Here is a 46,803-nt window from a genome sequence, read left to right on the forward strand (position 1 = left end):
GTTTCGTTGCTTGACATACTTGATTGTTTGTTCAGTTTTCAAGGAGCAAATTGTTCCGCCGCCTCAAATTGGCGACTTTATTAATATACCACTTATAAAAAACAAAGTCAATAACTTTATTTAATATTTTTTAAATGGAATGTAAGGGTTGTTCAAAAGACAACGTAAACTAATTTACCATGATTTAAGATTGAAAGCAAGCAAAAAATAAAAAGAATTACTTGGAATAATATTCAAATAAGTCGGAAGTGTATTTTTCAGTATAACCTATCCAATTCAATCTCATTATTATTATGTTTCGTAATGACTTTTTCAATCATAGTTTATTCCTCTTGGAGGGTATAAAACCAACAGCAATTAATTTAATAGAGGACACTAGTTAAAACATAGTGTCCTCATCCAAGTAGATTATTTATTTCGCATCTGCGGGAATAGAAGTACATCACGAATAGATGGTGCGTTAGTTAATAGCATAACAAGTCGATCAATACCTATTCCAAGTCCACCAGTTGGTGGCATACCATATTCTAGTGACTCAAGAAAATCGTCATCCATTAAATGAGCTTCATCATTACCTTGTTCACGTTCTTTAACTTGTGCTTCAAAACGCTCACGTTGATCAATCGGATCATTCAACTCACTGAAGGCATTAGCATGTTCACGACCAACAATAAATAACTCAAATCGATCTGTAAAACGTTCATCTTCTTTGTTTTTCTTAGCAAGCGGAGAGATTTCCACTGGATGCCCATAAACAAAAGTTGGTTGGATAAGTTTTTCTTCTATCTTTTGTTCAAAAAACTCGTTTACAACATGACCAAATGTCATTGTTTCTTGTATTTGGATACCATGTTCTTTCGCAAGCGCGCGTGCATCCTCACCACTCATTTTTTGCCAGAAATCTACACCGGTATACTCTTTTACAGCATCAACCATATGAAGTCTTTTCCATTTAGGGGCAAGAGAAATTTCTTCCTCACCATACGTTAACGTCGTACTACCTAATACTTCCTCTGCAATATGAGCAATCATGTTTTCTGTTAGTTCCATTACATCATGGAAATCAGCGTATGCTTCATAAAGCTCCATCATCGTGAATTCTGGGTTATGTCTAGTCGACACTCCTTCATTTCGGAACACTCGTCCTATCTCATATACTTTTTCCATGCCACCTACAATAAGTCGTTTTAGATGCAACTCAATAGCAATACGCATGTATAAAGGAATATCTAATGCATTATGATGCGTTGCAAATGGACGCGCTGATGCTCCACCCGGAATACCGTGCATCATTGGTGTTTCCACTTCTAAAAATCCATTATTGTCTAAATAACGACGCATTGATTGAATAATTTTACTCCGTAATATAAACGTTTCACGACTAGTTACGTTTGTAATCAAATCTAAGTAACGTTGACGATAACGTTGCTCGATATCCTTTAAACCATGATATTTTTCTGGTAGTGGGCGTAAAGACTTTGAAAGCAAATGGAACTCCGTAGCTTTTACAGATAGTTCACCTACTTTAGTTTTAAACATTACACCTGTGACACCAATAATATCACCCATATCTGTCGTCTTAAATACTTCGTATGCATCGTCACCAATCATATCTTTACGTACATAAATCTGTAGCTGCCCACTTAAATCTTGCACATGAGCAAACCCGGCTTTTCCTTTTCCGCGTTTTGTCATCATTCGTCCAGCTATCGTCACTTGATCTGTATTTTCTTCCAATTCCTCTTTAGAAAATTGATCATAACTTTTTTTCAGCTCTTCAGTGGAATGCGTACGAACAAACTTACCGCCGAACGGATCAATCCCCTGTTCACGATATGTAGCCAATTTGTCTCGTCGAACCTGCATTTGTTCATTTATTTCTTCTGACATAGTAATCACTCCAATAATACTTTTTATATATAACCGCAAACCGTACAAGTGATGTTGCAATCATTTATCGTACATTATATAGGAAGAACTAAAATTTTTCATGTATTTACGTATCTTCTGGTCAACTAAAAACTGCCAGTATAGTAACTGGCAGCATAAAACGCAGAAATCATCTTATCTAAGAAGTGATACTTGCTTCCAATTCTTCTATCAAAATATTTAGGAAGCCAAAGTCTTTCCTCCCTTAGGAGGCTAGCACTCAAATCGTACTATTAACAATTTGAAACCCTATTCTGCCTCCTTCAAGTGTTGAACTTCCCCAATTAACTCTTCCGTTGAGACTGCTAGGTAATCAGAAATTTGTTCTAATAACACTTCGGGGGCTTCCTTTACTCCTCGCTCTATACTTCGAAGCTCGGAGATGGAAACATGTAATGCCTTAGCAAAATCTATTTGTGTATATCCTTTTAATTTACGAAATGCTTTTATTCGTCTGCCTACTCTTTCGATGTCCATAGCCTTACATCCTTTACATCTTGCTCATTCAGTTGCTGTAAGTAATCTGACACCTGTTTTCCGCTACTACCTAATTTCAAAGCAGAATGCAACTCGTTTAATGGTATTAAAACAAATGCACGCTCATGCATTCGTGGGTGTGGCAAAATTAACCGTTCTGTTTTTCTATTTTCATTATTATAGGTTAAAATGTCAAGGTCAATCGTACGAGGGCCAAATCGAATTTCGCGCTTACGACCCAACTCGTTTTCAATGTGCTGGCACGCGTCCAACAGTTCGTTTGGAGAAAGGGTTGTTTCAATCTCCACCACCATATTTAAAAAGTCCGCCTGATCGGTATACCCTACAGGTGCTGTTTCGTAAATTGAGGACTGTTTTATTATCGTAATGTGCTCATGTATCTCCAGTTCATGTATTGCTTTTTGCAAATGGGTAAATCGTGGTTCTATATTCGTTCCAAGAGCTAAAAAAATTCTATTCATTACACTTTCTCCCTAAAAATTTCTACTGCTACCGATTCGTAGTGGCCGCGAATTGGCGGATCTGGCTTCACAACTTTTACCAAACATGCCTGTAATAAATCAAATTTGGATAATAGTTTAGCGGCTATTTCTTCGGCTACCGCCTCAATTAAATTTTTTGGTTCACCTTCGACAATTTCCTGTATAGTTTCATATACATGTCCATAGTGAATGGAGTCTTCCATACGATCACTTTTGCCCGCTTGCTCTAAGTTTACCATTAACTCTACATCCACGTTAAACCGTTGTCCAAGCGAATTTTCCTCTGGAAGTAAACCATGATACCCATAAAATTGCAACTTCTTCATTATTATTTTATCCATTAGTTGTCATTACCTCCAGCCAGCATCGCATCCATCATCTTTGCAAGTTCAACATGCCGCTTCACATCATGGACGCGCACAAGTTGTATACCTTTTTGGATAGCTAAACACGTTGTTGCACCCGTACCATTATCGCGTTCTTCTGGTGGGACGTCTAATATATTGCCAATAAATGTTTTACGTGAAGCGCCTAAAAGAATCGGATAACCAAGTTCATTAAATGCTTCCAGATTGTTCATGACGGCCAAATTATCTGCTTGTGTTTTAGCGAATCCAATTCCTGGATCAAGAATAATATGTTCCTCTTTTACACCTGCCTGTCTTGCAATCTCAATGCTCTCCTTTAAATCTTTTTTCATATCATCAATTAGTGATGTGTAATTTTTATTATTACGATTATGCATTAATATGATTGGTACATCATATTCTGCTGCAACGTCTGCTATTTCAGGTTCTTTTTTGGCGCCCCATACATCATTTATAATTTCGGCACCAGCTTCAATAGCTGCTCTAGCTGCCTTTGCTTTATATGTATCAATTGAAATGGGAATCGTAACCGCAGCTTTCACAGCTTTGATCATAGGCACAACTCGTTTAATTTCTTCATCAACTGAAACCGGCTCATGATTAGGACGAGTTGACTCTCCACCAATATCAATAATATCGGCACCTTGTTTCTCCATTTCAATTGCTTGCTTCACTGCTTTTTCTATTGTGGTATAACTTCCACCGTCTGAAAATGAATCTGGCGTTACATTTAGAATTCCCATGACATACGTCCGTTTTGATAAATCGTAGGTCGCTGTATTGGTTTTCAGTATTGCTTGCATTTTATTACCTTCTTCCACGTATCCTCTATTCCTTTTAATCGTATCACAGCGTAAAAAAAAGGACTAGTACCGATTTTTTTCGATACCAGTCCTTGTTAATTCTAACTTATTGTTCTGTTTCTTCGAATTCATATAGTGGAGTTGATAAGTATCGTTCCCCATTACTAGGTAGAACAGCAACTACCTTTTTGCCTTTACCTAGTTTTTTCGCAACTTGTTTGGCAGCAGCTATTGCAGCACCAGATGAGATTCCACCGAGAATACCTTCTTTCTTAGCAACTTCACGAGAAGTATCGAAAGCTTCTTCGTTTGTAATTCGAATGACATCATCATATATATCTGTATCCAACACTTTTGGTACGAATCCTGCACCAAGTCCCTGAATTTTATGTGGTCCAGGTGAACCACCAGATAAAATCGCTGAATCAGATGGTTCGACAGCATAAATTTTAATACCATCAAAATGATCTTTTAAAACTTTCCCTGCTCCGGTGATCGTTCCACCTGTTCCAATTCCAGAAATAAATGCATCGAGACCATCTTTCATTTGTTCGACGATTTCATTACCTGTAGTTCTGGCATGTACATCAGGATTTGCTTTATTATTGAATTGTTGTGGCATAAAATAACCATTCTCTTCTTTTAATTCCTCTGCCTTTTTAATTGCAGCATTCATTCCACCAGACCCAGGAGTTAAAACTAGCTTAGCACCATATGCTCTTAATAAGTTTTGGCGTTCTTTACTCATTGTATCGGGCATAACTAAAATTGTTTTGTATCCTTTAGCAGCTCCAACCATTGCAAGCCCAATTCCAGTGTTACCACTTGTGGGTTCAATAATGGTGTCACCTTCCTTTAATACGCCTTCTTCTTCGGCAGCTTCAATCATTGCTAAAGCAATTCGATCCTTCACAGAACTTCCTGGATTCATATACTCGAGCTTTAAGTAAATATCTGCACTATCCGCATCAGCCGAACGATTTAACTTAACCATTGGCGTTTGGCCAATCAAACCAGCAATATTATCAGCAACTCTCATACAACTACCTCCTAATTCCTAGTAATTTTATAGGATTTATTTACAATGTACAACGCAATTCGTTAATTGTCAAACAATGCTTACTATTTAGGTATTACTCTTTTTCTTTTTCATATACCCACTCTATATCTAACTTATTCCAAAGTGGTTCAGTGGTTAATGATTGATCTAATTTATCCAAAGCTAGTTCTCTTTTTAAATATGGTTTAATTTCTTCATACGTGAAATTAATATCAGGTAATAAGCGATGTAAAAAAATAATAGCTATGCCAGTATTACTCGCAAAGGGTTCACTATATGTTCCTGCTTCCATCTCTTTTGCGGTTTCATAATAGCCATCAGGCAAAAACTGACTATTGGTTTGAAAATAGCCAAGATATCCCCCATCTTTTTTGGTGTCCTCATCAATTGAATATTCCTTTGCAAGTAATTGGAAAGAAGCGCCGTTATCAAGCTCCTTTTTCACTTTTTCAGCTGTTTCCATATCCTGCACTATTATATGAGAGACTTTGATAGATGATGAAAAGTTGTATTGATTTTTATACTCATTGTAGTACGATCTCATCTCTTCTTCAGGAATTTCTGTATCCATTGTCAATAGAGCACCGAGTTGATAGCGGTAAATAATATCCTTTCGCCATTCTTTTTCTTTTTGCTTTATTTCTTTTGGAGTCATCGGACCTTGCATACCTGTAAGTAAGGCGAGCTCTCGTTCAATAATTTTTTCACTAACTTCAATATCATGCTTCTCCGCCAATTGTTTAACAATTTCCGCGTCGACCATTCGTTTTAACTGGTCTTTTCCGTTTGTTTCACGCAGCTTAGACATCCATGCTTCGTATGAAATTGTTTCCCCGTTTATTGTCGCAACAGGCTCTTGTGCGTCCACTTCTTTTTCACCATTTTCCAGAACAACCTTGTCATCATCTTTATTCCAGAACAATAACGTAGCAACATTTGTAATCAACAATACAACAATTATCCCCAATAATAATTTTTTTGGCATATAAAGCTCCCTATCCTAACCATTTTTAATCTGTTTGTTTTAATGCTTCTAACTCTTCCACATTGAACTGATAGATCTCATTACAAAAATGACACGTAGCTTCTGCACCTTCGTCTTCATCAATCATTTTTTGTATTTCATCGTTACCTAGTCCACCTATAGCTCGTTCAATCCGTTCTTTGGAGCATTTGCATGAAAATTCTATAGGCAATGATTCATGTATTTTAACTTCTTCATCTCCGAAAAGTCTTTGTAAAATTTGTTGTGGTGACTTCCCTTCTTGAATTAACGATGAAATTGGTGGGAACGATTGTATCTGTTCTTCCAATCGTTCAATTACTTCTTCATCGGCACCAGGCATGACTTGAATAATGAATCCGCCGGCAGCTAGTACCGAGTGGTCTGGGTTAATGAGTACCCCTGCACCTACTGCAGAAGGTACTTGTTCGGAATTAGCAAAGTAATACGTGAAATCCTCACTTATCTCTCCAGAAACAATTGGTACTTGTCCTGTAAAATAATCTTTTAGCCCTAAATCCTTAATAACACTTATGTTTCCTTCTGTTCCAACCGCACGTGCAACATCTAATTTACCTTTACTGTTTAGATCAAAATCAACATGAGGATTTGTTACATATCCACGTACTTCTCCATGTGCATTTGCATCAGCTATAATTGGGCCGATCGGTCCATTCCCTTCTACTTTTACTGTAATGGAGTCATCACCCTTCATCATTGCGCCCATCATAGCTGTTATTGTAATAGTCCGTCCTAATGCTGCAGAGGTTGTTGCCCATGAATCATGCCGACGCTGTGCTTCACTGACCGTATTGGTTGTCGTGCTTGCATAAGCGCGAACCATTCCATTATAGGTCGTTGCCTTTACTAGATAATCCTTCATAAAAATTTACTCCTTTTCCAAGTTGCGTTTATAAATGATATACAATCCTTTTAACGTCAAGTTTGAATCAACGTCATCGATTGTTTTTGAATCGTCCGCAATAAGTTTTGCTAACCCACCCGTTGCAACTACTGTTGGAGTTTCGTTAGCTTGATGTTTAATTCTAGAAACTACTTCATCCACCTGACCAATATAACCATAATAAATTCCTGCCTGCATCGCTTCGACAGTAGAAGTACCAATTACACTTGAAGGACTTGTAATTTCTACCTTTGGTAGCTTTGATGCTTTTTTATATAATGCTTCTAACGAAATATGAATTCCAGGTGCTATCGCTCCACCTTCATATTCTTTGTTTTCATTAACATAACAGTATGTTGTTGCTGTTCCAAAATCGATAATGACTAACGGCGAGCCGTATTCTTCTATGGCCCCAACCGCATTAACAATCCTGTCTGCACCTATTTCCTTTGGATTCGGGTATTTCATCGATAAATAGGATTGTACATTATCTTTTCCAATAACCATTGCCTCTTGATTAAAGTATTTCTTACACATTTTTTCTAGGGCAAACATAATCGGTGGCACAACTGAAGATATAATAATTCCTTTAATATCGTTAAAGGAAATGTTCCGATGTTCTAATAGTGATTTTATAAGCATAGCAAATTCATCTTCTGTTTTATAGCGATCTGTCTTAATCCGCCATTCGTGAATTAATTTATCTTGATCGAATACACCTAATACCGTATTCGTATTTCCTACGTCCAGAACAAACAACATATTTTATTCATATCCTTCCACTCAACAATCAATTTCCTTAAATATATCACATATTTATAAGTGAAGAAAAACGTATACTTTTGTAGCAGTGCGAAAAAACAACCCTCCATTACGAAGGGTTGTTTTTATATAGGATATCGTTATTCCTTTTTATTATCCTCATCCAAAGAAGAAGGCTCTTCATCTTTTTCTTCATGAACGTCTTCTTCTAATTCTTTTCTTGCTTTTTCTTTTGCTTCCTCAAATGTTTCCGGTACTGTGTCATCATCTTTTGGATGGATATTCACTCGCAAATCTTTATCCTCATCTTCGGATTTTTTTGGAGTTTCCACATCTTTCACCGGTTCAGGAAGTTTACCATCTTCGAATAAACCTTTTATTTGTCGAGCATCTAACGTTTCAACCTCTAATAGTGTTTGTGCAACAAGTTCTAGCTTATCCTTATTTTCTGTAAGGATTTGTTTTGCACGTTCATAACAGAAGTTGATAAAGTTTTGCATTTCTTTATCGATTTCATGCGCAATACTATCACTGTATGTTGTATCATTCTGAATGTCTCGACCAAGGAATACTTGATTGTTACCACCACTTGTAAATTGTAATGGACCAATTTTGTCACTCATACCATACTCCGTAACCATTTTACGTGCAATACCTGTAGCACGCTGGAAGTCATTATGAGCTCCGGTACTTACTTCACCAAAGATAATTTCCTCTGCTACACGGCCACCAAGTAGCCCTGTTATTTTATCCAGCAATTCTGGTTTTGTCATAAAGTAACGGTCTTCTTTCGGAAGCATAACAGCATAACCACCAGCTTGACCACGTGGGACAATGGTTACTTTATGAACCATATCCGCATCATCCAACACCATCCCAATAATCGTGTGACCACTTTCATGGTATGCCACAATGTTACGCTCTTTCTTAGAAATAACTCTACTTTTCTTCGCAGGACCAGCGATAACGCGGTCAATTGCTTCATCAAGATCAAGCATGTCAATTGTTTTCTTATCTTGACGTGCTGCTACTAATGCAGCTTCATTTAACAGATTCTCTAAGTCTGCTCCAGAGAAACCTGGCGTACGCATTGCAATAACTTTCATGTCAATTGCTGGATCTAACGGTTTATTTTTAGCATGTACCGCTAATACTTCTTCACGGCCCTTAACGTCTGGACGGTCAACTGTAATTTGACGGTCAAAACGACCCGGACGTAATAATGCAGGGTCAAGTATATCAGGACGGTTAGTAGCAGCAATAATAATTATACCTTCGTTTACTCCAAAACCATCCATTTCAACAAGTAGTTGGTTCAGGGTTTGTTCACGTTCGTCGTGTCCACCACCAAGACCAGCTCCACGTTGACGACCAACTGCATCAATCTCATCAATGAAGATAATACATGGTGCATTTTTCTTTGCATTTTCAAATAAATCACGGACACGAGAAGCACCTACACCGACAAACATTTCTACGAAGTCAGAACCACTAATAGAGAAGAAAGGCTTGCCAGCTTCACCTGCTACCGCACGTGCAAGTAATGTTTTACCAGTACCAGGAGGGCCAACTAGTAGAACCCCTTTTGGAATTCGTGCACCCACTTGTGAAAATTTACGTGGATCTTTCAAAAAGTCAACAACTTCTACAAGCTCTTGCTTTTCTTCATCCGCGCCTGCTACATCTTTAAAACGAACCTTTTTCTTTTCTTCTGTAAACATTTTCGCTTTACTTTTTCCAAAGTTCATCACACGGCCGCCACCGCCACCTTGTGATTGGCTAAGTATGAAGAAGAAAAATAATCCTATAAGTAAAAACGGAACAATTCCTGTTAAGAAGGTAATCCATGCACTAGGCTGTTCTTCTTGTTCAACATTTAATACACTTTGTTCATTAGCTATTTCATAAATATTTGCTATAATATCTGTGTTTTCTGGAACCTGAGTAACAAATTGTTGATCTCCTTCTTCCAGTTCACCAGTTATTCGTATTACTTTATTTACAGGCTGCATGGTCATTTCTGCAATATCACCATTATTTAATGCCTGCATAAACTCTTCAACATTTAAATCTTTTGCTTGTTCATCTTGGCCTCTAAATAATTCGATAACTGCCACGACTACTAGAAAAATTAGGAACCAAAAGAACACATTCCGCATTAATCGTTTCATTACTTACCTCCTCCCAAACGGGAAAAACTACAAACAATGGTATCATAGGAAAAAGTTACAATACAACTATTTCCACTTGACTAGACATTATTTTGTAAAGTTATTTTTATGTTTCTATTTTACATCATGATTAAAAAAGTAATACCAAACATTTAGTGACAAGTATTGTATATTTACGTTTACTGCTGCCTATCTACTTGTACGCCACCTCATTATTCTTCTCCACCGTATATTTCTGGTTTTAATACCCCGATATACGGTAAGTTTCGGTATTTCTCTTGATAATCTAAACCATACCCAACTACAAATTCGTCTGGCACGTCAAAACCAATAACATCTGCTTTGATATCTGCAGTTCTGCCAGATGGTTTGTCGAGCAAGGTTACAATTCGGATGGACTTCGCTTTTCGGTACTTAAACAAGTCGACTAAGTAGCTTAGTGTAAGACCGCTATCAATAATGTCTTCTATTATTAAAAGATCGCGCCCTTCTACTTTTGTGTCTAAATCCTTCACAATTTTCACTTCACCAGATGAGCGGGTCTTACCTCCATAACTAGAAACATCCATAAAGTCCATTTCTAAGTGGGTGTCCATATGCCGTAATACATCTGACATAAATGGCATCGCACCTTTTAACACACCGATTGCTAAAGGAAATTTCCCATCATATTCTTCTGTAAGTTGTTTTCCAATTTCTTCGCATTTTTTTGCGATTTCCTCTTTTGTGACCAATATCTTCTCAATATCGTTATGCATGCCTGTTCCTCCTACCTAGTAGCTTTTTCATAGTAAAGTTGTATAAATGAGGTGTCTTTTGTCTCGTTTTTTGGCTCACCTTTTTTTAGTCCTACAAGCCATAAGATTTCTCCATTGTTATCCGTCACAATCGGCCAAGAATCACGTAATCTGGATGGAATTTTTTCATCGATGAATATATCTTTTATTTTCTTACTTCCATTCAGACCTTTCCATCTCATCCTATCTCCTGGCTTCCTCGTTCTAATATGTAATGGCAGTGCAACTTGAGTACTGCCACATAAATAAAATTTCTGACTTTTATTATGTAGGTTGTCTATAAAATCAGCCCGAATAATCGATCCATCGGGTAATGTGACTTCGCCAGGAATCGTAATGGCTTTATGAAATGGAGATGGTTGAGGCAGCTTGTTTTCGAAGTAAATGTTCATCGTTCGGTAGGATTTCTCAACCTTTAAATGATGTGGGAAATCTAAACTACCACTGGCCTTTTGGTTATTCATCAATGCAAAAAACTGTTCCTCATGCATATACGATAAATTTTTAGGCAATTCATCATATAGATAACTCAATATTAGATGATAGGCTCTTCTTTGTAAAGCACTGTGCTGCTCCTGAAACGAATCAATTTCGATTGTTGAAAAATTGCCATCTCTGTTCAATTTAACAGCCTGTTGTACAAGCTTTTTCGCCTCCATGGTCAAAAAATCATTATCTGACTGCAGGGATTTACTTAAATGCTGTACTGTTGTATGTATATTATTGTTTTGACTTTTTAGTATTGGAAGTACGTGCTTACGAAAATAATTCCTTGTATAATCCGTTGACAAGTTGGACGGGTCAAGCCTTGATGGGATATTATTTTTTAAACAGTATTCTTTAATTTCATTTTTGGTAACCCCCAAAAATGGGCGAATGATTTTGCCATTAGCGAATGGACGTACTACAGGCATTCCTGAAAGGGCTCTACTATTACTAGACCGTGCAAATCCCATTAGCATGGTTTCTACTTGATCATCACCATGATGACCAAGCGCAAGATAATCAGCGCCATATTCCTTCATCTTTTTAGAAAAAAATTGGTATCGCATTTTCCTAGCTGCTACTTGTGTTCCAAAACCTTTCTCTTTCTTGTACGAAGGAACGTCTAAAGAAGTTCCACAAAAATCAATATCCCACTTTGCACACACTCTCTCTACAAAACGTAGATCTTCTAATGACTCTTCACCACGTAGTTGATGATCTACGGTGAGTGCTACAAGATTTAAATTCCACTCTTTACGTATAGAATGAAAAAAATGAAGAAGTGCCATCGAATCTGGACCACCCGAAACTGCAACTAACACCGTTGCATCAGGTGAAAGCAGCCCATTATTCCGCATAAATACATGTACACTTTCTTTCATTTTTACTACATCCTTTGTAATTAAAATTGTGGAATGATTTTATCCTATCATACCCTAAGATTAATATAAAAGAACTACCATTAAGGAAGAAATAGCGAAACAAGATAATAAAATAAAGCAACGATTGAGATACCTGTTGACTCAACAAGTAACGAGGCTTTCTGATTTCGTTGCTTACGTAACTGACGTGGCTGGCGCTGTCTTGGACGGTTAAGCAACATCTCGATATCTTTTTTCATTTCCAAGCTAGATTGATATTTTCCCTGTAATGCTTTAACTAGACTAGGTAAATACGGGCGTAAAGGTGATACTTTTTTTAGTTTATCAATGATTATCGCTTCCGAATTGCTTCCTCGATCAAATTGGTTAGGATAGTATATTTTGACGAAAACCATCACAAGTGCAAACAAATCATAACTAGGTTCTGCCTTCCTTGTACCCATTCCCCAATATCCACGATCGTAAAACTCTGTATACTCTTTTATTGCTCTTCCAATTTGTGTAGTCCCACCGACGTCAATCCACCGGACTTTAGGAGGGGAATGTAAGACTAATAAGTTTTCCTCCTTTAAGTCACCGAACACCCAGCCCGCTTTATGAAGACCAGCTAAATCATCGAGGAGTTGAAGCATCAGAACGCCAATCCAGGAGCTGCCATTCCGTTTGATAAAGGATGATAGACTTTGGCCCTGTATATATTCCATTACATAGAAAGAAAAAACTGTCCCAACAGGCGTAAGCCAATCATCCACATCAACTAAAGAAGGTCCAAGACGACTTCCTTGGACCTTTTGTAACGATTTTAAAACATTTACCTCCATCGTCATAGACATACTTTTCTCACTTATTTTAAGCGCAACGCGTTTTCCCCCAACTTCACAGAGAAAAACACTCCCTATCGCACCATTGCCAAGTTTTTTTATAACGGCATAGCGTTTATTATGCCATTTACCTACAATGACGGTGCCGGGCTTAATATTAATACCATGCTTCTTCGACTGGTGGTTCGTCTTCATCGTCAAAGCTCCTTAGCAAGCTTGTTTTACCAAATTGATACATCGCCTCGCGAATTGCCGGTCCTGTTGGCGTAATTCCTCCACTAGTAAGTTTCGGAAATATAGCAGATATAGAATCTAGCCTTGGTGACCAGTCTAAAATTTGTTTAATATCTTTTTTCCGATCAGGGAAGGTGAAAACACAGTAACGATTTCGCCCAATTCTAGCATTTAAACTAATTGACAAATCAATTAAAGCTTCTTTCACGGTCGGCAACTTATCATGCATACTTGCGCTTGTATCAACTAAAACGAGTACTTCTAAATCACAAGTCTCTCCTAGTTCCTCAACGACCTCCATGATTTCGCCACGCTTTTCTGGCTCTAACTCATCCATTGTTTGCTTTGGACCAAGAATTTGTTGTAATTCTTGATTGACAAAACCTTGTAACGTTTGTGTCATTGCTTGTTTTGTAACCATTTGTACTGTCTGGGATAACGACTTCTTATAAACAATTTGGCTTACGCCTCCACCAGAAAGCGCAACTTCTTCAACTTCTTCTAATCCTTCTGGCTGTTCTGTCTGATCATCATCCAATATTCCTATTACATTCACCGTAATCCCTTGCTTGTGAGCAAGTGCTGCAGTCGCAGCTGGGTCTTCCCCTTTATTCGAACAACCATCTGTAATTAAAAGGATTTGCTTTAGTGTACCTTTTTTCATCCAATCCACCTCCAACTCTTTCCTAATCATCCTCGCCAAAATTCAGGAAATTTATACCTATTTGGTAGGTGGAAATAACCAATATTTTCATCATAATCTTATCTTGACTACTGGAATACGACGACCCCGGCCGGATTACTGGATAAGTAGAAGCCAGATACTGCTCGGCAACGGACACAGAAGCCTTTATTTTCACTTTTGGGGCATGTTTTATGGGTTAAACGGACTCAGGATGCCTTATTAAGGTAAAAACAAGTTGAAATCAGACTTTTTTACTAAATAAGGTATCCTGAGTCCGCTAACAACTACATTTGCCCCAATTTTGCACAAATAAGGGCTCTGGTGTCCGCTTATTTTAATTTCACTACTAGTAATCATTCTCTTATTAACAAGTGAATGTTTTTTCTCAGTATACGTAGACTGCGACGTAATTTGGAATATGGTAGCTTGCCGCTACGGAAAAACATTTCGCTTTCCGCGGGCTTGCGCTGAGTCTCCTCGGAGCAAAAACCGCTCACTGCGGGGTCTCATCACTTCGCTTTCCCGCAGGAGTCTTCATGTTTTTCCTTCGCTGGAATTGCACCCCATTATTCTTGCTTCATTTGTTAAAAAAACATGAGTTACACGCTATTTTGGCAGTTGATTGGAGCGGAAGGCAGTCGACTCCTTGAAAAAGAAAATCACTTTTTCTGCGTGCGATGTTTTTTCAGGGAAGCTTTCCTTGTCCTACGGGATTAATAGGCATAGGTGAGACCCCACAGTGCGATATTAATGATGGCCGACTAAAACCGTCCTTTGCGGACAACGTCGGCATACCCCTTGCCGGGGCAAGGAGGCTCACCAGCCGCCCTAAGGTGCGCGACTGCCCGCAGCGGAAATCAACGTTTCTGTTACCATAAACTTGAATTATCACTACCTCGCATTTTCCTTCTACTGTGCATACTTATGTCCCGCTGGAATGGCAGCCCATTGTGGTACGTTTTTGTTGATTTTTGCTACCATTACCGTCATGTCATCTGCTATTTCACCAGATCTCGTACGAACTACTTCTTCTAATATTAAATCTGCAACTTCTTGCGGGTCGTTTGTTTGCATTTCACGAATTTTTCGTTTCAACCATAAATCAACATTTTCCACGTGCTTTGGACCATCGAAAATTCCATCGCTCATCATGATCAGTAGATCATCAGCCATTAATTGTTCCTTCACTATGTCAACATCAAACTCCTGAATAATACCCATTGGTAAATTGCTTGCTTCTACCTTAAGCATTTTATCTCCCCGTTTAATAAAACTTGGTGTTGAACCAATCTTCAAAAACCGAACAGCAGCATTATGCAAATTAATAACTGCTAAATCAAGCGTCGCAAACATCTCATCAGTAGATCGTAATGAAAGAATCGAATTTATTGATTTAATCGCTACCTTCTCTGGAATCCCTGTTTGCAATATTTGCTGTAGTAAACGCAATGTCTCTACACTTTCTTCATGAGCGCGTTCACCATTACCCATACCATCACTAATTGCCATTGCGTATTTGCCTGTACCTAGCTCCATTGTTGTAAAACTATCTCCTGATATAACTCCTCCCCCTTTTGCCGCGTGTGATACTCCTGTCTCCACCACATATTCCTTTGCCGATCCGAATACAATAAAACAGCTTCCGTTTGGAAATGGAGAGATTTCTTCTTGTTTAACAACTACCACTTCATTTAAAATATCAGAAAGCATTGGTGCGATTAACTTGGCACCTTCACCTCGGTACTCGTATAGGTTAACGAGCATTTCAATATCAATATTTCCTTTGTCCAAACTAAAAATATCCAGTTTTTCCATTTCAATTCCCATCTGTTCTAGTCCTTGAATAATTTGCATTTCCTGTTGTTCATGGTGATGTCGTTCCTTTAAAATTTCCTTTGCAAAGTCATCCATTACCTCTGACACACCCTGTAACTGTTCTGCAACAAAGCGTTTACTTTCAGACACTTGCTTCTGTAGCCGTTGATTTGCTTCGAATATCGTTAATTCTTCCTTCATCACATCCATTACTTTTTTCGATTTTACACAATGATTTTCAAACGTTCGCATATCTCCTGGGCTTGGCTCGCGATTTTCAACTAAGTCATTTTTTAACCCTTCCATTAATGAATACGATTTATCGAATTGCTGTTGCCAGCATCGGTTTTTCATAAAGCATCCTTGGCACGTTTTTTCCGTTACCTGACTTAAAAAATAGTCTGTTTCTCGTTTATAATCAGCATCTTCTTCAACAGATGTATATTCTACTGCTTGAAAGCTCCTTGAGAGCGCCTCAAAAACGTCTGAAAATTGCTCAACCCGTTTAGCCGTAACATTTCTAACCTTTTGTAGATACTGTTCCTGTTCATTCGTATACTCCTCCGTGCCAGGAATATAGCGGGAAAGTTTTTTAAACCAACTAGCAGGAGTGAGGAAAAATAATAAAATTGCTGCTGAGGACTCAATTAGAGAAGGAAGCAAATTGGCAGCATCTCCATATATGCCAACCAAAAAGGTCCCAACCAATAACCCAATACTAACCCCCATCTTTTTTCCTTCTTTAAGCAATCCACCGAGAAGCCCTGAAAACGCGAGTAGACTCATTTGATATAGATTGGCAACATTAGCAAGTGAAAGTATTAAACCAGCAACAACCCCAACAGTTGATCCAACTGCCGCTCCCCCAATGAAAGACAGCATTAAAACAAAATATCGTGAAAAAATTTGTTCGAAAGATGCATTATATATTTCCCAGCCAATTGATCCCGTTAGTATGGAAGCAAGTAATATAATCATACAAACGATTTCTTCATTCTTTAACGTAGGTTTATATTTTTTTGGTGATAATAATGGAATGCTTTGCATAAAGATTAATACTAGGACCGTTCCCAAAACACCTTCAACAAATAAAAGCATCCATTCGTATGATGATAGCTGACCTGAAAATGAATAAAGTGTGATACGTGGAGCCATGGTGGCTAAAAAAACAAACAAAAGAATTGCTCCTTGTTGGTTTTTTACACGTTTAAACAAACCAGCTAAAAATATAAAAACAATCATGGCAAGCATAATAAATATACCTTGATCGACCGAATAACTTAATGCTCCAATAAAGGTGGCTAGCATTACCTTTGCTGCCTTTTCTTTATGTACAAGCCATATCGTTGCTAAAAACGCAACAGAAAACGGAGATACGGCAGATAATATGACAGCTCGTCCTAACAAAAAACCGACAATAAAAAATAACCACCCCTTCTCTATTAAAATTGATTGTGTTTTTGAATAGATCCTTCTTCGCCACTTATGCATGACCCCTTGTTCAGCCCCGAACACCTTTGTTTCCATTCTTGGTATTGAATCCATCATCCAAATCCACTCCCTCTTAAAGCTATTAAATCATAGGAAGTAAATTTATTTTGTCAAAACATCAGACGATATTCATAAAATCGTTCGACTAACTTCTATTTAAATCAATCACGTTTCTACAAGAACTAACGCGTTTCCAAAAATAAAATTGTGAAAAAGTATGCTTAAACACTTGTTATCTGGTAATCGTTCCATATCTTGTTTAACTTGCAAAATTCGCTATATGAACGAAATTTCAAAAATCTAGCGAAAGGATTGACACTACTCGTATAGTGATGTAATATATTTTTTGCACTGCTAAAAAGTTAACGCTTAAAGTTAGCAGTATAAGTTTAGTTAACTAAGGCTTTCACCATTAAAGCCTGGCGACAAGCCAAGTTTTCTAATGGCTAAATTTGGCGGCGTAGCTCAGCTGGCGAGAGCGTACGGTTCATACCCGTGAGGTCGTGGGTTCGATCCCCTCCGCCGCTATCAAAACTTGAAAAGCGTAGGCGACTGGTCAGAAGCGGACGCATAAGCAAGGAACCGTAAAACGCTTGTTCTTTAGCGTTTGGAGTGTTCATTGCTTATGACGGCAGCTTCTAGGAGTCGGAGCTAGACAAACAAAAGCTCGAGATTCCTATGAATCTCGAGCTTTTGTAGTATCTGTTGCGGTCTATCGGACACACGATTCCTTATTTACTAAAAAACGAACCCTTTTCACATGTTTGCGGACTCAAGATACCTTATTTAGCAAAAATGGACACAAAAGAAGCGCAATCCTATCAATAAGGGCCTATGTGTCCGCTTCCCCCCATAAATCAGGTTGTTTTCTACAAATAGCGAACACTCTGTCCGCTAAATATTCATTTACCTAAAAGCATTGCTGAGCGCTGGAACTGGACGTGTCTGTTTCGGTTAGCCATTTGCCCAAAATTTCAATTCTATAGTTTCCAACAAAAAAAGGCACTACTTCGAAAAGTAGTACCTGCCATGATCTATTTTTATAGAGCATCTTTATAGACAGCAATATTATCCTCGTTTAGCACCCCGGCCTCCGCGTTTGGTTTCCGTTTGCTTCTTCAATGAAGCTAAACGATCCTCTGAATCCTTTAGAAATTTGTTCATCTTTGATTCAAATGTTTCGCCACGATCACGGTTGTTCCTCGGACGTGCTGGCTTATCTTTAGCCTTTTTGATGGATAGACCGATTTTACCATCTTTCTCAACATTAATTACTTTAACCAAAACATCGTCACCGACAGTTAAGTGTTCATTAATGTCTTTAACATAGTTATCGGCAACTTCACTAATATGGACTAGACCTGTTTTCCCTTCTCCAAGTTCTACAAATGCACCAAAATTAGTGATACCAGTTACCTTACCTTGCAGCTTGCTGCCTACTTCGATTGACATAAAAAAAATGCTCCTCCTTAAAATTTTAAATATACTACTATTATATTATAGCCAAGTTAGTAAAAGTGTGTCAATAAGATGGCTCCTCGTCAGGGATTTTGAAAATTAATTCCCCTTCTTTAGAGAAAAAATAATTGGTTCTTGCAATTTCTAGAACGTATTCCTCATTTTGCAAGAGCTGAATTTCCTCTTTAAGATCAGCCTCTTTATTTTCTAATTTTGCCATCTTTTGTTGCAATTGTTCATATTGTTCCTGTTTCTCAGCTTGGAGTGCACGTTGCTTAACATGATATGTAACCATTGTGCCGATCATAAGGAGGGCTATGATAGAAAATAACACAAGACGCCGAATCAGACGTTGTTTTTTACGTTTCTGCCTACCTTTATGTGCATCGTACTGCTGCATATAATCTGAACTTAATCTTGTTACTGTTTTTTCCTTCGCGGACACGACCTCATTACCTCCTCTTAAATTTTAAATACTTCCACCATTTCTTACATATATTCTTCATTGTACTATAAAATCCTGCTAGTTTGTGTAAATATTTTTTAACTCCTTCCGGTAATATGCGATAAATGAACATAATTACCCACTTAAATGGAGCAAAGATTATTTTACCTATCGTTAGTAATACAATGAAAAGAACCTGAAGTATATAGGCAATTGCCGAGAATAATAAGGAAAAAACAAACACAACTGGCGCGACAAGTATTTTTCGAACTGTATTTGCTATAAAACGATACACCGATAAGGCAATCTGAATCAGCCGCTCAAGTAATTTTTTGTATGCTTTAGCTGCAAGTGCTTGATATGTTGCAAACCCAAGCAAACAAGCAGCAAATACATAGAATCGTAACTCACCAGCATTTACACGATATAAAATATAAAATAATAATAAGGTTTGTGAAATCCAGAAGCAGATTTCCATGAAAAAGATGAGGAATACGGAATGCTTCCAATGTACCGATGCTCGCCTAAATGTATCCAATATAGCCCCTAAATAAAATCCACCTAAGATCATGGCGAGCATCGTCATAAACTGGACGGATAGAATCATCTAAACAACTTGCTAAAGAAACCCTTAGCTTTCTCCTGATGTTGTTCATCTACATAGGAAAGCTCATAGATTTTACCTTTTATGGAAACAAGCCCTTCACTTACATCCAAATTTTTCAGATGAAGGTTTTGTCCACGTACAATTAAAAATCCCATGACGGTTTCCAACAAAAATTCCTCATTGTCAAAGCTATCCACTTCTTTTACACCACTGATTTCTACGCTTTTTCGATTATTAATTTTCAAAGCGTGATCCTGTTGTGTTACATGAGGTTGCGTATCCTTTTCATAATAATTCATAAAAATCGTCCTCCTTATCATTATAACTATATGAAAAGGAGGACAAGTCTAGAACTGCGTTATCTTTATTTTATAAAACATCATTGTTATTTTGTTGTGCTTCTTTCACCTGTTGACGCGTATCATGCAATTCTTCATAAGTCTGTTGGAATTGAGGGTTTTCCGTAGCCTCCGTTCCATAGGATTGCGTGTTTTGTAACTGCCGCTCAGCTTGTTGCAACTGTTCTTCAGCTTGTTTGAGAAGTTGAGGGTCTCTGCCTTGTGCTTGTTTGACAGCTCGACCAGCTTCTTTTATTTGTTGACTTGCCTGTTGTAGTTTTTGATGAAGACTTTTCTCTTCCATTTCGTACACTCCTTTTATTGTGGCAATATCTATATTTTCCCTTGTGTTAAAGGTATTATGTATAGAAAAAATACAATTTAAATAGTTAAAAGACACAATCTTGCAAAAAATAAAAAATAATTCATTCTATTTCATGTAAAGAAATGGTAATATGGTATAAATAGATAGTTTAACCTAGATAAAGGGGGATTTGGGTTATGTCACATGCAATAGAATGTAAGAATGTGAGTAAAGTCTTTAAAGGAGACGGCGTAAGTACATACGCTTTAGAAAACGTTAATCTGCAATTTAAAGAAGGCGAGTTTGTAGCAATTGTTGGCGCATCAGGATCTGGTAAATCAACGTTGTTAAGTCTTCTTGGTGCATTAGATATACCTTCGGATGGTGAGGTAATCTACGGAAACCACCCAATCAATAAGTTAAACCAAAAAAAATTAGCCGATTTCCGTTTTGAAAATATCGGTTTCATTTTTCAACAATTCCACTTACTACCTACCTTAACTTCCTTAGAGAACGTCATGGCTCCTTTGTTTTCACGAAAAGTATCCTATAACAAAAAAGAACGTGCAGAAGCGTTACTTGCACAAGTTGAATTAGGAGATAAGCTTAACTCCTTGCCATCCCAATTATCTGGTGGCCAGCAACAACGCGTTGCTATTGCCCGTGCAATGGTTCATGAGCCACACTGGCTTTTAGCGGATGAACCGACTGGGAATTTAGATACCCATACAGGAGAAATTATCTTTGATCAGTTAACTGCTTTAAATAAAGAAAAGGGTTGCGGCGTCATCTTTGTTACGCATGACCCAGACCTTGCTTCACGTGCTAACCGCATCGTAGAAATGAAAAATGGAAAGGTAATGAGCGATACAAGGAGTACCGTTCATGTATAGGATTATATGGAATTCCTGGATGCGTAACAAGGAACGATTTCTCCTTTCCGTAATCGGTGTTGTGCTAATTAGCGGAGTTCTCATCTATTTATTCAGCCTTACAGAGACAACAAAAGGAACGGTTAATGAAACGCTACAGAAGAAATGGAAAAGTGCGTATGATCTTGTTGTTACTCCACCAGATACTGTTTTAAATAAGAATAATTTAATGACACCGAATTTTCTTAACGGAATTAACGGCGGGATTAGCTATGAAGATTATGAAACAATTAAAAATATAACTGATGTGGAAGTGGCTGCTCCTCTTGCCGTAATGGGGTATACACAACTCCCACTACAAATAAAAGGTACGTTTGATGTAAAGGATCCTGGACTGTACAAACTAAATACTCAATATACCCATGATAACAATTTGTTTAAAACAACATTAATAGATAGAACAGATTACAGGATTGTGGGTTGGACTGGTACTATTTATGATTTAAACTTTGGCGTTTATCCACTTGAAGGTGGCATTGCTTTGTTTTCGCAACAGTTAATTGTTGGAATAGATCCAGAACAAGAAGCAAAGTTGGTTGGACTTGATAAGACAATCGAATCAACGAAGTCAAGCAGATACTTAAATTCAGATGATACAGCTAAACAACATGCGAGATTTGATGATAACTTTCGTTTACCAGTTATATTGAATCAGGACAGTGTTTCAGCAATTAAATACAAAGTAACCCTAGAAAAACTAGAAATACCTTTTCAGACAAAAGAAGAACAGCAAGATATTGTCAATAAGATAAAGGGAAATGGCGATAAGTTTCTTGACAAAATAGACACCAAACCAATTGATGAATATATGCTTACTGGGAAACAGTTTGAAGACATGTACTTTAAGACGCTTAATAAGCCTAGTGAAAACCCTATGGTTAAGCTCGCTACATCCCAATTAATAAATGCCTCAAGTCCGTTAAATTATCAACAAATAAATAGTCCATTTCCAAAGAGATGGAAAGTTGGGTTTAAGATTAAAAATGACCCGCTTAAAACAAATGAAAAAATAGGTTATGATGAAATGTTTCCGAATCATGTGTTCAGACAACCTACATTTGTAGATCACAAACTGGAAAACGGAGGAGCCTCTTTTCCAGTTTTAGAATTAGATGTTGTTGGTAAATATGATCCAACCAAGCTAAAGGTCAGCAAAGACCCACTGACAAAATTACCACTTCAAACATATCGTCCAGCCGAGGCGAATGTAGTGTTAGATGAAAATGGAGAACCGCTCAATCCTGTCAAAAAAATAAAGGGATCCGGTTACCCAACAGCTCTATTACCAAACCCACCAAACTTATTAACAACCGTGAAAGCTGCTGAAAAAGTAACGGGCGGAAATAGTATTTCTTCTATCCGAATAAGAGTAGACGGAATTGAGGAGTTCGGTAACGATTCACAAGATAAGTTAGAAGCGGTAAAACAAGAAATTATAGATAAAACAGGTTTACAAGTAATCATCACACGAGGATCATCACCGCAACCAACTATCACACAAATCGTTAATAAAGGTGAAACGGAAGGATGGATGGAACAGACGTGGATTCACATTGGCGCTGCAATTGCAATTTTTAGAGAAACATCACTTGGCTATACAAGTGTGCTTCTAGCAGTTTTATTGATAGGGGTCATGTATGTGCTAGCCACATCTTATGTTTCGTTTCTAACGAATCGAAAAGAATATAGTATTTTCCTCGCACTTGGCTGGAGAACCAGCATGTTACGGAAAATGATTATAATAGAAGCTTTATCCTATGTGATATTGATTAGTATTTTGGCATTTGGTGTGGAATATATTTTGGCACAGAATGGATCAGAATTTAACATTGCCAAAATAGGTTTAGTTAGTCTAACAGCCTTGTTAATTTATGGATTTGGCATTCTAATACCTCTTGTCCAGGTAGGAAAAATAAAGCCATATCAAGGAATAAGAACGGGAGAAATTAGTTCAAAATCCAGAAGAATTTTTAAGAATCAATCGATTCTTGGATTGGTTATAAATCAAGTTATGCAACGCCCATGGCGAAACTTATTATCTATTTTGGCCATTGCACTACCATCAACATTACTAGCATTCTATCTTTTTGTATCCTTCCGTCTAGATGGTGTACTGTATACATCTTATTTGGGAGAATTTATTGCAGTTGAAGTAAATGAATCGCATTACTTCATTATGGGTGCAGCGCTACTAGTCGGTGTATTAACCACCGCTGAATTAATGTGGCAAAACATCGTGGAGCGGCAAAGTGAACTAGCTTTGTTTAAATCAATTGGATGGAAGAATAGATCCGTTGGAAGTTCGATTATTTTGGAAGGTGCGTTGGTTGGGATTTTAGCTGGATTAGTCGGAGTAATCCTTTCCATGGTATATATCGGATTCATGTATGGGATTTTCCCTTGGGATTCCCTTCTGATTCTTTTATCGACTATTTTTATTCCAACTATAGTTGGGGTTATTGGGGCTACAATACCAACTGTAAAGGCATTAAAAACGAATCCATACGAGGTATTAAAGGAAAGTGCTTAAAAATGTAACGGCAAAGGGGGATAATTTTAATGAGTAAACTTGTAAAAGTTATAGGTGTTTCCATAATGACAGTATGTTTAATGGCTGCCTGCTCTGAAAATGCTTCTAAGAAGGATGAGCCTTCACAGGAAGTAAAGGAGAAATCACAAGGTGATAACCAGATTAAAGAAGTAAAAGAAGAACCTGAAAAACAGGAAGTTTTTTCCAAATTGGGCGACACGGTGGATGCTGGGGGAATAAAGGTTACGCTCACAGATATTGAAGTTTATACTGGAGAAACAAGATTTGATCCAATATATCGGGATCATGCAGTTAAGATCGGAGTTATTATAGAAAATACAACCGATACAAAAGTTTATGCTACTTCTTCCGAATTCAACATGTATGGTGTGGATGGACTAAAAGTCAGACCTGTAATACCAGCTGGTAGCATAGATTTAGATGCCGAGCTTGCAGCAGGAAAAAAGATTAAAGGTGCCATTTATTTTGATGTCCCTGATCAAGAAGGGTTTTGGAAAGTTCGCTACGCGTCTTTTTCAACTGGTGGGGCTGCTAGCTGGGAAGTACCAGCAAAATAAAGATGGATTAATATCATCAAAAGATTTACTTATTGGGGGAAAAGTTGTGAATAAACTTATAAAGGTGCTAGGTCTAACAGTATTAGCAGTATGTCTAATGACTGCCTGCTCTGAAAAAACTGGTAAAAAGGATGAGCCCTTACAGGAAATAAAAGAAAAAACGCCAGAAGAAAATCCCGATAAAGTGGTTAAGGAAGAATCTAATGAAAAACCTAAAGAAGAACCTGAGGAAAATGCAAATGCTCATAAAATAGGCGATACTGTATATGCCAATGGAATAAAAGTTACTCTCACAAGTATTGAGCCTTTTACTGGAGAAATGAAACAATTTAAACCACTATATCAAGATCATGCAGTTAAGATTGGAGTTATTATTGAAAATACAACGGACAGAAAAGTCTATGCTGATTTATATCATTTCAAAATGTATGATGTGGAAGGTCTCGAAATTAGACCAGCAATGCCAGCTGAAGAAAGTAATATAAATGAAGAGTTAGGATCAGGAGAGAAAGTTAAAGGCGCGATTTTCTTTGATGTTCCTGACCAGCAAGGGGTATGGGAAGTTCGTTATACGGCTTTTGAAACTGGAGGAAGTGCCACATGGAGTGTTCCGGCAAAATAAGTCAAACGGGAGTGTACCTCAACACAGGTTACACTCCCGTTTTATAAAAAGCATATAGTAGAGTCATTAAATTAACTATTCCTACTCAACCTTCTCTTCCTTCACCACACTATACAGCATTTCCGCTTCTTCTTTCCGCACAACTTCTTTCAAATCATTAATCTTAATCGTAACAAGCTTTTGACCAAAACGAATAACAAGCTCATCGCCTTTTGATACAGTTGAAGCAGCTTTTGCTTGATTGCCATTAATCGTAATTCTTCCTTGATCGGCTACTTCCTTTGCTAATGTACGTCGTTTAATAAGTCGTGATACTTTTAAAAATTTATCTAAGCGCATATCCTCACTCTTCCTTTTTTGCTTGATTCCAATAAAAATCCATCTCTTCTAGTGATGCATCACTAAGTTGCTTTCCCTGTTCTACTAACTGTTTTTCTATATACCCAAAGCGAGAAATAAATTTTTGATTGGTTTGATTTAACGCGATCTCTGCATTTACTTTATAATATCTTGCTAGGTTAGCAATGACAAACAGGACGTCACCAAACTCCTTTTCTACTTCAAAACTATCACTTGCTTTTATAGCTTCCTTAACCTCTGCAATTTCTTCTTCAAGCTTTTTCCAAACTCCTTCTTTTTCTGTCCACTCAAAGCCGATCTTGGCAGCCTTCCCTTGTAGCTCTGTTGCTTTTAATAGCGAAGGATAATGCTTCGGTATGCCATCTAAATAGGAAGTCCGTTCGTCTCCCTTTTCCTCTTTCTTTAGGGCATCCCAGTTTTTATATGCGTCAGAAACTGTATCCACACGCTTGTCACCAAATACATGTGGATGACGGTGAATCATTTTGTCAGTAATGGAACGTATTACATCGTCAACAGTGAAGTATCCATCATCTTCTCCAATTTGACTGTGCAGCATGACCTGCAGGAGAATGTCACCTAGCTCTTCTATGATACCATCATCATCTTGTTGATCAATTGCTTCAATTAATTCATAGACTTCTTCAATCGCGTATTCACGAAGCGATTCATGTGTCTGCTCCCGATCCCATGGACATCCTTCAGGACTACGCAACACATGAATAACCTGACGTAAACGATCAAATGTATGATTTAGTAGTTCTTGCACAACAGGTGGTATGTATACACTTGTTAAATTTCCAACCTCTAGGTTATGGTCTAGCTCCTCTAGTTCAATAGTTATTATTTTCTCTGTTTTACTACCAGCCGCTTCGACTACTTTAACAGGATAGTCTGGTGGGAGGTCTTCCAATAATGCTAGCTTTACATTAGATGCAATGAATTGATCATAAACCTGGCAGAATACGATATGATTCCGGTAATTTAGATCACTTCGTTCAAACGCAGTACCGTCGATAAATTGCAATCCATCGATTGGGTCTATTTTGAGTGAAGTAAATAAATCATCTAAATAGCTTTGACCACCTAATACATTCACTTCTATTTCGTCTTGCTTCAATAAAAGCTGGACAGTTTTTTCAGCGAGCATCGGATGACCAGGAACCGCGTAAATAATAGATTCCCTCCTTGCCTTTTCCAGCAACAGCTCAACTATTTCCGTATAAACGTCCTCAAATTGATCATTTTTTTCATAGTAACCATCAAATGACTCAAAGCAGACTCCTTCTTGTTTCAACGAATCTATTACAGGGTGGTCGTCCGTACGTGTATAAACCGTCTGTTTATGATTGATTAGTTTTTTATATATCCCAAGTGGCAGTTGATCGATATCACCTGCGCCAAGTCCGATTATTTCTATGTTATTTGTCATTATGAATCCTCCCCTGCTGCACCTTTAATAAAAATGAGCTACCTGGTAACATCATTACTTGTTTACTCGTAAAGGCATGAAATTTTACTAATAAATACAAATAAACGATTGCTCCTATTATTGCTACAACTATAACATATGCTAATAACAGATATCGATTTGATTCAATGTGACTACTAACAAGCAAATCCATACTTAAAACATAGATGCTCATACCTATGCTAGCTACTAACAGAGCACGCCAATTAATATAACGGAAAAATTTTAAGCGAGGCAATTCTCTTTTCAATGCTTGGAATACGAGATAACACAACACTAGTAACGCGATTACTGTAGCAAGTGCACTTCCTGTTATTCCAAATAATGGTACAAGTATTAAATTGCCTACCCACTTAACAGTGAGAGCTAGTAGTATAAAAAACGCAGTCCGTTTTACCCGATCTAAACTTTGTAAGATTGAAGCCGCTGTAATGGCTAGTGAACAAAATACAATGGATAGCATCAAAACTCGAAGGCTATCTGTACCACTTTTATCTTGAAATAATAGCAAATTTGCTTCAGGTAGAATTAGGATTAGACCAATTACTGCACCAATGGTGAGATAAAAGCTAAACACTAAAGCAGCTCTAGCAAAATGATACATTTCCGATAGTTTATTCCTTCTCGATAAGTTTGGTATCAACGCTAATGCAAAGGATGAACCTAAAACAGTACAAAGTTGAATTAACGGCTGACCACGGTCAAATACCCCTTTTGTTTTCATTGCAGCTTCTTTCGATAGTCCATAATTCTGTAATCCTGGAACGAGGGTGAATGCATCTGCTAGTTGAATAACCAATAACGTCATATGATTCAGTGCTGCAATAACTCCGAAAAATAAAAGCATTTTCCAATAATATATCCAAGGAACTGCAGCATGTCCCAATTTACGAGGTGCTAGCCTAGCAAAGAATGCCATTAAGATAATGATGGCAATCCCCGCGCCACATATAGCAGCGATTGCACCAGCTTGACCGATAACATATATATTGCCATTACTTTTCACAAGAAATATTGCGACGGAAATAATGATAATAATACGAAGGATTTGCTCCCCAATCTGAGAAGTCGCCGTTGGTTGCATATGATTGTTCCCCTGAAATACACCACGTAATAATGCAGTGAATGGGATCATTAGGAAAACAAATGCGGTCGTCTGAACGGAACGTATAAGATTGTCATCGCCCATCCAGTTAGCTATTAGCGGTGCGTTAAAAAAGATAATCCAAAATACACACCCGTTAATCAATAGTAATATTGCCAAGAGTGGTAGATAAAAACTTTTGATAGATAGTGTATTTCCCTTTTCTTGTAATTCAGTTGTCACCTTTGAAATAGCTGAAGGGAAACCATATAAAGCAAGAACAGTTGCCATACCTAAAAAAGGATAAATTTGTTGATAAATATAATATCCAAAATCACCGGTTAAATTTTGCAAAGGCACCCGGTAACCAGCACTCAACACTTTACTTAGTAGTCCAGCAAATGTAAGAATGAATGCTCCCTTCACCCAATTAGTTGATTCATTTCCGCCCATGGTTAACGCCTTTCTCAAAAACCCATTTTCCCCAATTATAGCAGACAAGAAAAGCGAAGGCGACTGGTTAGAAGCGGACGCATAAGCAAGGAACCGTAAACGCCCGGTCTTTCGCGTTGAAGTGTTCATTGCTTATGACGGCAGCTTCTAGGAGCCGCAGCTGGATTAAGAAAAGCGGAGGCGACTGCTTAGCGGCGTACAAATAGATAGGCAGGTGAAAAGTAGGGTGTTCTTTCCCTACGTTCATCCTGACTATCTATTTGCTAGGCGCTAAGAGCCGTAGCTGGATCAAGAAAAGCGGAGGCGACTGCATAGAAATCCTTCCATACGAAATAAAAAGATCAGCCACTGTAGGCTGACCCTTCTCGTATTAGTTATTATTCCATTTGCTTCGCCAAGAAGTTTGAGGCGGTTTCAATGGCTTTTTGTTCTACTTCACTAAGCTGTTTCCCATCTCGCGCAATCATTATTACACAGCCAATCGGATCACCGTTTGCAATAATTGGACTGATACAGAAGGATGATAGCTCTTCATCTTTTCCTTGTAAAATTTCCACCTTTTTAGACTCGGTTTCAAAGATTTGAGATCGACTTTCTACTGCCTTTTCTACCTGTTCACCAATACTTTTATTTAAATAATCCTTTTTAGATTCACCGGCAACAGCAATGATTTCGTCTCGATCAGAAATTAATACGGCTTGATGTAGGGAGTCAAATAATGCCTCTGCATATTCTTTAGCAAAACTCCCTAATTCGTTTATTGGCGAATATTTTTTTAGAATAACTTCTCCTTCACGATCCACAAAGATTTCTAATGGATCTCCTTCACGAATTCGTAACGTTCTTCTTATTTCTTTTGGAATAACTACTCGTCCCAAATCATCAATTCGACGCACAATTCCAGTTGCTTTCATTTTTATGTAGCCTCACTTTCCTATGATGATCATTTCTGGTTCGATTTCCACTTTTAAATAGAACTTGAAGAAAACACCAGTTGTACCGTTAGTATGATTCATCTGGAAAAAACTATACATGAAACAAGTAATTTCTAGTTATCCCGATTAACGGTTGCCAGTTGTTTCATGAATTGAGTAGCTACGTCATAGCGTTGATGCTTTTTATCTTTCGACCATTGGATCGTAATTTTGAGATTTTTATTATCTGTTCCAAGTTGAATTCCACGTCCGTATTCATTTGCAATATCAAACAATTTTGATCCGTCTACTTGTTGACTGCGATTTTCGTCAACGAGCAACTCTATCTTATTTGCTTTTTCCGTAATGGACTCAACGCGTTCATTTCGAGCATGCATTTTCAATGATGAAACCTCAAATAAATTTGCGACCTCTTCAGGAAAATCTCCAAAGCGATCAATTAATTCCTCTCGTAAATCCTCTACATCTTCTGGAGAAGATATTGTCTGGAATCGTTTGTACATATCAATTTTTTGTTTTTCATCTTTAATGTACGTATCCGGAATATACGCATCAATTTTCAAAGCAAGCTCTGGTTCAAACGGCTTCATATCGATGACATCTTTGCCAAATTTACGCGCATCAATAGCATCCTTTAGCATTTGCGAATACATGTCAAACCCGACCGAGTCAATAAATCCATGTTGTTGTGCACCTAAAAGGTTTCCTGCACCCCGAATGGACAAGTCACGCATCGCAATTTTGAACCCAGATCCTAGCTCAGTGAATTCTTTAATTGCCTGAAGTCGCTTTTCTGCTACCTCTGTCAATACTTTGTCTTTTTTATACGTAAAGTAAGCATATGCTACACGATTGGAACGCCCTACTCTTCCACGTAATTGATAAAGCTGACTGAGACCCATTCGATCAGCATCATACACAATTAACGTATTTACGTTTGGTATATCTACACCCGTCTCAATAATTGTTGTACTAACTAAAACATCATATTCACCTTCTAAAAATCCAAACATGACATTTTCGAGTTCCGTTTCATTCATACGACCATGCGCAATAGCAATTCTCGCGTCTTCAACAAGGTTACCAATTTCCCGTGCAATCGAATCAATATTTTCTACACGATTGTATAAGAAAAATACTTGCCCACCACGTGCCATTTCTCGTTCGATTGCTTCTCGAATTAGGATTGGATTATACTCAAGCACATATGTCTGAATCGGGAAACGATTTTCTGGTGGTGTTTCAATGACAGAAAGATCACGTACTCCGAGCATCGACATATGTAACGTACGAGGAATAGGTGTTGCTGTTAACGTCAATACATCTACATTTGTTTTCAGCTGTTTAATTTTCTCTTTGTGTTTTACACCAAATCGCTGTTCCTCATCCACTACTAATAAACCTAAATCACGGTATTGTACATCCTTTGATAATAGGCGGTGAGTACCAACTACAATATCAACCATGCCCGTCTTAAGACCGGCTGTTGTTTCTTTTAATTGTTTTTTTGTTCGGAATCTACTTAGTATGCCGATGTTGACTGCTTGATCTTGGAATCGTTCACGAATTGTTTCATAGTGCTGTTGGGCAAGTATCGTTGTTGGAACTAGAATTGCTACCTGTTTACCATCTGCAACTGCTTTAAAAGCTGCGCGAATTGCCACTTCTGTTTTCCCGTATCCAACATCGCCGCATAAAAGTCTATCCATTGGTCTTTCTTTTTCCATATCCTCTTTAATCTCTTCAATACATCTCGTTTGATCTTCTGTTTCTTGATAAGGAAATGCTGCTTCAAATTCCCGTTGCATTTCGGTGTCCTCTGAAAAAGCAAATCCTTTCTTTGCTTCACGTTCGGCATATAGTTTAATCAAGTCGTCCGCGATATCTTCCACAGATGACTGGACTTTGCGTTTTACTTTCGCCCATTCGCTTCCACCAAGTTTGTACAGCTTAGGTTCTTTTCCTTCTGATCCAACAAATTTTTGAACTAAGTCAATTTGATCGATGGGTACAAACAACTTATCATCACTTGCATAGCGAATAAGCATGTAATCTTTATGCAAATCATTTACTTCAAGTGTTTCAATACCAATATATTTTCCTATTCCATGGTGTGCGTGAACCACATAGTCGCCGATTTTTAATTCTTGATAGCTTTTAATTCGTTCAGCATTCGAAATCTTTTGTTTTTTTCTAACACGCTTTGATTTCTTTTTAAATAATTCGTTTTCTGTTAATAGAACTAATTTATGCATTGGTAGCTCAACACCACTACTAATGTTGCCAATCGCAATAGTGGGCATTTCAACAGGTAGCTGCAAATTGGTGGTTTTATTAGCTTCTATTTCGTAATCAGCAAATATAGAATGCACTTTCTCCATCCGTTGCTTATTCGGTACTAGAATTACGACAGATGAATCACTTTTCGACCACCGCTTCAGTTCATTTTTAAAAAGGTGCATTTGTCCATGGAACTCTTGCATTGTTCGGGATGATAGATTAATGATATTTTGCGGTTGAGTATTCGGTATATGGCGCATAAATACAGACATATATAACCTAGGCTGCTTCATTTGTTGCCAAATTTCATGCCAATCAAAAGAAAATTTACTATTTCGTACCATTTTATTCGTTTCAAGCAAATTGCTGTACCATTCAGCTTCTTCTGTATCGATATTAGTAGCAGTCTCTTGAACCCTACTCATTTCATCCAGTATAATAATGCCGTTATTTGGTAAATAATCTAATAAACTAGCAGGTTTCTCATAGAGAAAACCAATATATTTGTACATCTCTTGAAAATGCTCTAAGTTTTTTAGACGTTCCAAATCATAGCTTAACGCTTCAGATAGCATCTCTTTTTCTTCATTTGTTTTAAGCTTTTTTAAGGAATCGGCTAATTCAGCCTCAATCCGATTAGCTCCTGAAAGAATATCTTCCTCTGTAAGCAATAACTCCGTAGCAGGTCCAATTGTTATTTCATTTTTTTTATCAAGCGACCGTTGAGTTTCTGCATCAAAATAGCGGATTGAGTCTACTTCCTCGTCAAACAGTTCAATCCGAACTGGGTGTTCCTCTGTAATTGGATAAATATCAATGATTCCACCACGACGACTAAACTCACCCGGAGTTGTTACCATCGTTTGGCGCTCATACCCCATATCTACTAGTGAGTTTAAATAGTTATCTATATGAATGTCTTCCCCAAGTACAAATCGAAGTTGATATTTTTCCCAATAACTTTTAGGAGGTAACAACCTTTTTAACGCTGCTACGGGAGCAATTAGAATACCTGATTCCTTTTTTGACCATTCTGTCAGCGCTTCGATTCGTTGACTTCTCAACTCTGGACTAGCAATAGCTATTTCAGATGCAATCAGTTCATTTACAGGGTAGAGATGTACATCTTGATCTCCCATAAACTCTGATAAATCATCATAAAGCTGCTGTGCTTGGACAAGCTGATGGGTAACCAATAAAACAGGTTTGTTGATTGATTCCTCTATTACAGAAACTAGTAAGCTTCTTGCGGAACCGGCAAGACCAGCTACAAGCTGTTCCTGCATCCCAGAACTTATTCCATCGATAATAGACTGAATGTCGTCCTTCGATTGTAAAAACGTATCAATACCCTTCAAAATAAAAACCCCCGGCAACCACTTATAATATGTATTATTTTAGTAGACTGATTTCATAATATTTGTTACTTTTCAACCTTCGTACTTGATGTATAATGCGACGTGGTTTGGCGCAAGTACATCAAGGACACTGATAGGTATCGGACTGAGGATACCTTATTTACCTTTTTCATTCTTTATTTTGAGGAATAACGGACACACGATGCCTTATTCGGCTAAAAAACATGACTTTCAACTGTTTTTACCCGAATAAGGAACCCTGAGTCCGATAACACCCGCATTTACCCTTATTTTTTATAAATAAGGAATCGTGTGTCCGATAGCTGACATCCTGCACGCAAACACAATCATTCCAGTACGCTCGAAAGTCACTTCACTAGCCTTGCCCACAGTGGAAATCAACTACTTCGCATTATATAAATTATGTGTCAAAACAACAATCTTTAAAAAACACGCTTTTAATATGACAAAGCGCAAAAATGCTTTGGTATACGAACCAAAGCTTTGCACGATTATTCTACTGTATAAAAAAATCAAGCTCATGATAATGCGGGTTTTGACCTAATGCCGCTTCGCAATCTTCACAGATTGTCTTAATTTGTACATCGCCATTTTGCTTAAACTGTACCATTTCTTTTTGATCCTCTGCTGACAATTTGTCAATACCAAGTGTTGTGGAATCAACTACGGATTGTTTAATTCTTCCTACCTCGTTCCCGCAATGTCTGCATGTATAAATTATAGGCATAAAAATACCTCCTCGAGATAAAACATGGGGTATCCTAAAGTTTATCCGAAATGCGTATTTTTATACCCTTTCACATAATGCTTTTATCTTAATTAAATTCATTCATAACTTCTATAAAAGGTTTATCAAGCCAAGCTTCAAAAGCATCAGCAGCTTTTTCGATACTATTCTGTACATCATCTGCCTGATCCTTTGAAAAGGAGCCTAATACAAAGTCCATTACCGGCTGTGGAGTTGTCGGGCGGCCGATACCAATTCGTATGCGTTTAAATTCCTTTGTTCCCAAGTGATTAATAGTCGACTTAATACCATTATGGCCTCCTGGTCCGCCTTTTTGACGCAATCGAATTTTCCCTGGTGGTAAATCTAGATCATCGTAAACAATGACAACATCGTCAACAGGAATATTGTAGTAATCCATTAATGGTCTAATCGCTTCTCCTGATAAGTTCATATAAGTTTGTGGTTGTAGAAGTAAAACCTTATATTTACCGATATACTCCAGCGCATATTTGCCATTGAACTTTTTTTTATCCAAATCAAAAGAATGACGGCTTAATAACTCGTCAATCACCATAAAGCCAATATTATGGCGAGTAGAATGATATTTTTTACCTGGGTTACCAAGTCCAACAATACACTTCATTATACTACTTCCTTTATAGAAATATCTTTTTCTGATACATACAACAATCCCTCCTATAACTGTCTTACAGGAGGGTTCAGTTGTATGCTATATAATCTAAAATTTATTTTTCTTCACTATTTTCTTCTTCAGGCTCAGCATCTACCAATTCAGGTTCTGCATTTTCATCTGTTTCTTCTGCCTCGATATCTTCCATCGTATCTGGTGGAACAATCGTAACTACAGTCGTTTCTGCATCATCAAGAAATTCGTAGTTTTTGCCTTTTGGTAAGTCAGCAACAGTAATACTATCGCCAACTTCTAAAGCTGATACATCTACTGTAATCTCTTCAGGAATATCACCTGGCTTCGCACGAACTTGAAGCTCGTACATTGGTTGTTGAAGAACGCCACCATCTTTAGCACCCTGTGCCTCACCATCTAAGTGAAGTGGTACTTCAACGTCCATTTCTTCTTGCATGTTTACCACATAGAAGTCTACGTGAACTAGCTCGTCTTTAATCGGGTTCATTTGATAGTCATGTAGCATGACATCTACTGAAGAATCATTCTCAATATCTAACGAGATAATAGCATTTCTACCTTCATCACGTATTGTTTTAATTAGTTCAACGCTGTCTACAGCAATTGATTTTGATTCTTTATCTTTTCCGTAAACAACACCAGGAACGTGTCCAATTTCTCTAATTTTCCTTAGAGCTGATTGCTCCTGATTCGTTCTTTTTGAAGCTTTTAGTTTTACTGCCATATTTTTCACCCTCCATTAATAACTACTTATTATTAATTCCCTTATTCAATATCTTTTAAACCTTTAATCAAATAATATACTTACTGATTCCATTTCATGAACTCGCACAATTGCTTCACCTATTAATGGTGCAACGGATAATTGTTTGATTTTATCAATATGTTTTTCTTCCGGTAATGGAATTGTGTTCGTAATAACTAGTTCTTCAATTTTTGAGCTTTGAATACGTTCAATTGCTGGACCTGATAAAACTGGGTGTGTACAACATGCATAAACTTCTTTAGCACCGTTTTCAACTAGTGCATTTGCAGCAAGTGTAATGGTTCCAGCTGTGTCGATAATATCATCGATTAATATAGCCGTTTTTCCTTCAATGTTCCCAACAATATTCATTACCTCAGCAACATTTGGTTTCGGTCTACGTTTGTCGATAATCCCAATTGGGGCTTTTAGACGGTCTGCCATTTTTCTAGCGCGTGTTACTCCACCATGATCTGGTGAAACAATTACAATATCGTCAAAATTTTTCTTCTTAAAATAATCAGAAAGGATTGGTACACCTTGCAAGTGATCAATTGGTCTGTCAAAAAATCCTTGAATTTGTGGGGCATGTAAGTCAAGCGTAATGACACGATCTGCACCAGCGGTCTCTAGTAAATTTGCGACTAGCTTAGCGGTAATCGGCTCTCTTGAACGAGCTTTTCGGTCCTGACGTGCATATCCATAGTACGGCATAACGATATTGATAGATCGGGCTGATGCACGCTTACATGCATCAATCATTATTAGTAATTCCATCATGTGTTGATTTACTGGGGAACTGGTAGATTGAACAACGTAAACATCGCATCCCCGAATACTTTCTTCGATATTAATTTGAATTTCACCGTCACTGAAAGAGGATACGGTACACTCACCTAACGTTGTGCCAATGTGGTCAGCTATTTCTTCCGCCAATTTACGATTTGAGTTTAATGAAAATACCTTTAACTTCCGATCATTATAGTTCGATGTCATGACAAACCCTCCGTTAATCTTGTTTTCTATTCTTTAGTCTTTTTGCATAGCCCTCTTTGTTTTCTTGTCTTGCACGTGCAACTGACAAGGAATCTTCAGGGACATTCTTGGTTATCGTGGATCCTGCTGCAACAAAAGAACCTTTGCCAATTGTGACTGGTGCAACTAAGTTCGAATTACAACCAATAAAGGCATCGTCTTCAATTGTTGTTAAGTATTTGTTTTTACCATCATAATTAACGGTGATTGTACCACAGCCAACATTAACATTCGTGCCGATCTCAGCATCACCAATGTAACTTAAATGCGATACTTTACTTTGATCGCCAATGACAGACTTTTTCACTTCCACAAAATTGCCGATTTTTGCTTCGTTACCGATGGAAGCTTGCGGTCTAATATGAGCGAACGGGCCAATTTTCACCCTTTCCCCTATATGACTATCGCTAGCTACGCTTTGACGAATTACCGAGCCTTCTCCAACGGAGCAATTTGTAATCTCTGTATGTGGACCAATTTCCGCGTTACTTTTAATGGATGACTCTCCAGAAATGAGTGATCCAGGATGAATAAGTACGTCCTGTTCTATTATAACATCAGGTCCAATATATGTGTTGTCAGGATCAATGATCGTCACGCCATTGCGCATATGCATCTCATTAATGCGCTTTTTCATTACTTTTTCAGCTTGAGCAAGTGCAACACGATCATTTACCCCTAATGTTTCTTCATGGTTAGGAGTGAGGAACGCTGTTACCTTTTCACCCTGATTACGGAGAATTTCAATTACATCTGGAAGATAATACTCCCCTTGTGCATTATCATTTGATACCTTTTTTAACGCTTGGAAAAGTGCTTCGTTATCAAAGCAATATGTACCCGTATTTATTTCATTTACAGCCTGTTCTGATTCGTTTGCATCCTTTTGTTCAACAATGCGTTCAACTTCGTTTGCATCGTTTCGAATAACACGCCCATAACCTGATGGGTTGTCCACCTTAGTTGTTAAAATTGTTGCTTTCGCGTCTTTTTTCTCATGATGGTCAAAAAGCTTCTGATAGGTCTCATCCGTAATGAGTGGCGTGTCCCCACAAACAACGATTGTCGTTCCTTTTCGATCTTTTAAAATTTCTTCTGCTTGTAAAACAGCATGACCTGTTCCTAGTTGTTCCTCTTGAACAACAAATTTACTCTCATTACCAATTCTTTCTATAACAGCTTCCGCACCGAAGCCTACTATCGTTACAATTTCATCCAAATTTACAGACTTAATCTGATTCATTACATGTTGTACCATAGGTCTGCCCATTACTGGATGAAGTACTTTATATAATTTAGACTTCATTCTAGTGCCTTGACCCGCAGCGAGAATAACAGCATACCGATTTGTCATGAAGTAACCTCCGTTCTCTTTATCCATTATGAATATATCTTAAAAAGCAATCGATTTCAATAGATATAGACATATAGAAAAGGCAATTGACTGCATAGAAGAGTACAATTGGTAAGGGAAGTGGACTGTTAGAAAGTTGTCTTGTAGGAAGGAATGTTTTATGTATTATGCATGACAATGGATACTTTTTTCTATTAATTGCCACTTATTTTTGTCCGAGTTAGGCAGACACCGATTGGCGTAATCTTTGGGGGATGCTCTTATACTGATATCCTTAATACTTTTCTTTCAATGCAAAAAAAGAAGGCTAATCTGTCCTAGATTAGTCCCCCCTGTTTGTTCTTATTTTTTTAGGAAGCGCCAGCCTCTTCAAATTCAACTTCTGCCTCACCTACACGCTTGTATTCTTCTAGGACTGCATCCTGAATCTTTCCACGTGTTCCAGAATTGATCGGGTGCGCGATATCTCTGAATTCACCATCTGGTGTACGTTTCGATGGCATTGCAACAAATAAACCATTGTTTCCGTCAATCACGCGGATGTCATGTACCACGAATTCCTGATCTAACGTAATGGAAGCAATTGCTCGCATTCTGCCCTCAGTATTAACGCGGCGTAATCTTACGTCAGTAATTTCCATGATGTTTCACCACCTTTTCCCTTTTGAACTTACTTACCATAATTCTACAAAACAAAGATAATTCCTGCTTAAAATTAAAAAAAATTTAAAAATTTAATTAAAAAGACAAAATGTTTCAAAATATGATAAAAGAATAACCTATTTTGCCTATAAAAAAAGATAAAACCTTTGGTAGATTTTATCTTTTTTTCGTTATTTTGTTTGAAAGTTCCCTGCTCTTACATCAATTTGCTTTTGTTTTAAATCTACATGGGTAATTTTTACTAACGATAAATAATCTTCTACTACTCGTTCATCTTCTTCATCATCAGCTTCTGCTAGAACAGCAATTCCTTTTACATTTGCATTAAATTCTGCTAACAAACTTACCATTCCATTAATAGTGCCGCCTGCCTTCATAAAATCATCAATAATGCAGACGTTCGCACCCTCTTTTAAACTTCTTTTTGGTAGCACCATAGTTTGTATTTTTCTAGATGACCCTGAAACATAATTGATGCTAACGGATGATCCTTCGGTAACCATTGGATCACGTCGTACGATAACCACAGGTACGTTCAAAAAGGATGCCACTGCATAAGCTAACGGTATTCCTTTTGTAGCTACAGTCACGACTGCTTCAATGTTTGACTCTGTAAATTTAGAAGCAAAAATACGTCCAATTTGCTTTACTAAGGCGGGATCTCCCAAAAGATCACTCATATACAAATAGCCGCCAGGTAGTAAACGTTCAGAGTCTTTAAGTGTGTTACACAGTTCATCAATAAATTGTTTGCTTTTGGCCATAGCATATTCAGGGATATATTTAACCCCTCCAGCCGCACCTGCAACTGTTTCAAGGCGACCTATACCCTCGTCTGAAAAAACTCTGTCAATTATATCTAAATCTTCGCTTATAGAAGATTTTGCAGCGTTGTATAGCTTAGAAAAATAAGGTAATGACATATGTTCTCTTGGATTTTCAAGAAAATAGTTTGTTAAAGCGACTAACCGATCACTTCTTTTCATTGCGACACCTCTAAAACCGAATATTTACTATTAAATATATCATTTTTATACGTGTTTTAGCAAGTAGTTATGCATGTCCCATTACGCGAACAGTGTACACCTCGTCACAAAAACCTCTAAGACCATTATATATTCGAATTGCTTTATGCTGATGTTCAACTAAACCAATGATTGTCGGGCCACTCCCGCTCATAAGAACACCTTTTGCACCAGCCTGAATCATCTTTTCTTTTATTCGTTGAACTTCTGGGTATAGTGATGTTGTAACAGTTTCTAAAACATTTCCTACGTTTTCACTAAGCATATGAAAATCCTGCTGTTGAATTGCCTCAAGCAACTTACTGGTGTTTGGATGAGGTAAATCTTCTAAAGATAGACGATTAAAAATAACGCTCGTGGAAACGCCAATATTAGGCTTGGCAAGTATTGCCCAAGTTACCGGTGGGGGTGGTAGTTCTTCAATTATTTCACCACGTCCTTTTGCAAGAGCAGTGGTTCCATAAACACAAAAAGGTACATCAGAACCGATACTTGCACCGAGTTCCGCAAGCTCAGCTAATTCTAAATCAAGTTCCCAAAGTTTATTTAAGCCTCTTAACACAGCAGCAGCATCACTACTGCCGCCGCCTAAACCAGCAGAAACGGGAATATTTTTTTCTATTTCAATCCGAACACCTTTTGTAATGTGGTATTTGTTTTTAAGAGCACGCGCAGCTTTGTAAGCCAAATTACGTTCATCATTCGGCACGTATTGATTGTCTGCTGACACATCAATATGGTCATAGTCTAATGTTGATAACGTGACACGATCAGCTAAATCAACTGTTGACATAACCATTTCCACATTATGATATCCATCATCGCGCTTACTAAGCACGTCCAATGATAAAGTTATTTTTGCCGGTGCATTCTCAAACAACACCATACCAACATCACCCCACAAATCTAAACAAATTGTATCATATTAGAAAAGCGAAGGCGACTGGTTAGTGGCGTACGAATAGATAGGCAGGTGAACAGTAGGGTGTTCTTTCCCTACGTTCATCCTGACTAACTATTTGATAGCCACTAGGAGCCGTAGCTGGACAATGAAAAGCGAAGGCAACTGGTTAGCGACGGATACATAAGCAAGGAGCCGAGAAGGTCGTACATATTCTAGCTCCAAAATCCCCTAAGCATAAAAAAACTCATGACAGCGTTTCTACTGTCATGAGTCCTAAACATTGAGTAATTATTTATTTGCTTATGGAAGCCCATTTCCATTCATAAGTAGGGCCAAATGGATTGCTTATTACACCTTTTACATATGGTTTAATTAATTCTGCACGTGCGCTTTGGTAAATAGGTGCAATTGCTGCATCTTCCATCAAGATTTTTTCAGCTTCTAGAAATGCTTGATAGCGTTTAGCTGGATCAAGAACATAGTCAGTTGCGGTTTTCTTCATAAGCTCGTCATACTTTTTATTTGAGTATCCCATTTTATTGTATTCACTATCCGTAACATACATATTTAAGAATGTATATGGATCTAGATAATCTGGACCCCAACCATAAAATTGTAGTTGATAATCCATATTTTCACTCAAAGTCAGGCGTTGTTCGAACGGAACCTGCTTTAATGTAATTTCTAATCCCGGAAGGTTCGTTTCCAATTGGTTAGCTAGGTATTCGTTCATGTTCTTCGATGTTGCACTATCTCCAGCTAAGAATTCAAGCTGAACTTTTTCCTTCCCAATTTCCTCAAGACCTTTTTCCCAAAGTTCTTTTGCTTTCTCAGGATCAAATGTTACTAAGTCACCGTTAACCTCACGGAAATCTTCACCAGTTTCAGGCATAGATACGAACTCTTTTGGAATAAGTCCGGTAGCTACGATTGAACCGTTATTTAAAATTTCTTCAACTAAAGCTTTTTTATCAAATGCGCGACTGATAGCTTTACGGATATTTTTATTCGCTAATGCCTCAGAAGTTGTTTGATTAAACTTAAGGTAAAAAACAGATGTTTCTGGTGTAACTGTATAATCTTCATGTGATATATATTGATCAACTAAATCAGCTGAAAGTCCTGCACGATCCACTTCACCTTTTTGATATAAATCAACCGCTACTTGCGGATCTTTTACAACATCAAACGTAATTTTATCAAGCGAAACAGTTTCTGCATCCCAGTAATCTTTATTTTTCTCTAAACTCCATGCTGAAGCAGTACTATCCCAATTTACGATTTTAAATGGACCATTCGATAACAAATTCTCTGAGCTTGTTGCATATTTATCGCCTTTTGATTCAACAAACTTTTGGTTTAACGGTAAGAATGTACCGAATGTTGTTAACGATTCAAAATATGGGATTGGCTTTTCAAGCGTTACAACCAATGTATGATCATCTTTGGCTTTAACACCTAATTCTTCAAGTGGTAATTCTCCGCTATTTACTGCCGAAGCGTTTTTGATAACACCATTCATCATATATGGCCCATATTCGGAACCAGTTTCAGGATTAATGGCACGTCTCCATGCATATACGAAATCGTGAGCTGTTACAGGGTCTCCATTTGACCACACAGCATCTTCACGTAATGTAAATGTCCAAGTAAGGGCGTCCTCACTTACTTTATGATCAGTTGCAATTCCATCCACGATCTCTGCATCTTTACCTAAGCGGTAAAGACCTTCTTTCGTAGCACCAAGGAATTGGAATCCATATTCATCAGCTGCTAATGATGCATCCATAGAAGGAATGGTATCTCCATTTGTTAAATTAAGTATTTGTTCTCCGCTTTCGCTTCCTTCGCCGCCGGTTGACTCTGAATCGCTGTCACCACACGCGACCATGAAAACGCTTAACAATAAGCCTATTGTTAATAGCAATGAAAATTTTGACAGTTTCATGATGTCTTAACTCCCCTTTTTGATTTTGTATCATGCTTCTAGTTGAAAAAAACACGCAAGTAAAATTATACAAGTTTTCCGATTGTCTTGCAGGTATTTCAAACGGATGAAAATATGAAAAGCTTGTACAACTACACTTTCCGTTTATAAAATGAGTAAATAGCACTACTACTATTTTGCACCAAAGTTCTGGATAAATTCTTGATATCTCCCGAGTAAAATATGGAATTGGATTAAGAAAAGCATAAACAGTCGTTGTGCGTTAAATAATGACTAGATTATCTACGTAAAGAATCATAATTATAGAGGCAGATATTTTACAAGGATCGTAAATGTGGGGATTTGGATCGTAAATTTACAATCTGGATCGCAAATTGCTAATTCGGATCGTAAATTTCGAAATACGATCATTTTTTATCAAAATTGGATCGTATTCCGGAAATGGATTGTATTTTCAACGTTAAAAAAGCGGTATTCACATCGTCATTTAACGAATGTCGTGTTTTCCCTATAGGGTCTAAGCATATATAAAGCCAAGATACCTATGCACCAGTATCTTGGCTTTTTGATCACTTATTCTTTTTCAACATATGCCCATTTGTATTCATAAGTCGCACCAAATGGATTCGTAATGACACCTTCCATCTTCGGTGAAATTAATTGTGCCCGGGCACTTTGGTATAACGGTACAATTGCTGCATCTTCAAACAGAACTTCTTCCGCTTTTAGAAATGCATTGTAACGCTTAACCGGGTCAAGTGCATACTCTGTAGCGCTCTTCTTGAGCAACTCATCATATTTTGGATTGGAATAACCCATATTGTTATTTCCTCCATCCGTAATCCATAGATTTAAATAGGTATACGGATCAAGGTAATCTGGAGACCAACCTGAAAATTGAAGTTCATAATTCATGCTTGAATCCAGTTCTAGTCGTTGTTCAAAAGGAACTTGTTTTAAAGTGATTTTCAATCCCTCTAAGTTCGACTCAAGCTGGCTGGCAATATACACGTTCATGTTTTTAGCAGTTGCACTATCTCCAGCTAATAACTCTAATTCTACTTTTTCTTTACCTATTTCTTCTAACCCTTTTTGCCAATACTCTTTAGCGGCTTCTACATCATAGGTAACTAAATCTCCGCTTACTTGACGGAAATCTTCACCTGATTTAGGCATTGACACGAAATTTTTAGGTACAAGTCCATTCGCTACAATGGAACCGTTATTTAGTATTTCATCTACCAATGCTTGCTTATTAATTGCCCGACTAATTGCTTTACGGATATTTTCATTCGCTAATGCTTCAGTAGTCGTTTGGTTCATTTTTAAGAAAAAGACTCCTGATTCCGTTGTAATGGTGAAATCTTCATGTGTGGAGTATTGATCAACCAACTCAGCAGTTAAACCTGCCCGATCAATTTCTCCTTTTTCATATAAATCTACCGCAACTTGTGGGTCACTTACCACGTCATAACCAATTTTATCAAGGCTTACCGCTTCTGCATCCCAATAATCTTCGTTCTTCTTCAACTTCCACGAGCTGGATGTACTATCCCAACTAGTTATTTTAAATGGTCCATTTGCTAACAGCGTTTCCGAGCTTGTAGCATAATCCGAACCTTGTTTTTTTACAAATTCCTCATGTAACGGATAAAATGTTCCAAAGGTTGTTAACGACTCAAAGTACGGTATCGGCTTTTCAAGCGTCACCACTAGTGTATAGTCATCTTTAGCCTTTACCCCTAACTTTTCAACGGGCATTTTACCTTCACTGATCGCTGTAGCGTTTTTGATAACTCCACCCATCATATAAGGACCATACTCGGATCCAGTTTCAGGATTTACCGCCCGTTGCCACGCATACACAAAATCATGCGCAGTTACCGGATCTCCATTTGACCATTTTGCATTCTCACGTAAAGTGAATGTCCATGTTAGAGCATCCTCGCTTACCGTATGATCTTTTGCTATACCATCAACAATTTCAGCATCCTTACCTAGTCGATAAAGACCTTCTTTGGTTGAATTCAAAAATTGAAATGCGTATTCATCGGTTGCAAGCGATGCGTCCATTGTAGGAATTGTATCTCCAATAGTTAAATTAAATACCTGCTCCCCTTTTGCTTCTTTTCCAGAATCTCCACTTGATTCACCGTTAGCTTCTGTACTGCTTTCATTACTTGAGCAGGCTACTAACAATACAGTTAGCATGAAACCAAGCGTCAAAACTAGTGAAAATTTTGAAAACCTCATGTTGAAATACGCTCCTTTTTAAAATTTTTATATTATCTAACAATGCGAATTATAGTAGTTTTCAGTATAGATTTCAGGTATTTACTATAGGTTAGAATACAAAATGCCTACACAGATAACATTCTCATTACAAAAATGAGCAATTCTTCCTAGTTAACAATACGAGGATATTACAGTCTTTTTACGATGCGATGATTTGAACGCAGATATCCTTGAAAACGTTTCTTATCAATACAAAAAAGACAAACCCCATTAGGGTCTGTCTTTTTGCTGCATGCCTTGCTCAGCCATTTCAATTGCTCGTTTCACCATGTTCCCTGCATCTCTTGCTTTAATTCCGCCCCAGCCTTCTTGCTGCACAGTGTCGTAAAAGCCTAACTCTTTAGCAATTTCTTCTTTCAAATGATCCGACATCATCCCTCGTCGTCTTCCCATGAAAGAACAACCCCTTTCTACATGAGCTTGCCTTTTGTTACGACATACTTAGCATATGTACCTAATCAAATCATACACTCGTAAGTTGTATACAGAAAAGGAAAATATTTATATATAAAATGAGCTACCTGCTTCAGCTTTTCTAAAAAAAGAAGAAAATGTCGGCAGGTAAGCGGACACCAGATCCTTTATTTGTGAAAAAACGGGACAAATGCGAGGGTATGTGGACTCAGGATTCGTTATATAGTGTAAAAGTAGGTATTTCATTGCGTTTTTACATGAATAAGGTATCCTAGGTCCGCTTAACCCAAAAAAACAGGTCTAAAATCAAAAATAAAGGATTCTGTGTCCGCTTCTTCTACTAATGCGCAGTTACTCAATTTGTGTCTAAATAAAAGTAGCTAAAAATAAAAGAAGCAGTAAACAAATGTTTACTACTCCATAATCATCGCTGTTGTTCTTTCATCTTGGAAGCTTAGTTCAACTGTTTCTGTTAAAACGTCTGCATAGCTGTATGAAACACGTTCGAATGCGTTCTCGTCTTGATCAAGCTCAACTATGAAAACAGAAGGATATGTTTCTGCCAGAATCCCACAACGTTCAATGGTTTTTCTTCTTCCACCGTTGGCTTTTAATGTTAACCTTTTACCTATGTGACCTTCGAGACCTTGCTTAATTTCTATTAATGTTTTAGCCAATACACTCCACCTCACTTCTTATATTATAGCACGTGCTTGTATTAGCAGTCAAGTAAAACTTTATATTATAACAATATATCTTTTTTCATGTCAACAACTAAAATCACGTTTTGCTGTTATTATTTCAAAAAACTTGAAAAATATGTATAGAAGTTGAAAAAATATTGATTTTGTTCCAATATATGTTTTACATCTAGGCTTGTCATTCTTCAAAGCGGAGTGTAGATTAGTTAATATCTACACTCGCTAGTCGTCATCAGATGATTCTTCAAGGTATGGCATACCAGTACGTAATAATCCCCGTGTTTCCAATCCACCCATACCTCTTTCACCAGTTAATGTATTTCGAAGAACATCCCAAACATTTACTTTTTCCATAAATGGTGTATATGCTATTTTAGCTGCTATATAAACGGGGTCTAGTGCGTGAATGTTAATTCGGGATGGGGAACTGGCATAATTCGCTCCAGCACGGATAAGCGACTCAAAATGAGATTGGCAAGCTCCAGCAAATATAACAAGCTGATCTAATTGTGGGATAAGATGTCTTGCTTCTCTCACTGTTTCAACGAAATACTTAGAGTGGCGATAAGCTCTAAGATCGTTTTTTGTGCCTTTGTTTTTCGAAAATGAGTCATGGCCAGTTATAACAATGATATCTGGTTGAATTTTTTCGATAAGTGGTCCAATTTCTTGCGGCATTTCTTTTTCATTAACATATACACCGTGTACATGCAGACCAATCCGTTGATACAGTTCGATACATTTTTTTAAATAATTTCGATCCCCATCCACATGCAAAACCTTTGCGGGTAAATGAAAGTAGGAAGATTCATGATGAAATCCATCTGTAGCTTCGTATTCTCGCTTTTCTTTCATGAATTGATAATCTTGTCTGAACAACCGATAGGAAAATTCTTCTTTTTCTTTTTCTTTTTCACTCTTCTTAACAAGTTCTCTTTCCTGCACCTTAGCTAGATCACTTAGCGGGGCATCTACTTCTAATCGTAAATCCTTTCCATGTAAAATAGCCTGATCTTTTGTTATAGAAGAAACTCGAAATAATAAATCGTGTTGGTGAGAAGTTCTAGAAACAATATCACCTGTTACAAAGTCCATAAATCCACCTCACAGCCTTCCAGTTAGAAAGCTTTCATATACCATAACGTATGTAAAAAGACTGGGTATGTGCATAAAGGAAAGGTAAAACCGTTCAAAGACTTAGAACACCGTTACAATTATTTTGAAAAACAATAGTGGAAAACTTGGCTTATCGCCAAGCATTATGACGAAAACCTTAGATTCCTTATACTGATATTTAATAAGTAAACTGCGAACTAAAGGAAATTCATGTCTATTGTAACAGCAACATTGATTTCC

42 protein-coding genes and 1 tRNA gene are annotated in these 46,803 nt (G+C 37.6%); 5 read left to right on the plus strand and 38 right to left on the minus strand.

Annotated features, from left to right (window positions below; genetic code table 11):
- Positions 1-408: 408 nt before the first annotated feature.
- From lysS to spoIIE, 15 genes are all read right to left on the minus strand, one after another.
- Positions 409-1,890 carry a lysine--tRNA ligase gene (gene lysS, locus ACY9Z2_RS17680; protein ID WP_463610993.1) on the minus strand — a complete coding sequence of 494 codons (1,482 nt, stop codon included), beginning with the start codon at positions 1,888-1,890 and terminating at the stop codon, positions 409-411.
- 288 nt (positions 1,891-2,178) lie between these two features.
- Complete coding sequence (locus ACY9Z2_RS17685) at positions 2,179-2,406, minus strand: helix-turn-helix domain-containing protein (RefSeq protein ID WP_463610994.1); 228 nt, start codon at positions 2,404-2,406, stop codon at positions 2,179-2,181.
- Complete coding sequence (gene folK / locus ACY9Z2_RS17690; RefSeq protein ID WP_463610995.1) at positions 2,388-2,888, minus strand: 2-amino-4-hydroxy-6-hydroxymethyldihydropteridine diphosphokinase; 501 nt, start codon at positions 2,886-2,888, stop codon at positions 2,388-2,390. The genes ACY9Z2_RS17685 and folK overlap by 19 nt, the downstream gene beginning before the upstream one ends.
- Positions 2,888-3,250 carry a dihydroneopterin aldolase gene (gene folB, locus ACY9Z2_RS17695; protein ID WP_463610996.1) on the minus strand — a complete coding sequence of 121 codons (363 nt, stop codon included), beginning with the start codon at positions 3,248-3,250 and terminating at the stop codon, positions 2,888-2,890. Before folB ends, folK begins: the two co-directional genes overlap by 1 nt.
- Positions 3,250-4,080 carry a dihydropteroate synthase gene (gene folP / locus ACY9Z2_RS17700; RefSeq protein WP_463610997.1) on the minus strand — a complete coding sequence of 277 codons (831 nt, stop codon included), beginning with the start codon at positions 4,078-4,080 and terminating at the stop codon, positions 3,250-3,252. Before folP ends, folB begins: the two co-directional genes overlap by 1 nt.
- A 106-nt stretch (positions 4,081-4,186) precedes the next feature.
- Complete coding sequence (gene cysK, locus ACY9Z2_RS17705) at positions 4,187-5,119, minus strand: cysteine synthase A (RefSeq protein ID WP_463610998.1); 933 nt, start codon at positions 5,117-5,119, stop codon at positions 4,187-4,189.
- A 94-nt stretch (positions 5,120-5,213) separates the two neighbouring features.
- Positions 5,214-6,125 (minus strand): peptidylprolyl isomerase, encoded by a 912-nt coding sequence (locus ACY9Z2_RS17710; protein ID WP_463610999.1) that lies wholly within the window; start codon positions 6,123-6,125, stop codon positions 5,214-5,216.
- 25 nt (positions 6,126-6,150) lie between these two features.
- Entirely contained in the window at positions 6,151-7,026 is an 876-nt protein-coding gene (hslO, locus tag ACY9Z2_RS17715) for an Hsp33 family molecular chaperone HslO (RefSeq protein ID WP_463611000.1), read from the minus strand.
- Between the two features lie 6 nt (positions 7,027-7,032).
- Positions 7,033-7,809 (minus strand): type III pantothenate kinase, encoded by a 777-nt coding sequence (locus ACY9Z2_RS17720; protein WP_463611001.1) that lies wholly within the window; start codon positions 7,807-7,809, stop codon positions 7,033-7,035.
- Positions 7,810-7,949: 140 nt separating this feature from the next.
- A complete protein-coding gene (gene ftsH, locus ACY9Z2_RS17725) occupies positions 7,950-9,980 on the minus strand; it encodes an ATP-dependent zinc metalloprotease FtsH (protein ID WP_463611002.1) in 2,031 nt (676 codons plus the stop codon).
- A 212-nt stretch (positions 9,981-10,192) separates the two neighbouring features.
- Positions 10,193-10,738: a hypoxanthine phosphoribosyltransferase gene (gene hpt, locus ACY9Z2_RS17730; RefSeq protein ID WP_463611003.1), complete on the minus strand. Its 546-nt coding sequence runs from the start codon at positions 10,736-10,738 to the stop codon at positions 10,193-10,195.
- An 11-nt stretch (positions 10,739-10,749) separates the two neighbouring features.
- A complete protein-coding gene (gene tilS / locus ACY9Z2_RS17735; RefSeq protein ID WP_463611004.1) occupies positions 10,750-12,144 on the minus strand; it encodes a tRNA lysidine(34) synthetase TilS in 1,395 nt (464 codons plus the stop codon).
- Between the two features lie 80 nt (positions 12,145-12,224).
- Positions 12,225-13,160 (minus strand): serine/threonine protein kinase PrkT, encoded by a 936-nt coding sequence (prkT, locus tag ACY9Z2_RS17740; protein ID WP_463611005.1) that lies wholly within the window; start codon positions 13,158-13,160, stop codon positions 12,225-12,227.
- Positions 13,123-13,863 carry a hypothetical protein gene (locus tag ACY9Z2_RS17745; RefSeq protein WP_463611006.1) on the minus strand — a complete coding sequence of 247 codons (741 nt, stop codon included), beginning with the start codon at positions 13,861-13,863 and terminating at the stop codon, positions 13,123-13,125. Before ACY9Z2_RS17745 ends, prkT begins: the two co-directional genes overlap by 38 nt.
- A 930-nt stretch (positions 13,864-14,793) precedes the next feature.
- On the minus strand, positions 14,794-17,247 hold the full coding sequence (gene spoIIE / locus ACY9Z2_RS17750) for a stage II sporulation protein E (RefSeq protein WP_463611007.1): 2,454 nt from the start codon (positions 17,245-17,247) through the stop codon (positions 14,794-14,796).
- Positions 17,248-17,644: 397 nt separating this feature from the next.
- Here spoIIE and ACY9Z2_RS17755 point away from each other — a divergent pair.
- A tRNA-Met gene (locus ACY9Z2_RS17755) sits at positions 17,645-17,718 on the plus strand.
- A 540-nt stretch (positions 17,719-18,258) separates the two neighbouring features.
- Here ACY9Z2_RS17755 and ACY9Z2_RS17760 read toward each other — a convergent pair.
- The 5 genes from ACY9Z2_RS17760 to ACY9Z2_RS17780 all read right to left on the minus strand — a co-directional run bounded on the left by ACY9Z2_RS17760 (position 18,259) and on the right by ACY9Z2_RS17780 (position 20,342).
- Positions 18,259-18,642, minus strand: a complete 384-nt coding sequence (locus ACY9Z2_RS17760; protein WP_463611008.1) for a S1 domain-containing RNA-binding protein — start codon at positions 18,640-18,642, stop codon at positions 18,259-18,261.
- 70 nt (positions 18,643-18,712) lie between these two features.
- Entirely contained in the window at positions 18,713-19,093 is a 381-nt protein-coding gene (locus ACY9Z2_RS17765) for an FtsB family cell division protein (protein ID WP_463611009.1), read from the minus strand.
- 7 nt (positions 19,094-19,100) lie between these two features.
- On the minus strand, positions 19,101-19,700 hold the full coding sequence (yabQ, locus tag ACY9Z2_RS17770; protein WP_463611010.1) for a spore cortex biosynthesis protein YabQ: 600 nt from the start codon (positions 19,698-19,700) through the stop codon (positions 19,101-19,103).
- Positions 19,697-19,999: a sporulation protein YabP gene (gene yabP / locus ACY9Z2_RS17775; RefSeq protein ID WP_463611011.1), complete on the minus strand. Its 303-nt coding sequence runs from the start codon at positions 19,997-19,999 to the stop codon at positions 19,697-19,699. Before yabP ends, yabQ begins: the two co-directional genes overlap by 4 nt.
- 70 nt (positions 20,000-20,069) lie before the next feature.
- A complete protein-coding gene (locus ACY9Z2_RS17780) occupies positions 20,070-20,342 on the minus strand; it encodes a hypothetical protein (protein WP_463611012.1) in 273 nt (90 codons plus the stop codon).
- Positions 20,343-20,539: 197 nt separating this feature from the next.
- Between ACY9Z2_RS17780 and ACY9Z2_RS17785 the strand changes: the two genes are divergently transcribed.
- The 4 genes from ACY9Z2_RS17785 to ACY9Z2_RS17800 are packed head-to-tail and all read left to right on the plus strand — an operon-like array spanning position 20,540 to position 25,004.
- A complete protein-coding gene (locus ACY9Z2_RS17785) occupies positions 20,540-21,235 on the plus strand; it encodes an ABC transporter ATP-binding protein (RefSeq protein ID WP_463611013.1) in 696 nt (231 codons plus the stop codon).
- Positions 21,228-23,804: an ABC transporter permease gene (locus ACY9Z2_RS17790; protein WP_463611014.1), complete on the plus strand. Its 2,577-nt coding sequence runs from the start codon at positions 21,228-21,230 to the stop codon at positions 23,802-23,804. The genes ACY9Z2_RS17785 and ACY9Z2_RS17790 overlap by 8 nt, the downstream gene beginning before the upstream one ends.
- 29 nt (positions 23,805-23,833) lie before the next feature.
- Positions 23,834-24,382 (plus strand): DUF4352 domain-containing protein, encoded by a 549-nt coding sequence (locus tag ACY9Z2_RS17795; RefSeq protein ID WP_463611015.1) that lies wholly within the window; start codon positions 23,834-23,836, stop codon positions 24,380-24,382.
- A gap of 46 nt (positions 24,383-24,428) precedes the next feature.
- Complete coding sequence (locus tag ACY9Z2_RS17800) at positions 24,429-25,004, plus strand: DUF4352 domain-containing protein (RefSeq protein ID WP_463611016.1); 576 nt, start codon at positions 24,429-24,431, stop codon at positions 25,002-25,004.
- 81 nt (positions 25,005-25,085) lie between these two features.
- Here the strand turns inward: ACY9Z2_RS17800 and ACY9Z2_RS17805 are convergent, their stop codons facing one another.
- From ACY9Z2_RS17805 to yabG, 18 genes are all read right to left on the minus strand, one after another.
- A complete protein-coding gene (locus ACY9Z2_RS17805) occupies positions 25,086-25,343 on the minus strand; it encodes an RNA-binding S4 domain-containing protein (protein WP_463611017.1) in 258 nt (85 codons plus the stop codon).
- Positions 25,344-25,347: 4 nt separating this feature from the next.
- Positions 25,348-26,796 (minus strand): bifunctional methyltransferase/pyrophosphohydrolase YabN, encoded by a 1,449-nt coding sequence (gene yabN, locus ACY9Z2_RS17810; RefSeq protein ID WP_463611018.1) that lies wholly within the window; start codon positions 26,794-26,796, stop codon positions 25,348-25,350.
- On the minus strand, positions 26,786-28,390 hold the full coding sequence (locus ACY9Z2_RS17815; protein ID WP_463611019.1) for a putative polysaccharide biosynthesis protein: 1,605 nt from the start codon (positions 28,388-28,390) through the stop codon (positions 26,786-26,788). Before ACY9Z2_RS17815 ends, yabN begins: the two co-directional genes overlap by 11 nt.
- Positions 28,391-28,749: 359 nt before the next feature.
- Entirely contained in the window at positions 28,750-29,286 is a 537-nt protein-coding gene (gene spoVT / locus ACY9Z2_RS17820; RefSeq protein WP_463611020.1) for a stage V sporulation protein T, read from the minus strand.
- A 134-nt stretch (positions 29,287-29,420) separates the two neighbouring features.
- Positions 29,421-32,945: a transcription-repair coupling factor gene (gene mfd, locus ACY9Z2_RS17825; protein WP_463611021.1), complete on the minus strand. Its 3,525-nt coding sequence runs from the start codon at positions 32,943-32,945 to the stop codon at positions 29,421-29,423.
- Between the two features lie 517 nt (positions 32,946-33,462).
- Entirely contained in the window at positions 33,463-33,693 is a 231-nt protein-coding gene (gene fin, locus ACY9Z2_RS17830) for an anti-sigma-F factor Fin (protein ID WP_463611022.1), read from the minus strand.
- An 88-nt stretch (positions 33,694-33,781) separates the two neighbouring features.
- On the minus strand, positions 33,782-34,339 hold the full coding sequence (pth, locus tag ACY9Z2_RS17835; RefSeq protein ID WP_463611023.1) for an aminoacyl-tRNA hydrolase: 558 nt from the start codon (positions 34,337-34,339) through the stop codon (positions 33,782-33,784).
- Between the two features lie 103 nt (positions 34,340-34,442).
- Positions 34,443-35,087 (minus strand): 50S ribosomal protein L25/general stress protein Ctc, encoded by a 645-nt coding sequence (locus tag ACY9Z2_RS17840; RefSeq protein ID WP_463611024.1) that lies wholly within the window; start codon positions 35,085-35,087, stop codon positions 34,443-34,445.
- A gap of 63 nt (positions 35,088-35,150) precedes the next feature.
- Entirely contained in the window at positions 35,151-36,104 is a 954-nt protein-coding gene (locus ACY9Z2_RS17845) for a ribose-phosphate diphosphokinase (RefSeq protein WP_463611025.1), read from the minus strand.
- Between the two features lie 13 nt (positions 36,105-36,117).
- Positions 36,118-37,497 (minus strand): bifunctional UDP-N-acetylglucosamine diphosphorylase/glucosamine-1-phosphate N-acetyltransferase GlmU, encoded by a 1,380-nt coding sequence (glmU, locus tag ACY9Z2_RS17850; protein WP_463611026.1) that lies wholly within the window; start codon positions 37,495-37,497, stop codon positions 36,118-36,120.
- A 350-nt stretch (positions 37,498-37,847) separates the two neighbouring features.
- Positions 37,848-38,138, minus strand: a complete 291-nt coding sequence (spoVG, locus tag ACY9Z2_RS17855) for a septation regulator SpoVG (RefSeq protein WP_422501358.1) — start codon at positions 38,136-38,138, stop codon at positions 37,848-37,850.
- A gap of 192 nt (positions 38,139-38,330) precedes the next feature.
- Entirely contained in the window at positions 38,331-39,146 is an 816-nt protein-coding gene (gene purR, locus ACY9Z2_RS17860; RefSeq protein WP_463611027.1) for a pur operon repressor, read from the minus strand.
- Between the two features lie 67 nt (positions 39,147-39,213).
- Complete coding sequence (gene ispE / locus ACY9Z2_RS17865; RefSeq protein WP_463611028.1) at positions 39,214-40,071, minus strand: 4-(cytidine 5'-diphospho)-2-C-methyl-D-erythritol kinase; 858 nt, start codon at positions 40,069-40,071, stop codon at positions 39,214-39,216.
- A gap of 310 nt (positions 40,072-40,381) precedes the next feature.
- Complete coding sequence (locus ACY9Z2_RS17870) at positions 40,382-42,037, minus strand: peptide ABC transporter substrate-binding protein (protein WP_463611029.1); 1,656 nt, start codon at positions 42,035-42,037, stop codon at positions 40,382-40,384.
- A 573-nt stretch (positions 42,038-42,610) separates the two neighbouring features.
- Positions 42,611-44,290 carry a peptide ABC transporter substrate-binding protein gene (locus ACY9Z2_RS17875; protein ID WP_463611030.1) on the minus strand — a complete coding sequence of 560 codons (1,680 nt, stop codon included), beginning with the start codon at positions 44,288-44,290 and terminating at the stop codon, positions 42,611-42,613.
- Between the two features lie 252 nt (positions 44,291-44,542).
- Positions 44,543-44,725, minus strand: a complete 183-nt coding sequence (locus ACY9Z2_RS17880; protein ID WP_463611031.1) for a small, acid-soluble spore protein, alpha/beta type — start codon at positions 44,723-44,725, stop codon at positions 44,543-44,545.
- Positions 44,726-45,159: 434 nt separating this feature from the next.
- A complete protein-coding gene (gene veg, locus ACY9Z2_RS17885) occupies positions 45,160-45,423 on the minus strand; it encodes a biofilm formation stimulator Veg (RefSeq protein WP_463611032.1) in 264 nt (87 codons plus the stop codon).
- A gap of 246 nt (positions 45,424-45,669) precedes the next feature.
- Positions 45,670-46,542, minus strand: coding sequence for a sporulation peptidase YabG (yabG, locus tag ACY9Z2_RS17890; protein WP_463611033.1), 873 nt, complete (start codon positions 46,540-46,542; stop codon positions 45,670-45,672).
- Between the last annotated feature and the right edge of the window lie 261 nt (positions 46,543-46,803).

Source organism: Virgibacillus sp. GM2-2 (assembly GCF_055329585.1).

Coding starts and splice junctions, on each gene's coding strand:
- lysS (WP_463610993.1), bottom strand. CDS start 1,890: ATGTCAGAAGAAATAAATGAACAAATGCAGGTTCGACGAGACAAATTG.
- ACY9Z2_RS17685 (WP_463610994.1), bottom strand. CDS start 2,406: ATGGACATCGAAAGAGTAGGCAGACGAATAAAAGCATTTCGTAAATTA.
- folK (WP_463610995.1), bottom strand. CDS start 2,888: ATGAATAGAATTTTTTTAGCTCTTGGAACGAATATAGAACCACGATTT.
- folB (WP_463610996.1), bottom strand. CDS start 3,250: ATGGATAAAATAATAATGAAGAAGTTGCAATTTTATGGGTATCATGGT.
- folP (WP_463610997.1), bottom strand. CDS start 4,080: ATGCAAGCAATACTGAAAACCAATACAGCGACCTACGATTTATCAAAA.
- cysK (WP_463610998.1), bottom strand. CDS start 5,119: ATGAGAGTTGCTGATAATATTGCTGGTTTGATTGGCCAAACGCCAATG.
- ACY9Z2_RS17710 (WP_463610999.1), bottom strand. CDS start 6,125: ATGCCAAAAAAATTATTATTGGGGATAATTGTTGTATTGTTGATTACA.
- hslO (WP_463611000.1), bottom strand. CDS start 7,026: ATGAAGGATTATCTAGTAAAGGCAACGACCTATAATGGAATGGTTCGC.
- ACY9Z2_RS17720 (WP_463611001.1), bottom strand. CDS start 7,809: ATGTTGTTTGTTCTGGACGTAGGAAATACGAATACGGTATTAGGTGTA.
- ftsH (WP_463611002.1), bottom strand. CDS start 9,980: ATGAAACGATTAATGCGGAATGTGTTCTTTTGGTTCCTAATTTTTCTA.
- hpt (WP_463611003.1), bottom strand. CDS start 10,738: ATGCATAACGATATTGAGAAGATATTGGTCACAAAAGAGGAAATCGCA.
- tilS (WP_463611004.1), bottom strand. CDS start 12,144: ATGAAAGAAAGTGTACATGTATTTATGCGGAATAATGGGCTGCTTTCA.
- prkT (WP_463611005.1), bottom strand. CDS start 13,160: ATGAAGACGAACCACCAGTCGAAGAAGCATGGTATTAATATTAAGCCC.
- ACY9Z2_RS17745 (WP_463611006.1), bottom strand. CDS start 13,863: ATGAAAAAAGGTACACTAAAGCAAATCCTTTTAATTACAGATGGTTGT.
- spoIIE (WP_463611007.1), bottom strand. CDS start 17,247: ATGATGGATTCAATACCAAGAATGGAAACAAAGGTGTTCGGGGCTGAA.
- ACY9Z2_RS17760 (WP_463611008.1), bottom strand. CDS start 18,642: ATGTCAATCGAAGTAGGCAGCAAGCTGCAAGGTAAGGTAACTGGTATC.
- yabQ (WP_463611010.1), bottom strand. CDS start 19,700: ATGATTCTATCCGTCCAGTTTATGACGATGCTCGCCATGATCTTAGGT.
- yabP (WP_463611011.1), bottom strand. CDS start 19,999: ATGAATTATTATGAAAAGGATACGCAACCTCATGTAACACAACAGGAT.
- ACY9Z2_RS17780 (WP_463611012.1), bottom strand. CDS start 20,342: ATGGAAGAGAAAAGTCTTCATCAAAAACTACAACAGGCAAGTCAACAA.
- ACY9Z2_RS17785 (WP_463611013.1), top strand. CDS start 20,540: ATGTCACATGCAATAGAATGTAAGAATGTGAGTAAAGTCTTTAAAGGA.
- ACY9Z2_RS17790 (WP_463611014.1), top strand. CDS start 21,228: ATGTATAGGATTATATGGAATTCCTGGATGCGTAACAAGGAACGATTT.
- ACY9Z2_RS17795 (WP_463611015.1), top strand. CDS start 23,834: ATGAGTAAACTTGTAAAAGTTATAGGTGTTTCCATAATGACAGTATGT.
- ACY9Z2_RS17805 (WP_463611017.1), bottom strand. CDS start 25,343: ATGCGCTTAGATAAATTTTTAAAAGTATCACGACTTATTAAACGACGT.
- yabN (WP_463611018.1), bottom strand. CDS start 26,796: ATGACAAATAACATAGAAATAATCGGACTTGGCGCAGGTGATATCGAT.
- spoVT (WP_463611020.1), bottom strand. CDS start 29,286: ATGAAAGCAACTGGAATTGTGCGTCGAATTGATGATTTGGGACGAGTA.
- fin (WP_463611022.1), bottom strand. CDS start 33,693: ATGCCTATAATTTATACATGCAGACATTGCGGGAACGAGGTAGGAAGA.
- pth (WP_463611023.1), bottom strand. CDS start 34,339: ATGAAGTGTATTGTTGGACTTGGTAACCCAGGTAAAAAATATCATTCT.
- ACY9Z2_RS17840 (WP_463611024.1), bottom strand. CDS start 35,087: ATGGCAGTAAAACTAAAAGCTTCAAAAAGAACGAATCAGGAGCAATCA.
- ACY9Z2_RS17845 (WP_463611025.1), bottom strand. CDS start 36,104: ATGACATCGAACTATAATGATCGGAAGTTAAAGGTATTTTCATTAAAC.
- glmU (WP_463611026.1), bottom strand. CDS start 37,497: ATGACAAATCGGTATGCTGTTATTCTCGCTGCGGGTCAAGGCACTAGA.
- spoVG (WP_422501358.1), bottom strand. CDS start 38,138: ATGGAAATTACTGACGTAAGATTACGCCGCGTTAATACTGAGGGCAGA.
- purR (WP_463611027.1), bottom strand. CDS start 39,146: ATGAAAAGAAGTGATCGGTTAGTCGCTTTAACAAACTATTTTCTTGAA.
- ispE (WP_463611028.1), bottom strand. CDS start 40,071: ATGGTGTTGTTTGAGAATGCACCGGCAAAAATAACTTTATCATTGGAC.
- ACY9Z2_RS17870 (WP_463611029.1), bottom strand. CDS start 42,037: ATGAAACTGTCAAAATTTTCATTGCTATTAACAATAGGCTTATTGTTA.
- ACY9Z2_RS17875 (WP_463611030.1), bottom strand. CDS start 44,290: ATGAGGTTTTCAAAATTTTCACTAGTTTTGACGCTTGGTTTCATGCTA.
- ACY9Z2_RS17880 (WP_463611031.1), bottom strand. CDS start 44,725: ATGGGAAGACGACGAGGGATGATGTCGGATCATTTGAAAGAAGAAATT.
- yabG (WP_463611033.1), bottom strand. CDS start 46,542: ATGGACTTTGTAACAGGTGATATTGTTTCTAGAACTTCTCACCAACAC.